The organism is Pseudoalteromonas sp. ND6B (genome assembly GCF_000764215.1).
Taxonomy (GTDB): domain Bacteria; phylum Pseudomonadota; class Gammaproteobacteria; order Enterobacterales; family Alteromonadaceae; genus Pseudoalteromonas; species Pseudoalteromonas tetraodonis.
This window is the reverse complement of sequence record NZ_JQFL01000081.1, coordinates 1-57,671: the sequence shown is the minus strand read 5'-3', so window position 1 is coordinate 57,671 and position 57,671 is coordinate 1. Positions and strand designations below refer to the sequence as shown.

Sequence of the window (57,671 nt, the reverse complement as noted above, 5' to 3'; positions counted from 1 at the left end):
TTCAAGACGAATGGACAATGGATGCATTAGTAGTGAGTGCTGGTCTTCGTTATGAAGACATAACTATTACCCGTGAAGAGTGGGCTAAGTCAGATCCAACCCGTAGCCTAGGCTTAACAAAAGATATCTCTAACGATACTGAAATTTTAGTACCGTCTTTAGGTGCTACTTACACACTTAACGACAATGTTACGTTACTTGCTGGTATTCAAAAAGGTTACGCCCCTGCAGCACCGGGTAATGCAGACCAAGACGAAGAAGAGAGCGTCAACATCGAGTTTGGCTCTCGTTTTAATGCGGGCGGTTTTAACGGTGAAGTAATTGCGTTTTACTCTGATTACGACAATATGCATGGTAACTGTACTGCATCAGTAGGTTGTAATGACGATAACATTGGTGACCAATACAACTACGGTGAAGTAGAAGTATCGGGCTTTGAATTTAGTGCCGGTCGTACGTTTAATACTGCATCGGTTGCGTTCCCAGTAAAATTAACTTACACCTACACAGATTCAGAATTTAAAAACACGTTTGATTCAGAAATTTGGGGCTCAGTAGAAAAAGGCGATGCAATGCCTTACGTACCTGAGAACCAGGTTGCTTTATCGTTTGGCGCAGAAGTGAATAACTTTGTGGTAAATAGCCAAATACGTTACGTGTCTGATGCACATGCTGATTTAACTAACTCAGGCTTAAATGCGATTGATAGCCGTGTTGTATGGGATTTAGCTGCTAAGTACTTAATCGACGAAAACCAAAAAGTATACCTAAGCGTAGATAACTTGTTTGATAAAACCTACATTGCTAACCGTGCAAATGGCGGTATTCAACCTGGTAAGCCACGTTCAGTACAAATGGGCTACTCTTACAGTTTTTAATAAAGTGCTAACTTAAAAGTACAAAAAAGCCGAGGTTGATTAAATCAATCTCGGCTTTTTAATGCCTATGTAATTAATAGGCTTAATTTGTTTCTGCGCGCTGGCGTAATACTTCAAATAAACAAATACCGGTTGCAACCGATACATTTAAACTTGAAACCGTGCCCGCCATTGGAATTTTAACGAGTACATCACAGTGCTCACGGGTTAAACGGCGCATACCCTCGCCTTCAGCTCCCATCACAATCGCCATTGGGCCTGTTAAGCTGGCATCAAATACATGTGTGTCGGTTTCACCGGCTGTGCCTACAACCCATACACCTGCGTCTTTTATTTCACGTAATGTACGTGCAAGGTTAGTAACCTGAATAAGCGGTACTGTTTCAGCTGCGCCACAGGCCACTTTACGTGCCGTGCCATTAAGCTTTGCTGACTTGTCTTTAGGAACTATCACCGCATGAACACCGGCAGCATCGGCGCTACGCAAGCAGGCACCTAAATTATGCGGATCGGTAATGCCATCAAGTACCAGTAAAAACGGGGTGTCTTCGCGTTCAATGATCTCATCAAGATCTTTCTCGTTAAACACACGTGCCGCTTTCACGTTGGCGATAATGCCTTGATGTTGTTCATCTTTCGCTTTGTTATCAAGCGCTTTTCGTTGCATAAACTGTACTGAAATACCAAACTGACGCGCTTGCTCAATCACCGGCGATAAACGCTTATCATCACGTCCTTTAAGGGCGTATATTTCTATAAAACGCTCTGGCTCTTTTGCCAAAATTGCTTCAACAGAGTGAAAGCCAAAAATTAATTCATTACTCACGAATTGTTTGCTCCTGGGCTACTACGTTTACGGGCATTTTTACCTGGTCTTTTAGGCTTTTTGACCGCTTTCTTTTTGGTTTTTTTCTTAGCGGTGGTGTCATCCGCTTTTACTTTTGATTTGCTCGCTGATTTGCCTTTTGCAGCAGGTTTTTTACTCGCCTTTGGCTTTTTGTCATCACTTGCTGACTTTTTACCCGGGATTTTACCGGCTTTAAGTTGTGAGCGAACGCTCGCTGGAGCATTTTTTTTAGGTGCACGACGACGCGCATAACGATCTTGGGCAACATCGCCTTTAAGCGTTAAGTTTATACGACGATCATCTAAGCTTACCGAGGCAACTTGTACAGTGACTTTGTCGCCTAAACGATAAACCGTATGTGTGTGCTCACCCACCAAGCAATGTTTAGCTGCATCATGCTGGAAATATTCATCACCTAAATTGGTAACATGAATTAATCCATCAATTTGTAAGTCATCTAAACGAATAAATAAACCAAAGTTAGTAACCGATGAAATAACCCCGTTAAACTCCATGCCTACATGATCTTGCATGTATTCACATTTTAACCAATCGGCTACTTCACGGGTGGCATCGTCTGCGCGGCGCTCAGTGGTAGAACACTGCTCACCAAGTTGATCGACTTCATCATCGCTATACGCGTATTCACCAGAGGTTTGCTGCCCTTGTGCTTTTAATACTGCTTTAATTGCACGATGCACCACTAAATCTGGGTAACGGCGAATTGGCGAGGTAAAGTGCGCATAAGCCGATAATGCTAAACCAAAGTGGCCTATGTTATCTGGCTGATAAACCGCTTGCTTCATTGAGCGTAGCAACATGGTTTGAATAAGTTCAGCCTCTGGGCGGTCACCTAAACGAGCCAACACATGAGTAATTTCTTTTGGGGTTGGTTCATCACTTAGCGTGCTTTCAATCCCCAGCTCAGTTAAAAACTGAGTAAAGTTACCCAGCTTTTCGCTATCGGGCTCATCATGTACTCGATACAGTGCGCTGGCTTCGTGTTTTTCAAGTAACTTAGCCGCCGAAACATTAGCCAAAATCATACATTCTTCAATGAGCTTATGCGCATCGTTACGAATAACCGGCACAATTGATTCTATTTTACGCTGTGCGTTAAATACAAAACGAGTTTCGAGTGTTTCAAACTCAATCGCACCACGCTCTTGGCGCGCTGCTTTTAATGCCATGTACATTTGCTGTAAGTCAGTTAAATGTGGCACTACAGCTGCGTATTCTTTACGTAGCTTTTCATCGTTTTGTAAAATGGCATTTACTTTGGTGTAAGTTAAACGTGCATGTGAGTTCATCACCGCTTCGTAAAACTTATAACCTGAGAGCTTACCCTCTTGCGATACGGTCATTTCTGCAACCATACACAAGCGATCAACCTCAGGGTTAAGCGAGCACAAACCGTTAGATAATACTTTTGGTAGCATTGGAATAACTTGCTCAGGGAAATACACTGAGTTACCGCGCTCTATCGCTTCTTTGTTAAGCGGCGTGTTCATACCTACATAATGTGATACATCGGCAATGGCTACCCATAAGCGCCAGCCACCCGACTTTTTAGGCTCACAGTATACGGCATCATCAAAATCACGAGCGTCTTCGCCATCTATGGTCACAAGCGGTAAGCCGCGTAAATCAACTCGACCTTGTTTATCGGCTTCTTCAACAAATTCACCTAAGTGGGCAACTTGTTGTTCAACCTCTTCAGGCCATACGTGTGGAATATCGTGATTACGCAGCGCAACTTCAATTTCCATACCCGGCGCTAAATGCTCGCCCAGTACGTCGATAACTTTACCTACCGCATTCATATTACGGCTTGGATTTTGGGTTATTTGCACTTGCACCATTTGGTTATGACGCGCGCCTTTTTCGTTACCCGGTAGAATAATAATGTCTTGGGTAATGCGCGGATCTTCAGCCACAACAACGGCAATACCATGCTCAACAAAATAACGCCCTACAATGGGTGCGCGCTCGTTAGTGAGTACTTTGATGATGCGTGCGTCGCATTTTGAGCCTGAGCCGCGTTTAGTGCCTTTGGCAAGAACTATGTCACCGTGTAGCACCATATTCATTTGATGCTTGGCAATAAACCAATCTTTGCTCTCGCCTTCAACTTCTAAAAAGCCAAAACCGTCTCTGTGACCGACTACTTTGCCTTTGGTTAAACCGGCTTCGTCAATCAGGGCATAACATTTAAATTTATTAAAATACAGCTGCCCATCACGCTCCATGGCGCGAAGTCGGCGCTTAAATGCTATTTGTCGTTCTTCATCGTTGACTGCGAGTTCTTCACATAGTTGTGCGTAGTTAGCAGGTTTGGAACGCTCTTGCAGGTGAGTAAGTATAAACTCACGACTAGGGACTGGGTTTTCGTACTTTTCTTGTTCTCGACTGAGATTTGGATCTTGGTTTGACATTCACTATCTTGTTAGTTGGTTATGTAAGTATTTTAACTCATATACTCGCAATGAGACAGGTAAAAGCCATTAAACTTTTAATAAAGCGTTATTACCTTTTGCATTTTGTGAAAATATAACTAAATAACGCTTAACATGTACTTAATTTAAGAGCTTAAAAGTGAGTAAACTAGCAGTAGCGTTTTTACTCACTTTTTTAAAAACCACTTATTTTTGCTGTAAGTTTTTCCACAGCAAATTACTTATATTATCGATAAAACTCGGGTCTTGTTTTGCCATAGTATCGAGAATAATTTTGTTCATTTGGGTTTTGTTTTGAGCGTATATCCAGCGATTTTTATTAAAGCTTTGCGCAAACTCTAACACACCCGCTTGCAAGGCTTGCTCATCAGCAAAAATTGCTTCTACCACATTTTGCTGTAACAATTTTTGCGCATCAACACGCTCACCGGTCATGGCTAAACGATTAAAAAATTGCTGATCTATGGCTTTATTAATAATAGGAAACATAGACGGTACAAACGGCACTAATACATCGACTTCGGGGAAACAAAAGAAGCCTTTGTCTGATTTCATAAATCTAAAATCACAGGCACATGCCAACACCGAACCATTACCATAAGTGTGGCCGTTTAGCGCGGCAATAATAGGCATAGGAAAAGTTACAATACGTTTAAACAAGGCACCTATCGAGTTCATAAAATCGGCAATTATTTGTGGTGTGTTGTCAGGGTTTGCCATCCACTGTAAATCAATGCCTAACGACCAACTTTTATCGCTACTTGAGGTTAGCACCACCGCTTTAATATGCTCGTTAGCCTCAATCGTATCTAGGTGTTGATTAAACTCGTTTATAAAGGTTGGATTATGGCGGTTTTCTGCTGTATTCATAGTAAGGATAGCCGTGCTTCCTTGCGTGGTAACTTCTATTAATGCTGTCATTAGACCCTCATTTAGTGCTTTTAGCTGCGCTTTTAGCACTTTTCATTACTTTTATAATTATAAATAGAATAGTAATACGTTGTATGAAATTTATAAAGCGTCTATTTTTGTAACCATTAAAGGAGCGAGAGCTTAAGCCATAGCGTTTAAATATTCGCGCAATTACAACCACCCTTTTTGTCGGGCTATACGTGCTGCATCAATTCGGTTTGTGGCATTGAGTTTAGCAATTGCATCGGATAAATAATTACGCGTTGTGCCTTCACTTATATAAAGCTGTTTTGCTATTTCGCTGGTTTTTAAGCCATCACTTGCAAGTTTTAACGCTTTGCGTTCTTTATCTGTGAGTGGGTCGGTATCGTCTAATGCGTTAATTGCCAGCTCTGGGTCAATCACCTTTTGCCCTTGCATTACTTTTTTAAGCGCATTAATTAGCTCTTCGCTTGGCGCTTCTTTTAAAATAAAACCTTTAACACCCGCACTTAAAGAACGCCTAATATAACCGGCTCGCGAAAAGGTGGTCATAATAACCATGTTAATTGCAGGGTGCTTAGCGGCTATTTGTTCACTAAGCTCAATACCATTCATGCTTGGCATCTCTATGTCTGTTAAAACAATATCTGGGTGTAAGTCTTTACTAAGCGCGTTGATTTCATTTAACGCATCTTGGCCATTACTTGCTTGACCAATCACCTCAACATTGAAATCAAGGCTTAATAAGGCTGCAACTGCGTCGCGAACCAGCGCTTGGTCTTCAACTAAATATACTTTGATCATTTTAAATCCTCAGCTCTCAGTGGCAGCACAACAGTTAAAGTAAATGTGTCGCCACAGGTAAATGTTGCATTGCCATTTAATTGCTCAGCCCGCTCTTTAATGCCATTTAAACCATTGCCTGCTTTTAATGTAGTGCATGGCGCATTATCAATAACGTTGATAACTAATTGCTGCTTTGTTTGCTCTATATTGATAGAGCCGTTTTTTGTACTGCTATGGCGTAATAAATTAGTAACCGACTCTTTAATAATAAGGCTCGCAATGCCCTCTACTTTAACGGGTAAGATCGCTAAATTAACGTTAAATTTTATGTTAAAACCTTGCTCTTTGAGTGTTTGTTTTAGCTGTGTTATTTGGCTATTTAAGTTGAGCTGCTTTAAATCACTTACCGCGCTTCTTACATCACTAAGCAATTGCCTTGCAAGGTTTGCTACTTGGGCAATTTCATTATTAGCCTGATCGTATCGCTCGCCTTGATTTAGTTTATTCGCAAGCTCAGCTTTTAAAGCTATTGATGACAATGAATGACCTAAAATATCGTGTAAATCTCGGGCTATGCGTTCACGCTCAGCAATGGCTGCTAGTTGCTCCAATTGCTTTGCGCTTTCTTGTTCGCGCTTTTTATGTTCGCGCTCTCTTTTTGCTGCAATCCCATAGCTAAATAAAGCGGCACATAAAAGTAAAGCCACCGCTAAAAAGTACTCAACCTTTGCTATATCACCTACATATGAACTTAGTAAAACAGTTAAAATTATCGCTAATGCGGCATAAACTCTTTGATAATTGCTATATGCATAACCCGCTACATAAGCTATGAAGCCAAATAAGGTTGGTGTACCAGCGCTATAAAAAGTGGCACTAAAACACACCAGTAACATAGCGATAACTAACTTAGTTACTCCCCTATTTTTGCAATTTATTGCTTTTACATATAAAAGTATAAACGCAATATAAAAGGCTAAAGACAGAGTGATTTGGTTAGCCGTAAAGTTGGCAAAATCAATGATCATCGGGAGTAAATAAAAACCGGTAAAAACTAAATGACCATATTTCCAAAAATCTTTATCGCTTTGCTGAGAAAACCTGTTAACCGAGCTCATACCAATACCTCTGGCCTATTATTTTTATTTATAGCACTCTTTTTATTAATAAATACAAATAACATAAAAATGCATACGAACATAAAACAATCTACATAAGTGATAGTAAAACTTAGTGTTTCTAAAAAATCGCTAATGCTTAAGCTTGTTAAAATTAAAGAATTCATAACACCCTCCAATATAAGTAAGGTAACTATGCCAGTGGGTAAAATAGATAAGAGTGTGAAGTGTCATTAACTTGGCTGACATTTGTCATGAAATAGAAAAATTCATCTTCTGAGTGTAAAAGCAATGCTAATATAGCCAAAAAAAGTGACCTGGAAAATTTAATGCAGTCCCAACAACAAAGCTTAATTTACTTACACATTGCCGTCCTTTTATTTGGCGGTACCGCCTTATTCGCAAAGCTAATTGGTTTAAATGCATTAGATATTACCGCTTATCGCGCGGCTATCGCTGGGCTGGCAATTTGTGTGCTACTAACTTTGCAAAAAAAACCAATTAAGCTGCATCGCGCTAAAGATTATGTGATTGCCATTTTATTAGGCGTTGCCGTAGGTATTCACTGGGTAACCTATTTTGCAGGCATGCAATTGGCGGGAATTACCGTGGGCATGTTAGCCTTTTTTACCTATCCCGTGATCACGGTATTTTTAGAACCCCTATTTAATAAAAGTAAGCCCAAAACAAAAGATATAATAAGTGCTGTGGTGGTGATTTTTGGCATTTATTTATTGATCCCTAACGTTAATTTAGGCGATGACATCACTTTAGGTGTTGTGACGGGCGTGGTATCAGCATTATTTTTTGCTCTTCGTAATATTACTCATAAACGCTACTTTAGCGAGTATGGTGGACCGCAAACCATGTTTTACCAAACCTTAGTGGCAAGCCTGATGCTGTGTGCTTTTATTGAAGTGCCCATAACAGAAATTAATGATACTGATTTAATATTTCTGCTTATTGCCGGTGTGGTGTTTACTGCGATGCCGCATTCGTTATTTGCAGCGAGTTTAAAACATTTATCAGCAGCAACCGCTGGATTGATTTCTTGCTTACAGCCCCTTTATGGCACAATACTGGCTATAATTATTCTGCACGAACGCCCCTCAGTGATGACCCTGATTGGTGGCGCACTGATTGTTAGTGCTGCGTGCTTTGAAACTTGGTCAATTTCACGGAAAAAGCAGCCATGAAAATATTTGCACATAGAGGCGCAAGCACACACTTTCCTGAAAATACGCAAAGCGCCATTATAGCGGCGTTAAAAGCGAATGTAGATGGCATTGAGGTTGATGTACAAAGCGCGCTTGATGATTACGTTATTATTCACGATACCTACCTCGATAGAACCACTAATGGCAAAGGCAAAGTGTGCGACTTTAGTGCCCAGCAAATTAAACAGTTTGATGCAGGAAATGGCGAACAAGTCCCTACTTTGCAGCAATTAATAGACTGGAATAATAACCAAACCTTACTCAATTTAGAGCTAAAGCATACCTTTGAACTTGAAAAGTTTGCAACCGTGCTTGAAAGTAACATTGCGAACAAAAAAATAACCGCAGACAATATTTTAGTTTCATCATTTAATCATCATCAACTACACTGGCTAAAGAGCCGTTTACCGTGGCTTAAAATTGGCGCACTTACTGCGTCAATTCCATTGCAGTATGCAAAGTTTGCACAAGACTTACAGGCCTACAGCATTCATATTGACAAAAACTTTATGAACAAACCGTTTGTAGACGATGCCAAAATGCGCGGTTTACAAGTATTTGCTTACACCGTAGATGAAGTCGAAGATATTAAACTAATGCTTGCCTGTGGTGTTGATGGTATTTTTACTAACGACCCTGAACGAACTAAGCATTATTTAGCGCAATTAAATGAACTATAACTAATTATTTAATTGCCATTTATGCTATAAAAACAATAATTTAGTAGGTCACTATTTAATGAGTAGCTACATGCGTATTTATAATTTTTTAGAACAAACACTGTTTTATACTTTAACCCGAAAAATAGTTGGGAATTTAAGTTTTGTTTTTTTATTTCAAGCCATTACTTTGTTTTGGTTACACAGTAGTTTAACCGAAAACCAACAAAGCACTGGCTTATTTTGGGCACTTGCGCTACTTATTATTGCAGGCTTTATATTTACTATTTTTTATATGCGCTTTTTAATTGTGCGCCCGGTAAAAGCCATGCGCGATACGCTCATTAATATTAATCAACAAGATGCGAATTTAGCAGCCAAATTACCCCATTTCACGTTTGATGAATTTAGAGACTTAAGTGAGCAATACAATCAATTTACTACCCATTTAAATAGTTTATTAAGCACTACCTATACCAGCGCCCAAGAGAGTGTACAGAGTAACAGCCAAGTAACGCAATCAATGCAACACACTGAACAATTGAGTGAGCAGCAAATTAATTTAAGCCACACTATTATTAATGCCAGTAATCAAATTACCCAAAGCCTGCAGGCTATAGTAAGCAACACTGATAGCGTACATCAGGTCAATAATGAACACCTTAATTTTGTAAAGCTCTCTGCTGGTGAGCTATCAAAACTAGTTGAGCAGGTAAGGCTTATTAATGAAATGCTGGGTAGTTTTTCTAAAACGATTGCGGGCTTGAAAGAGAACAGCGAAAACATTCGCAGTATTTTAAAAATGGTTGAAGAGTTTTCGGATCAAACTAACTTATTAGCACTAAATGCAGCCATAGAAGCGGCACGCGCTGGTGAAGCGGGGCGAGGTTTTGCCGTGGTTGCCGATGAAGTTCGTACCCTATCGGTTAAAGTAAGCGACGCAACACGCCAAATTAGTGATTTTATTACCCAAATGAATGAGCTCGTTAATGAAACGAATAAAGAGTCAGAGCAATTAATAAACCACTCAAATAATGCGCAAACATCAATTAACACCACCTCTGATGGGTTTGGTAAAATGCTCAATGAGTTTGAACTTAATCAACAACAATTGCAGCAAATAGCCAATGCCGTACACTTGCTCGAAGATACCCAAAACCAAACGCATGAATCGGTTGAGCAAATTGTGGCGCTAGGCGAACAAGCCAAGCAACAAATAGATACAGCACTGCATGATTCTGAACAATCACAAAAGCTAAGCCAACAAACCCAACAACAGTTAAAACGCTTTGTAGATTAGGCAATAACAATTTCACCCAAGCCGCGATTATGCTAAATTAAGCGGCTTGTCATTTAACTGTGTGAAGTATGTGAGCGACGTAAAACCAAACTATGAACAGCTAGCCCAGCAAATAAAGTTATGGGGCCAACAACTTGGCTTTAGTGAAGTGGGCATTACTGACATTGATTTAACTAAGCATGAAGCACAGCTTCAGCGTTGGCTTGATGCAGGGTATCATGGTTCAATGGATTACATGGCTGCACATGGAATGAAACGCGCCCGCCCTAGCGAGCTAGTCCCTGGCACGCAACGAGTTATTTCAGTAAAAATGAATTACCTGCCGCCAGATTCAGGCTTTGCCAAAAACCTTAAAAATAACGAGAAAGCCTATATCAGCCGCTATGCACTTGGCCGTGACTATCACAAATTAATGCGTAATCGGCTCAAGCAATTAGGTAAAAAAATTGAACAGCAGGTAGGTGACTATGGCTTTAGGCCTTTTGTTGATTCAGCGCCAGTGCTTGAGCGTCAATTAGCTGAAAAAGCAGGGCTTGGCTGGCGAGGTAAACATTCTTTATTAATCAATAAAGAGGCTGGCTCTTGGTTTTTTTTAGGCGAGTTATTTGTAGATTTACCACTGCCTATTGATGATGAAAACACGTTCGAAGGTTGTGGTAAATGTGTTGCCTGTATAACCCTTTGCCCTACCGGCGCTATTGTAGAACCTTATGTGGTAGATGCACGTAAATGCATATCGTATTTAACCATAGAGCATCAAGGGGCTATTCCAGAGCAATACCGAACCTTAATGGGTAACCGCATTTATGGTTGCGATGATTGCCAGTTAGTGTGCCCATGGAATCGCTATGGACAAATTACCGACGAGCAAGACTTCCACCCCCGTACACAATTAAAAAATAAAGACTTACTCGCGTTATTTGCCTGGGATGAAACTACCTTTTTAACAAATACCGAGGGCAGCCCTATTCGGCGTATTGGCCATGAGCGTTGGTTACGAAATATAGCGGTTGGCTTAGGCAACGCAGATTTTAGCCCAGCGATTATTCATGCACTTGAAGATAAACGCAAAACGGTCAGTGACATGGTGAATGAGCACATAGAATGGGCACTTACCCAGCAACATGATAAACAAAGACAAAAGCTGCGCAAAACAGCACGGCTAATACGGATTGTTGAAAAAGGCCTACCCAGAGACGCGTAAGCCTATTGCCTAAAAAAACGCGACATAATGTCGCTGATACAAGCTATCTGCCTAATCGTAGCGACGAGTTTAGCCCGCGACTCGCAGCCCGTAGCCCGTATTTTTAGCCTTTGTCTGTAATCACTTTCTCTGTGAACTCTGTGCCCTCTTTGTGTAATTTACTAATAGCTTATTGAACAGAGAGAAGAAAATGAGGAGTAAATGAGAAACCACAATTAAAATACCGATCTTAGTTAACCTGTTACTCCTACCTTTCGTCTTTAACCTTTAAAAGACGCGACATAAAGTCGCTGCTACAAGTTAATATATCTAATCGTAGTAAGGAATTTACCCCGCGCCTCGCAGCCCGTAGCCCGTATTTTTAGCCTTTGTCTGTAATCACTTTCTCTGTGAACTCTGTGCCCTCTTTGTGTAATTTACTAATATCTTATTGAACACAGAGAATAAAATGAGAAGCCACAATTGAAGTACCGATCTTAATTAACCTGTTACTCCTACCTTTCGTCTTTAACCTTTAAAAGACGCGACATAAAGTCGCTGCTACAAGTTAATATATCTAATCGTAGTAAGGAACTTACCCCGCGCCTCGTAGCCCGCATCTTTAGCCTTTAGCCTTTAACCTTTAACCTTTAACCTTTCAACAATAAAGCAAGATCTTGCTCTATTTCTGCAAAGGCTTTTTTAACTTGATCCACTGACTCCTGACGTGCAACCGAGTTTTGTATGGTTTCGTCTACTTTTTTATAAATAAAAATTTCTTGGTCTTCATCCAATCCCATAGTTGGGATCCGCTCTTCGAGTTCTTCTTGTAAATGCTTAAATACTTTTTCGTTATTAATACGACTGTCGTTCAACATCCCAATTAAACGATGAAACTTACTATGCACAGTAGCGGCAACTTTATTTAACCGCTCCTGCTGCGATACCAGCATCTGCTTAGTGGTAATGGCTCGTAATTGTTGCTCGGTTACACTTACAATAAAGCAAATATGATCACGTATGCGTCCGTGCTTTTGCTCGTCATGCTCTGGCATATTTAAAATCAGTAAACTCACAAGCTCGTAGTTAACCAAAATGCGATGAGAAAACTCATGCAGTCGTCCTTTGCTTTTAAGCATTTCAAATAACTCAATTACAATTGGCGAACACACCCCATTGAGCGCAAAGTGCGACTTAGTATCGTTACATCTAAATTCAATATTACTTTGTAGGCCAAATGCCTGTAAGCATTCTACTAATGCTTTGCCAAGCTCTTGTATATCGTTAATAAAACCAATATTTTCAATGTAATTTACTATCTGACCCATTTCGCTGCTATTTGCCATGGCATTAAAGGCGGTAGAGGTCGCTTCTTTTACTTGCTTTTCAAGCTGTTGTTTTTCTATTAAGACTTGATTTAGTTTATTCAGTTTTTGCTTTAATTCGTCGTGCCCAAACGGTTTTACAATATAGTCTTCCGCGCCTACTGAATAACCTTCCATGCGCTCCTCAACCGTACCTCTTGCAGATACAAACATCACGATGATGTCATGGGTAATGGGGTTAGCTTTAAGCTCTTTACATACTTCATAACCATTCATTTCTGGCATACTTACATCAAGTAATATAACTTGAGGCATATACTCTTCAACCATACTTAAGCATTCAGGGCCGCTGGAAGCTAGCTTAAGTTCAAAATCAAGATCCTCTAATATTTCTTCAATTATTTCGAGGTTAAATGGTTCATCGTCGACTGCAAGAATTTTAGTTAAAGCCATAATTTTTCATCCATATAAATTAAAAAAATTCGATTGTTAGCCGCTATTTTTCACTAATTGCTCATCAGCTAGGTATTCATCTAAGTTTATTTCTAAAGGAACTTGTATCGAAATTGTTGTTCCACCAAGGCTGTTATTGCATGCTTTAATACTGCCTTGATGCAATGAAACAAACTCACGACACAAGGTAAGACCCAACCCAGTTCCACCTGCACCACTATTCGTTTTACTGCTTTGCTCAAATTTATTAAAAACCGTTTCAAGTTCCTCTTCAGGTATTCCTATACCGCTATCTATCACTGCAATGTTTGCATTGTCATCGTCTCTTTGCATGACAACTTCAACAGTACTGTGCTCTTCACTAAATTTGAGTGCATTACTCAATACATTTCTCAAAACCTGATTTATTTGCTCTTCATCGCACTGTGCAACAATCGGCGCGTTATCAGAGCTAAAAACAATATTTATATCTTTTTCAATAGCAATACCGGCAACATCATCAATACTGGTTTTAACAATAGTCGCTAAATCATAAGCCCGTGGGTTGAATGGAAATTTACCAACATCTAATTTAGAAAGGTCGAGTAAATTATTAAGTAACGATAGTAGTCTTTGCCCACTTGATTCAATACGAGTTAAATACTTCAAAAGTTTATCTTTGCTAAAATCACCCTCTTGTAACTTGCTAATACCAAAACGTGAAAAGCTCAATATAGAGTGCATAGGGGTTCTTAGCTCATGCGACATATTTGCCAAAAACTCTGATTTACTTAGATTAGCCGCTTCGGCAATATTTTTCGCATGCTCAAGCTGTGAAGTACGTGCCCTTACTTGCTCTTCTAAAAGATCTTTGGCTTCCAACAGTAGATCTTCTTTTTGTTTTAAATGGCTAACATTTTTAAAAATAACCGCTAACGCTATTTCGCCATGGTGGTCTATTTCATTAAATGATCCAACTAGCGGAATTTTACTTCCGTCTTTATTTACAATGTGTAAGTCACAACTAAACTGACGATTACTGTTTAATGTAGAGATTTTATCTTTTATTGCCTGCACCGAGTCATCATCTAAAAAATGAAATAACGAGTGAGCAATGAGCTTTTTAAACTTTAAATTAAATAATTTTAAGCAGGCATCATTGGCCTCGACTATCTTGCCTTTGCGTTCAAATAATAAAATAGGATCGGGGGTATTTTTAAAAATGACCTGCAGTAGGCTGTCTTTTTCAATCAGCACATCAACTGTTTCTTGTAATCTTTCTACTAGCTCAGCATTGTGACGTTTTAGCAGCTCGGTTTGCCATAATTTATGTACAGCCTGTAGTAACACATTGTCATTTAAAGGCTTAATTAAAACATCTTCAACACCTTGGCGAATGGCTTCTAACATAGATTGTTCAGGGCGTGAGGTTACTAACAAGCAACGACTATGCGGTTGTATTTTTTTTAAACTCGAAAATATCTCTAAACCAGAACCCGGTTGTAAGCTAAAGTCACTGATTAAAATATCAATACTCCTTAGCTTGGCAATATTAATTGCTTCATCATGGTTTGTTGCGGTGTATACCTCAATATGAGCGCCATAAAGGCTACTTTTAAGTGACTCTAATCGCTCATTAACATGATCAACGAGTAAAATTGTCGGCAGTTTAAAAATGTGATCTGGACCTATCTCTAATAAGGCCTCAATTAAAGACGTTATTTCTTTATTGGAAAAGAAGGGGTAGATAATGGTGGCATTGGGTATCAAGTCATTTAATTTGGAAAATGCGCTAAGCAACTCCCCTGATTCTGCTTTTGGCGCTAATAACAAAAATGATTGAGAAGTCGCTTTCTCAACAACTATCGATACAACATCGGTTGGCACGCCTTGAGAAAATACCAACAAGTCATAAATGTCTATGTCTGTATTTTCATCAAACATAGCAAAGTGGACTAATTCAACTTGGCAGCCAATTAGTTCTAATAACACTTTTAAGCGCATAGCAATCATGCTACTGCTATCAATAATAAGTATTTTTCTCGCCATTTAGACACACTTTAAAGAGTTAATTAAACACCTTTTCAGCATAGTCTAGAATTTTTGGTTTAGCATAATCACCTACGTAAAAGTGAATTTTGCTGCCTTTTGTTATGGTACTAGGTTAAATGCTTACCAAAAATAGTCAGGCTGTACAGCTGATTGTCCATTCTTGCTACGTTAGGCAGCTCTCCCCATACTGCAAAATCAAAATGCTTAAATAATTTAATGCTCGGTTCGTTGTGACTAAAAATAAACCCAAGTAATACTTCGATATTAAGCTGCTTGGCTTGTTGTTGTGCAAATTGCATCAGCTTTTTACCCAACCCTTTTCCTTGGGCTGCTGCCGTAATGTAAATGCTTAACTCAACGGTGCCATCGTAAGCTGGGCGGCCATAAAACGATTTATAACTAAGCCACGCTAATACTTGGTTATTCTCACAGTAAACAAAAATAGGGCGTTGAGCAGTATGGCTATCAAACCAAGGTTGTTTATCAGCGACGGTCACCTCTTCGGTATCGGCGGTGACCATTCGACTAGGGATAGTTTCATTGTAAATAGCAACAATGGCAGTTAAATCATCAGGTTTTGCTAAACGTATAGTCATAGAAAATAAAGTAAAATTGATCAATTTAGCCTATAGTAGCGTATGATAAGTTACATAAATACTCTAAAAACGCACTTAAGGTAATAGCATGATAAAAAAAATAATACTTGGTTTAACCCTAGCGTTAAGTTGTGTTTCGCTAAATACATATGCCGCAGACTCGCCCCTCCCTTCATTAGATGCAAACACCTGCAATGACTTCACGAATGTTTCACTTAGAAAGTTGCGCTCAACTGAAACCATTAACTTATGTGATTTTAAAAACCAGCCTCTTTTGATTGTTAACACTGCGAGTAACTGCGGTTTTACGCCGCAATTTGAAGGTTTAGAAGCGCTTTATAATAAATACAAAGACGAAGGTTTGGTGGTATTAGGCTTTCCATCAGATGATTTTTTTCAAGAAGAAAACGATGAAAAAGATACCGCTAAAGTGTGTTACGTAAATTATGGTGTAACTTTCCCTATGCTGGCCACGAGCGCAGTACGTGGTAGTGACGCAAACCCTATTTTCAAGCATTTAAACGCCCAAACCAGTTCACCAAACTGGAACTTCTATAAATACGTGGTATCGGCCAATCGCAAAACGATTACGCGTTTTAACAGCCGCGTAGCACCGGATTCAGCAAAACTAGAAAGCGTAATCAAAAGTGCATTTTAACTTTGTGTTTTCAGTTTAACCTTACTAAGATGTTGCTATCAAATTTAAAAAACTAAACTTACAGGTAGGAGAACTTATGGCAGTTGCAAGTGCAAGGCACATACTCGTAGACAGTGAAGCACAATGTTTAGACCTTAAAGATAAAATTGAGCAAGGTGAAGACTTTGCAGAACTCGCTAAACTACACTCTAATTGTCCATCAGGTCAAGATGGTGGTGCATTAGGTGAGTTTGGCCCTGGTATGATGGTGCCTGAATTTGACAAGGTGGTATTTTCAGCGCCGCTAAATCAAGTACAAGGCCCTGTACAAACACAGTTTGGTTACCATTTATTAGAAGTAACCAGCCGCTCAGAGTAAGTAAATCGATTTATTAATAAAGCCGCATCAGCGGCTTTTTATTTATGTGGAGTTGGCAAAAGCCCCATTATGCAACTATTTGGCTCTATTCCTTCCCCTTATGTTCGCCGCGTTAGAATCTGGGCAGAACAAAATAACTGTGCGCTTGAGTTTATAAATCTCGATATTTTTTCTAAAGACGATCAGCCGTTGGTGGTCACAAAAAATCCAGCAGCCAAAATCCCTATATTGGTCGATGACACGCTTACCCTAAGTGATTCAAATACCATACTGCGTTATTTACTTGAAAAAACTAAGCAACCCCCACTTACATGGCCTCAAGAGCATTTTTTAATTAGGGCCTGTTGATCTTTCAAGGTTAAATTTACAGCAGTCTGTTTGGTATTTAGGCAAGGCAGAGCCTATGTGGTGTGGTTATTCCCCATAAATAGGCGATAACGTAGTATTAATGCCAAACAGGCGCTGCCCGAAGGGTTCTGCCTAGGGGCGATTAACTCTTTGTTGCCTACATGGATGTAGGTAAGGGGCGTGAGCAGGACGCGGAAGCTTTGCTCGGTTTTTACTTAGCCCACTAGGTTACAAACCTCGCGCCGCGATTAAATCGCCCCTAGTTTGAAGAAATTTTAATCCGTAAAGGTCAACAGGCCCTAGCATCAATGCCTGCAATGATTCATTCGTTGAATTACTGTTATGCCAACGTTCTGGATTTGACACGCAAGCTGATAAACTATTTTTTAATCTGCAAAATGAGCGAGTTGCGCAAACATTACACTATTTAAATGATCATTTATGCGATGATGAATTTAAAAGCTGTGAATGCCTCAACATCAGTTTATACTGCTTACTTGATTGGATATGCTTTCGTGAACTCACTGATTTTAGCGCGCAGCCGCAATTAGTTAAGTTTCATGAGGCGTTTAGTCAGCGTCAAGCGGCTAAAAATACCAACCCTCGACTTAAATTTTAAAAGGTGGATACATGAGCGATATCGAAATTGAATCACAACTAGTTAGCTTTGTAGAAAAAGTACGTGTTAGTGAGCAGATCTGGGCACTGGGTGCCGATGATGGTGGCTTTGTTGTATGTGAGTCAAATCAGTTTGACGACACCGATGTACTTTTACTGTGGGAATCACAAGACGCAGCACAAGCACAATGTAAAGAAGAGTGGCAAGACTACAGTCCAGTAGAAATCAACCTAGATGAATTCTTAGATGATTGGGTTGAAGACCTAAAATCTGATGATGCATTAGTGGGTTTAAATTGGAATGACGATCAGGTGTGTGTAGAAATTGAACCGGTTGGTTTAGCTCGCGCGCTAAGCGAATAAGTTTTAGGCGTTAGTTCGCTGACATTATCCCAACTAACAGCAACGGTTAGTTGGGGTATAAAAATAATAAAAACTGTCAAGGTAATACGTTGAAAACCCATCTTGGTCGTCGTCCATTTTCAGCTATGGAGCTGCATACGCTCTATAACGGATATATTTATAGTGATACACGGCTTGCCCGCGAACAAGCTAAACACTGGCATTTCTGGCTGCCCTTAATTGCTTATTACAGTGGCGCTTACAGTGATGAAATTGGCTGCTTAACCCTTGATGACCTAATACTTAAAAATAATATTCTCTGTTTTAGTTTTCATACCCACGGTAAAATTAAACCCCGTTTGGTACCTGTTCATCATGCCCTTATTAGTGCTGGGTTTAATGACTATTTAGCTTATGTAGAAGCACAAAACCACTCCCGTTTAATGTTTGATCTTCCCGCTAAAACAGGGCGCTATAGCGAAAAAGTGCGCATATGGTTTTCAGGAGAGGGTGAACGCGCAGGATATTTGCAAAAATGTGCAATTCCTTCGGTGGATCAACTCGGTATGAAAACCGCAATTAGTAGTTTACGGCTTAACTTTGAACAGCAAATTCGTATTTATGCCCTGCAAGCAGGCAACAAAGACTGCTTTAATTACTTAATGGGCTTTAATGATTACCCTCATGATAACTTTAACGATATAGCCTTGTTAAATAAGGTGCTACAACAGATCCGGGTTATCAATTCCCATATTCATTGGCAGCGGTTTTTAGCCCGAGATAGCCACTGACAAACTTTGTTACTCTTTTCCTTAGCGATCTGCGCTTACTCTAGTAAAAAAAGCTGTTAGGATGAAGTGCCGTCTATATGACTGTTTCTAACAACAAAAAATCTAGGGATAACTATGTTTTTAAAAAGCCTCTTAACCGTGAGCGTTGCGCTTGCGATGAATGCTGCTCACGCTAACGAATTCGTCATTGAAAAACTCGCAAAGCCAAGTTCACAAAAAGTCGCTTTAACGCTCGACCCAAGTCAGGATACCTTTACAGGAATGACCGAGATCAGCTTAGAAGTGCTCAAACCAACACACTACATTGAGCTCAATGGTGTTGATTATGCAACTAAAATGGTGCAACTCCTAGGTGAGCAAAACTGTGATTTAAACAGCGAAATGCTTAAAACAGGTAAAGTTAAATTTAGCTGTGAAGAGCAAATTCAGCCAGGTAAATACACCTTAAAAATAGATTTTTCAGCGCCTTATAACCGCCAGAGTGTGGGGTTATATAAAACCCTAGATCAAGGCGTTCCGTACTTGTTCACGCAATTTGAAATGAGTGATGCGCGCCGTGCATTTCCGGTGTTTGACGAACCAAGCTATAAAATTCCGTTTCAGTTAACCATTACCGCCCCCACCTCACAAAAAGTGTATTCAAATACACCTGAGCTAAAAACGACGGTGAATGGCGATATGACCACCCATTACTTTGATAAAACGCCACCAATTCCATCTTACTTAGTGGCTATGGCTGTAGGTCCATTTGAAGAGCTAGAAATTAAAGGCATGCCTATTCCTGGGCGTGTGATCACCCCACAAGGTAAAATTCATTTAGCGCAATATGCAAAAGAGAACATGCCTAAAGTACTGGGCGCACTTGAAGAGTACTTTGGTATTCCTTATGTATATAAAAAGCTAGATTCAGTGGCTGTTCCTGAATTTCCGTTTGGCGCTATGGAAAATTCAGGTTTAGTGACTTACCGCGAAGATATTCTTCTGGTTGATTTAGAAGCTGCAACGCGTAGTAAAAAACAACGTAATGTCTCTATTATTGCCCATGAATTAGCTCATCAATGGTACGGTAACTTAGTGACTATGAAGTGGTGGAACGACTTATGGTTAAATGAGGCGTTTGCAAGCTGGATGGCGGCAAAAATTACTAAGCAGCTTAATCCTGAGTTTGAATCACACCTAGATTTACCACAAAACAACGTAATGGCGTTAGATGCACGTTTAAGCACTAAGCCAATTCGCAAACCAATTAAAACCGAAGCCGATATTATGGATGGTTTAGGCCTTGCCTACAGCAAAGGCAGCTCAGTACTGGCGATGGTTGAAAACTGGATTGGCGAAGAGGCATTTCAAGCTGGTATTCAGAACTACTTAAAAGAATTCTCCTATAAAAATGCAGAAGCTGCCGATTTATGGGAAGCACTTGGTAAGGCTTCAAATAAAGATGTAGCGAGCGTTTTAAAATCGTTTATTGAACAGTCGTCATTCCCGCTAATTAACGTTAAGCAGCAAGGTAAGAGCATTACGATTTCGCAAAGTCGTTTTGCCAATGCCGGTGTTGAAGCTCCTGCTCAACTGTGGAATGTACCGGTTGCGATTAAATATGGTGCTGGCGATAAAGTACAAACAGCCAATGTATTATTAAATAAACAAAGCCAAACGCTAGCATTAGACTTTGAACCAGAGTGGATTTATCCAGATCAAGGCGCGCTAGGTTATTACCGTTGGGTAATGGATGATGCGCAATTTAATGCGTTAATAGATAATGCAGCTACGGTATTAAACGACCGTGAACGCTTAGCCCTATTATCGGCAACAGATGCCCTACTTGATGCCGGTGTCATTTCAGCGGCTAAATTAATGCAAACGCTTGAAGTATTTGCCAGCGATAGTCATCCGCGTGTTGCTAATACTGCTTTAGGTTATTTAGCGTCACAGCAGCGTACTTTTAAAGACGATAGCAATAAAGATTTATGGCCTACGTTTATTCAAAATGCGGTGATGCCTGCCGCTAAAAAATATGGCCTAGAAGCAAAAATGGGCGAAGATGGCGCAGTAGCTCAACTTCGTGCCGCGGTAGTATCACGCTTAGGGTTTGATGGTGAAGATAAAAATGTGATCAATAAAGCCAAACAGCAAACACAAGCTTACTTAAACGATCCACAAAAGGTAGACCCTTATTTAGCAGGTACTTATTTACGCCTTGCGGCTTTTCATGGGGATAAGGCGTTGCTAGATCAGTTTATGACAACCTTTAAAACCACCAAAGATCCACAAGTGCGTACCAATATGCTGGCAGCAATGGGTTACTTTGGTAAACCTGAACTACAAAAAGCGGTACTGGCGTATAGCTTAACAGACGAAGTAACGGCTTCTGATATGCGTACTATTTTATCGGGTCAAAGTTACACCGATGAACGCCAAGCACTGTTTATTGATTGGATTTATAGCAACTACGATAAAGTAACAGCAAGCTTGCCACCATTTTTTGTGCCTAACTTACCTTACTTTACTACCGCCAGCTGTGACGCTGACAGTTTAGCTACAACGCAAAGTTTCTTTGACGCTAAACTGGATGCTGTACCCGGTTATGCGCGTACGTTAAGTAAACTTGCAGAGAGCACCAATGACTGTATTGCACTTAAAAACCGTGAACTGAAATCAGTCAATAGCTTTTTAAATAGCAAATAAGTTAAAGTTTAAAGGATGGCGGGCTGCGGGCGACGAGTAACGGGCCGAAAACCTCAAACTCGGGCTAATGGCTGATGTTTTCTCATTTACTTCTCATTGTCTTCTCTTTGTGTAATAAGATCTTAAAAAATTTATTCACAAAGAGGTTAAGAGGCGCTGCGCTTTTAGAGGTAGTAATTAAAGACAAAGGTTAAAGGTTAAAGGTTAAAGGTTAAAGGTTAAAGGTTAAAGGTTAAAGGTTAAAGGTTAAAGGTTAAAGATTTTATCTTGCACCTTTTGCCTTTAGCCCTGCACCACTCTATTAACCGCCAATAATCATCGTTAGCTTTGCTATAAACTCTTTTGCCGCTTGTTCAGAGTTAATTTTAAAAGCGACACCATAATGAATAGGCTGCGTACTTTTATAAATACGGGTAGGAAAACGGGTCATTTCACTGCTATGAAAATAGCCTTGAGTACGCACAACCCCATCAATATCAGTAAAGTCATCGCTAAACACTTCAAATGCAGGTCGGATCACAATTTTACCTTTACCTGCTTCCGCATGGGTATAAAACGCTTCTTTAGAGTTTACTAGCATATACTCAGCTATGTTTTTTATTTTAAAGTTACTTCTACACTCTAGTTTGATCAGCTGCTCGGTTAACTCGTCTGCACTAAATGCCACGTGACTTTCCTTTTTATTTAATAGGGGGTTAGGATCTGTTGACCTTTCAGAGTTAAATTTGCAGCAGTCTGTTTGGTATTTAGCCAAGGTAAAGCATATGTAATGTGGTTATTCCCCATAAATAGGCGATAACGCAGCATCAATGCCAAACAGGCACTGCCCTTCGGGTTCTGCCTAGGGGCGATTTACTCTTTGTTGCTCAGTTTTGACTTAGCCCACTAGGTTACAAACCTCGCGCCGCGATTAAACCGCCCCTAGTTTGAACAAATTGTAATCCGCAAAGGTCAACAGACCCTAGACTAACTCATGCATGAGTGAAAGTCCGAAATTTATTTATTCACTACACACAAAAGCTAATTGCTGATTTTTATAACTCAACCGGCTTATTTCAGTATCGCAATATTGGCTTAAATCAAGCCACTGCGATATAGCAGAGCCGCGTGTTAATTTACGCTGGTAAACACGGTTTTTAATTGCGTAAGCAATGGTATTTTCATCTTTTAAGATGAAATCTTGTACTTGGTTTGGCAGTCTAAGTATATCGGTAACTTGCTTAGTTTGTGGATCAAAACGCGCTAGGTGATGCTGCCCGTGTTTACTATGGCTAAATAAAAACTCAGCCTGCGCTTTATTATAAATAAGCGTGCGACCAATATCGCTTGCTACCACCTCACCTTTTGCCGCAGCAACCGAGGTATATTGCAAAGTGTGTGGTTCGCCTAAAATAAACATCACTAAATCGTTGTTACTTCCCCAAGCGTGGTAGCCTACAGGTTCAATCCAATCAAAAATACGACTTGCAGCCAACTCGGGTGCCAACGGATATTGCCATAGCTTTTGTTTACCATCGTCTTCAACGACAATCGCCGATAAGTGCTGCCCATCCGGTGTTAAAGTGGGCGAGTATTCACTTTGTGGCGTATTAGTGACCATAGACGTTTGTTTTGATGATAAGCTGTAAAGCGCAATATCTGTTTGACTCTGGTCATTACTGATTATTTCTCGGGTATAGTATAGGCCGGTGTCGGTTAAATGGGGTTGATTGTTATAGCTCGTTTTATCACTAACAATGCTTACACGTATACCATGCGGAGTATTTAAATCGGCGAGCAAAATTTGGCTTTTAGGCATACTTGCCTGAGCAATATCTAGCGTTAAAGCATTAATTGTTATTAGCCCTAACAACGGTTTGATCAGTTTCATGCTTTCTCTCGTTTTAATTTTAAGCACCTCATGATAACGTTATTTACTGATGACGTCACTTGACCTAGCTTAGTAAGGTCTTTATAACTAACGGGTCATAAAAAAGAGAACAAACATGTCAGCTAAACACCCTATTATTGCAATCACCGGCTCATCTGGAGCAGGCACAACAACCACCACTAACGCCGTGAAGCATATTTTCCGTAGCCTTGATATCAATGCGGCATTTATCGAAGGTGATAGCTTTCATCGTTATACACGTCCTGAAATGGACAAAAAAATTCGTGAAGCACAGCAAGAAAGTAAACACATTAGCTATTTTGGCCGAGAAGCTAACGACTTTGGCGCCTTAGAAGACTTATTTACTAAATACGGTGAAACCGGCGAAGGAAAACTTCGTCGTTATTTACACACCTTTGATGAAGCCGTGCCTTATAACCAGTTACCTGGGACATTTACCCCATGGCAAGAACTTGAGCAAAATACAGATCTGATGTTTTACGAAGGTCTACATGGCGGTGTAGTTGATGAAGATCATGATGTTGCTAAACATGTTGATTTACTCATAGGCATGGTGCCTATTATTAACCTTGAATGGATCCAAAAGCTCATTCGCGACACCTCAGAACGCGGCCACTCTCGTGAAAAAGTCATGGACTCTATTGTGCGCAGTATGGATGACTACATTAATCATATAACGCCGCAATTTTCTCGTACCCATATTAACTTTCAGCGAGTCCCCACCGTTGATACTTCCAACCCATTTAGCGCTAAAGATATCCCCTCCCTTGATGAAAGCTTTGTTGTGATTCGCTTTAGGGGGATTGATGATGTTGATTTTCCGTATTATTTGCGGATGATTGAAGGCAGTTTTATGTCGCGTATAAACACCTTAGTGGTGCCTGGTGGTAAAATGGGTCTCGCGATGGAACTGGTGCTCACGCCTCTAATAAAAGATATTATTTTGAAAAAACGCGCCTTAGCAAAGTTAGCCCCGCCTGAAATTCCTATTTAGACTCTTTTTTGTGAACCCTAACTCACGTACACTGCTGATTTTAAGTATGACGAGTTTAATATGTCGCAATCAATTAAAATTATTGTTGGGTCTAAAAACCCAGTAAAAATCAATGCCGCTAAACATATTTTTGCGATGTATTTTCCTGAGCGTGTAATCGAATGTAGTGGTGTTCACGCGCCCTCAGAGGTACCCGATCAACCCTTAGGTGAAGAGCAAACCTGCTTAGGGGCACAAAATCGCGTTAATTACTGTAAAAACCACTATCAGGCAGACTACTATATGGCGATGGAAGGTGGTGCAGCGCAATTTAGCTATGGTGCGGCAACCTTTGCCTATGTAGTTATTGATAATGGCGCACAGCAAGTTACAGGCCGAAGCAGTAACTTACCCCTGCCCACTGTGTTTTATAAAGCATTGCTTCAAGGTGAAGAGCTTGGTGACGTGATGGATAAAGCTTTTAATACCACCAATATTAAACAGCAAGGGGGTGCTATTGGCTTATTAACTGATCATCATGCAACACGAGAAAGTACCTATACTCAAGCGCTGACACTCGCCATGGCGCCTTTTCTTAATCCCACTCTATATAATCAATAACGGATGTTTTAATGAAGTATAACTACGTATTATTTGATGCCGACGAAACCTTATTTAGCTTTAATGCCTTTGCTGGCCTTAAAAACATGCTAGCAACCTATGACATGGATTTTACCGAGGCAGATTATGCCCATTATCAAAACACCAATAAGTCATTATGGATTGCTTATCAAAACAACGAGATCACCTCAAGTCACTTACAAGTAACTCGTTTTAGCGAACTGGCAAATAAACTAGATGTGCCAGCTCAACAGCTCAATGATGATTTTTTATCAGCAATGGCCGAAATTTGTATGCCTTTACCCGGCGCCGTTGAATTATTAAATGCCCTTAAACCCCATGCCAAGCTGGGCATTATTACCAATGGTTTTTCTCAGTTACAAGCACGTCGCCTAGCGCATACAGGGCTGCAAGATATGTTTGACTGGTTGGTTATTTCTGAGCAAGTCGGCATTGCTAAACCTGCAAAAGAGATATTTGAGCACACCTTTAACTTAATGGGTAATCCACCGAAAGAGCAAATTTTAATGGTCGGTGATACCGCCAGTAGTGATATTCTTGGCGGTCAAAATGTGGGAATTGACACTTGTTGGCTGCAACATCCTGGCGTGAACTTGCCTGAGGGAATTAAACCAACATATCAGGTAACCCAGCTTAAACAGTTGCAAACTATATTAGGACTTTGATAATAAAAGCCTGAGTGTAATTTAGCTGTTTAGCTAATTAACAAACAAAAAAATGACGCTAATAAGCGTCATTTTTTATAACTGTATATAAGTGATTAACTAATTAGGCGTTAGCTAGCTCAAGGCCGGGTGCAGGCATCGTCACAGGCGTTTCAAAGGTTGCCCACTCCCATGCTGACTCTGTTGCCATAATTTTGCGTAGTAACTTATTATTTAAATCATGGCCTGATTTAAATGCGGTTACTTTGCCTAAAAGGTTGTGACCTGTCATAAACATGTCACCTACACAGTCTAGTATCTTATGCTTGACGAACTCGTCTGCGTAACGCAAACCGTTCGGATTTAAAACTTTAAATTCATCAAGTACCACTGCACTATCCATGCTGCCACCTAGTGCTAGGTTGTTAGCATGCATGTATTCAATGTCTTTCATAAAGCCAAAAGTACGTGCACGGCTTATCTCTTCAGTAAAGCTTTGTGCCGTAATATCTAAACCAACACGTTGGCGGCTTTCATTAATTGCAGGGTGATCGAAGGCAATTTCGAAATCGATGTGGAATCCGTCGTAAGGTTCTACTTCGGCCCATTTATCACCTTCTTCAATACGTACTTTTTCTTTAATACGAATAAAGCGTTTTGCAACATTTTGCTCTTCAATGCCGCCTTTTTGTAATAAATAAATGAATGGCAATGCACTACCATCCATTATTGGTACTTCTGAGCTATCAAGTTCAACAATTAAATTGTCGATACCCATTGCCGCAACCGCAGCAATTAAGTGCTCAGTAGTCGATAAGCGAACGCCATCTTTGTTAATTAAACAGGTACACAATTGCGTATCACCAACGGCTTCAGGTGTTGTTTCAAAATCAACAACCGGATCAAGGTCGACACGACGAAATACAATCCCAGTATTTGCGCTCGCAGGTCGGAGAGTTATTGTGACCTTCTCACCTTTATGAAGTCCAATTCCTATGGCTTTGACTACTTGTGCAATCGTACGCTGTTTAATCATAGGTTCGCTCACTTTAGTATATATTACAGTTAGACGGCGGAGTGTAGCATAAATACGGTATAACTACAATATTTGTTCACATTTCGCACAAAAGTACTGTTTTTTATTAATCTGCTTGTTTACGTAAAAAAGCAGGGATGTCGAAATAATCGCCACCTTCAGATTTATCTGTTTTCTTAGCACTGCTTGACGACGTATTCGCTGAAGAACTTGAAGAGCTCGTCGATGTGCTTTGCTCTTTTGATTCTGTTTGCGATGTCGTGGCAGGCTCTTCAGTCGTGCTTGTGCCTTGGCTTGCAAAGCTAGGTACATACATGCTGCTGCTCGTTTGCGTGCTTGAACTGGCTACATCAGAACCTGATGCTTTTTTAAAGCCATTATCTACAATACCAAACTGTGGACGACGATCGCCGCCTAAGCCAGTTGCAACAACCGTTACACGTAGCTCGTCTGTCATTTCAGGGTCGATTACCGCACCCACAACCACCGTTGCGTTTTCAGACGCTAGCGCCTTAACGTGATTACCTACGATTTCAAATTCTTCAATCGCGATATCCATGCCGGCAGTAATATTAACCAAGATACCTTTAGCACCGGTTAAATCAACGTCTTCTAGTAATGGGCTTGAAATAGCCGCTTCTGCTGCTTCTTGTGCACGATCAGGACCCGAGGCAGATGCAGTCCCCATCATGGCTGTACCCATTGCAGACATAACAGTACGTACGTCGGCGAAATCCACGTTAATTAGACCCGAGCGTGTGATTAGCTCAGCAATACCCTGTACCGCACCAAATAATACGTCATTTGCTTTAGCAAACGCATCCAGTAAAGTTGTCCCTTTACCTAATACTTTTAGTAATTTGTTATTTGGAATAGTAATTAACGAGTCCACGATTTCAGACAATTCGCTAATCCCCTGCTCTGCAGCAGCAGCACGTTTTTTACCTTCAAAATCAAATGGACGCGTTACAACTGCCACGGTTAGAATGCCCAGCTCTTTAGCAATTTTAGCCACGACTGGCGCTGCTCCGGTCCCTGTACCGCCGCCCATACCTGCCGCTATAAATACCATATCGGCGCCTTCAAGGCTGGCACGAATCGTTTCTGCGTCTTCTTCAGCCGACTGACGGCCTACTTCAGGGTTTGCACCCGCACCTAACCCAGAGGTTATTTGCGTACCTAATTGTACCGTTACATCAGCGGCTGAATTACGTAATGCTTGTGCATCCGTATTCGCTGCAATAAAACGAACACCTTCTATTTGTTGTTTTACCATGTGCTCAACTGCGTTACCGCCGCCGCCACCAACACCGATTACTTTTATTACAGCTTCTTCGCTGTGTTGTTCCATTATATCAAACATATTTACTCTCCGACTTGAGTACTAAAACTCGCCTTGAAACCATTTTGTGATGCGGTTCCACCAATTATTATTATCATCCGCTTTCGACTTTTGTGCATTCATCGACTGCATAGTACGCCCGTATTGTAACAAACCTACAGCGGTTGCGTACGATGGATCATCAACATAATCAGTTAAACCTACTACACCAATTGGTTTACCTATTCTTACTGGCATCTGAAAAATATCTTCAGCCACTTCCATTGCGCCAGTCATTTTAGCAGTTCCGCCAGTAATGACGAGACCTGCTGCAATTTGGTCTTCTAATCCTGAACGACGAATTTCTTCCATCGCCAGTTCAAATAATTCTCTAAAACGTGGCTCAACCACTTCTGATAACGTGTGCCTAGACATCAGTCTTGCTGGTCGCCCACCTACGCTTGGCACTTCAATCGTGTCTTCGCTGCTCGCCATTTGGCTACTTGCACAGGCATATTGTACTTTGAGTGACTCAGCATGTGATATAGGTGTACGAAATATTTTTGCAATATCACCGGTTACTTGGTTACCTGCCACCGGAATAACCGCCGAATGACGCAGCGCACCATTAATATAAATAGTGATATCCATGGTACCACCACCAATATCAAGCACCGCAACACCTAACTCTTTTTCGTCATCCGTCAGAACGGAATAACACGAAGCAAGCGCTGTGAATATAAGTTGGTCAACTTCAAGCCCGCAACGTTCAACACATTTTTCTATATTTTTAGCCATGTCGTTGGAGCAGGTAATAATGTGCGCGCGTGCTTCCATGCGCACACCGCTCATGCCGAGTGGGTTTTTAATCCCCTCTTGCATATCAATGCTGTACTCTTGCGGCAAAGCATGCAACATTTTGCGTTCAGCTGAAATTGGCACTGAACGAGCAATGTGTATTACATTTTCAATGTCTTCATCGGTTACTTCGGTGTTATTAATAGCCACAACACCGCTTTCGTTCTGACACTGAATATGCTTGCCAGAAATACCCAAATAAACCGAGCTAATACGACAATCAGCCATCAATTCGGCTTCATCTATAGCGCGGCGAATAGACTCAGACACTAAATTTAAATCGTTAACACCGCCTTTATCCATTCCATGAGATACTTGGCTCCCCACGCCAACAATGCTGAGCTTGTTATCTGTGGTGATTTCACCTACCGTGGCCACTACTTTAGAAGTGCCAACGTCTAATCCAATCACTAGGTTTCTTTCTGCTGACTTAGTCATGCCTTACTCTTTATTATAATTGCTGTTCTTGCAGTGGCTTATAGCTCACTGCAAGGCCGGTATCGTAGCGTAAATCAATTGCATCTATCTGTGCATCAGCACGTTTTTCTATACGTGAATAAACGTCTATAAAACGTTGTACACGTTTGGCTTTATCTTTGCGTCCTAAATTTAAACGCACACCGTTATCTAACCAAAGTTGCCACGAAAACCGCTCAGATAGCGCAAGGCTAGTGAGCGTTAATGCATTGACTTTGAGCATTTCATCAAACTGTTTAAACGCTACCCATGCTTCTTTTTCACTGCCCTCTGGCCCATATAGTTGGGGTAAAGTGGCACTTAACTTATCACTTTTTGCTTCAAACGCGTCACCGCTTTGATTAATCAGCAAGTCACTATTCCAGTGAGCAACCGCTTGATGTTCTACCACGTAAACTTGAATGGTATCAGGCCATTGCTTTCTTACCGATACCGTTGCAACCCAAGGCAGCTCTTGTACTAAATGCTGAACTTGCTTTACGTTTAGCTCAAAAAAACTGCTTAAATCTGCTTTTTTTATTGCCGCTGTTATTGCTTTTTCATCGGTGTACTTAGGGTTCCCCAGCACCGTTAAATGCTTAATTTGTGCATCTTTATTTTCAACTAACCAGTGCGAAACCCCACTGGTTATTTCAATTAACCCTATCACCACGGCTAGAAAAAAACTCACTCCAAAAATCAGCGACCAGTTAAGTTGCTGTTTTAGTTGCTGCGCTTTCTCTAAAAAGGGATGCATATTAAAGGGTTTGCTCCAAAATGCGAACAACTAATTGCTCAAAACTTGCCCCGTTGGCTTTTGCTGCCATTGGCACCAATGATTTTTCTGTCATGCCTGGTACGGTATTCACTTCTAGTAAGTAAAAATGTCCTTGTTCATCTTGCATCGCATCGACTCGTCCCCAGCCACTTGCACCTACTAAATCAAACGCATCAAGCGCCATCGCTTGTAATTTTTGAGTATCCGATGGTGATAAATCAGCAGGGCAATGATATTGCGTACTACTTGACTGATATTTAGCTTGGTAGTCATAAAATCCGTTTGGGGTGCTCATTTCAATCACAGGTTGTACTTCATCACCCAAGACCGTAATGGTAAATTCACGACCCGTGATCCACTGCTCTACCAATACTTGGCTGTCGAACTTAAATGCATTAGTGAGCGCATCTTCAAGTTCTTCTGCAGAGCTTGCTTGCGCCATACCGATACTGGAGCCCTCGTGCGATGGCTTAACCATTACCTTTTTAAATTGCGCCATAATGGCATTGGCATCAAAGCCTTTTTTAGCATCAACCACGGCATAAGGTGCGGTGCTTAAGCCTGCCGATTTAAACAAATGCTTACAACGAATTTTATCCATTGCCAGTGCCGAACCCAGAACATTACTGCCGGTATACGGCAGGTTCATAAATTCTAGAGCACCTTGTACCGTGCCGTCTTCACCACCACGCCCATGTAAAGCAATAAAAACGCGATCAACGTTTAACGAGTTTAATTCCCATAACGAACGATTTTGTGGATCAAACGCTATCGCATCAATGCCAACTTCTAACAGCGCATTTAATACCGCTTGACCAGATTTTAATGACACGTCACGCTCTGCTGAGTTTCCACCTAGCAGCACCGCTACTTTACCAAACTGGGAATTTACCTGTGTCATACTTCACCTTGCTTTAATTTTTCTATCGACATATTCGTGGCTGCTAAATTTTTAACAAGCTGACCTATGTTACCCGCACCTTGTGTGAGCACTAGGTCGTTATTTTGTAGGCAGTTGGCAAGTACGCCCGCAAGCTCTGAGCTTGAGGCTACATGTAATGGCTCTTTGCCACGCTGACGCAAACTACGGCATAAACTCTTACTATCAGCGCCAACAATCGGCTCTTCGCCAGCACTGTAAACATCGAGTAATAAAAGCTGATCAACCTCAGCCAATACCTTAACAAAATCTTCGTATAAATCGCGAGTACGCGTATAACGGTGCGGCTGATACACCATCACTAAACGCTTATCAGGCCAGCCTTCTCGTGCTGCAGTGATAGTAGCAGCCACTTCTGATGGGTGATGGCCATAGTCATCAACAAGCATCACGCTGCCGCGTTCATTTTCAAATTCACCGTAGTGCTGAAAACGACGGCCAATACCTTCAAAAGTATCTAAAGCCGCTAAAATTGCATGATTCGCAATATTTTGATCTTTAGCGACGGCAATCGCTGCGGTTGCATTAAGGGCATTATGTTTACCCGGCATATTCAGCTTGGCGGTTAAACTCTCACCTTGTTTATTAGTCACCGTAAATTGGCATGTGTTCGCTGTTTGGCTAAAGTCACTCATTCGATAATCAGCCTCGTGTGACTCACCGTAAGTGATCACTGGACGACCAAAACGGGGGATCAATTCAGCAGCAACGTCTGAATCAATGCACACCACCGCTAACCCGTAAAAAGGCAGGTTATGAATGAATTCAACATAAGTATCTTTCATTTTTTCTAAACTACCGCCGTAGGTTTCCATGTGATCTTCTTCAATATTAGTGATCACCGACACCATAGGCTGTAAATGCAAAAATGAGGCATCGCTTTCATCTGCTTCGGCGATTAAAAAGTCACTTTTACCTACCTTAGCATTGCTGCCAGCACTGTTAAGCAAACCACCAATAATAAAGGTTGGATCGAGCCCGGCTTGTGCATAAATGCTCGCAATTAAGCTGGTTGTGGTCGTTTTACCATGGGTGCCCGCAATGGCGATACCGTGGCGAAAGCGCATCAGTTCAGCTAACATTTCTGCTCGACGAACCACCGGAATACGTGCAGCTTGCGCGGCTTGAATTTCAGGGTTTGTTTTATCTATTGCACTTGAAACCACCACCACATTAGCGTCTTTTACATTATTTTCATGATGGCCAATAAATACTTCAGCACCGGCTTTAATTAAACGCTCAGTCATTGCGCTGTGAGCTATATCTGAACCGGTAATACGGTAACCTTCAAAAGCAAGTACTTCTGCAATGCCACCCATGCCTGCACCGCCTATCCCTACAAAGTGAATAGTTTCAATGCGGCGCATCGCTGGGCGTGTATATTTTTCTTTTGCTAATGTCTGTTTCACTTATGTTCTCTTATTTGTTACTTGCTCACAGTGCATCGCTACGCTTGCTGTGGCATCTAAAATAGCCTGCTGTTTTGCTTTGGCAGCCATTTTAGTTATTAATAAAGGTTCGGCTAAATAGGGGCTTAAAAGTTCAACAATACTGCGCTTATTAAATTGCCCCTGTGACATTAATAACGCCCCTTCTGCCATTACTAAATACTGTGCATTGGCTGTTTGATGATCATCAACCGCGTGTGGAAACGGCACAAATACCGCCATTTTACCCGCTGCGGCAATTTCACTTACCGTAAGCGCACCCGCACGACAAATCACAATATCTGCCCAGCTATAAGCAGTATCCATATCATCAATAAATTCAGCAACGGTCACTTGCTCATTGCCCATTTGTTGCTGCTGGTAACTTTCACTTACACTAGCAAGGTGCCCTTTACCGGTTTGATGCCAAATATTAATGGCACAAGTATCATTCAAGCGCTTAAATGCTTCTGGCAGTGTTTGGTTGAGTACTTGCGCACCTAACGAGCCACCCACAACAAGCATATTGATTGGGCTTGATACTTCCCGCTTAGGTATATCAACCACACTCTGACGCACAGGGTTACCCACCAGCTCAGCCTTTCCACTGGCAAAAGCACTAGGGAAAGCCGCTAACACGCGATTCGCAAATTTCGCTAGCCATTTATTGCTCATGCCTGCTACGGCATTTTGTTCGTGAATCACCAAAGGAATACCTAGGCTTTTTGCCGCAATACCTGTTGGGCCAGTTACATACCCCCCCATTGCTAAAACGACGTCAGGGCGTTGTTGTTTTAATACCTTACGCGCTTGCAATATTGCATTAATAACCATGAATGGCGCTTTAATAAGGCGTTTTAAACCATTCCCTCGCACGCCTTTTACATCAATAAAATCAATTTCTATGTTGTGCTTGGGCACGACACTGGCTTCCATTCTATCTGGGGTGCCTATCCAGCTAACTTGCCAACCTTGCTGTTTGAGATAATCAGCAACGGCAATCCCTGGAAAAATATGTCCACCTGTGCCCCCTGCTACAACGACTATTTTTTTACTCATCGCTTAGCTCCACCTGACGTGGCTTGTTTCGTTGCCATCTTGGTCTCAAAATCTACACGTAATAAAATACCGGTTGCTATGGTCATCATTAATAAACTTGAGCCACCATAAGAAATAAACGGCAAGGTTAATCCTTTGGTTGGCAAAATACCGGCACTGGCGCCCACATTAACCATGGTTTGAAACGCAAACCAAATACCAATTGCTAAGGCTAAGTAGCCTTCATATTCTTTGCCGTTTTTAAGCGCGTTTTGGCCAATGAGTAAAGCTCTAAATACTAAAGTACCCAGTACCATTAAAATGCTCAGCACCCCCATAAAACCTAACTCTTCAGCAATAACAGCAAAAATAAAGTCGGTGTGCGCTTCTGGTAAATATTGTAATTTTTGTACGCTGTTTCCTAGGCCTTGGCCAAACCAATCGCCTTGACTATAAGCCATTAGTGATTGCACTAATTGGTAGCCTTTGCCAAAAGGGTCATCCCAAGGTTCTAAAAAGCCAACCACACGCGCCATACGATATGGCTCTAGCACAATAAGCCCAACCACTAGCGCAATACCGGTTAAAATAAGTGCAAAAAACTGCCAAAGCTTGGCACCGGCTAAAAACAACAAACCAACCGTAGTAACAAACATCACCACCACAGTCCCTAAATCGGGCTGCATTAAAATAAGTGCTGCATAAACTGCAAATACCGCTATGGGTTTAGCAAAGCCTTTTATGTTTTCTTGAACTTCATTGCGCTTACGTACTAAGTAGCCTGCGATATAACTAAAGAAGAACAACTTAGCGAGCTCCGAGGCTTGAATATTAAACGGTCCTACGGGTATCCAGCGGGTCGAACCATTGACTTCACGTCCTACAATAAGTACCACTAATAACAGTACTAAACCGATTAGTAATAAATAGGGGTTAGCTTTTTTCCACCACGACATAGGTACTTGAGTACTAATGCAAAATAAACAAAACGATAGCCCTAAAAAAATGCCATGGCGGATAGTAAAATGATAAATATTACCAAACAGTCTATCGGCCGTCGGCATTGAAGCACTGGTTACCATAACAAAGCCCACGCCAATCAGCATTAGCATGCAATAAAGCAGTGGCACATCATAAAGCTGCGCTGAAGGTTTAGGGGTGAGAGCCTCTTTAATATCCGCAAAAGCAATCATGACTGCCCCTGCAATACACATTGCACAAAATCATCGCCGCGTTGCATATAATTGTTATACATATCAATGCTGGCACAGGCAGGTGCGAGTAAAACGGTATCGCCCGATTTACTTAATTGCTTTGCAAGCGTCACAGCCTCAGACATATTATTGGTTAAATGACCTTTAGCACTCAGTGCCACTAAATCTTTGGCATCTTTACCAAAACAAATCAGCGCTTTTACATGCTTTTCAATATAAGGCTTTAACACCTCTAAATCCGCGCCTTTTGCATCACCACCAGCAATAACGACTAGGTTTTCGTGCTTACCCGCTAAACTATCTATTGCCGCCACTGTTGCGCCTACGTTGGTGGCTTTAGAGTCGTTAAAGTATTTAACGCCATTAAACTCACCCACAAACTGACAACGGTGCGCTAAGCCATTAAATTGAGATAATGCGGTTTTGTAATGCGCCTTAGTAATTGTAAATGGGCTGAGTAACGCCATCACTGCCAAGGTATTTAAATAGTTATGCTTACCCACAACGGCTAAAGTACTTACTGGTAAATAAGCTTCGTCCTTTACCATAAAGTGCGCTTCGTTATTGTGCTGTGCTAAGTGGTAATTGCCTTGTGTTTCACCAAAACTCAGTTGTGGTGCTAACGTGCGACTCACAGGGTGTGTTTGTATGTCATCAGCATTAATCACTATGTGTTCAGCACCATTATAAATACTTAGTTTTGAATCTATATAGGATTGGTAACTATCATAACGATCGAGATGATCTTCTGAAATATTAAGCACGGTTGCACTAGTCGTTTTTAGGCTGCGTGTGGTATCAAGCTGAAAACTTGATAGCTCCAATACAAATACATCAAAGTCACCGTCAAGTAAATCCAGTACCGCTGTGCCAATGTTGCCACCGAGTGCCACCTTGTAACCTGCGGTTTTTAATACTTCGTAGGCAAGTGTTACTACGGTTGATTTACCATTAGAGCCGGTTACAGCAACGACTGGTTTGCTATTAATGCGCGCAAATAACTCAACATCACCAATCACTTCAACGCCTGCGTTAATTGCCTTAACAATTGCTGGTGTTTTTAAGCTCAGCCCAGGACTAATAATAATCATATCGCAAGCACTGAGCGCCGCATTTTCTAGGTCACCAAAGTGAGTTTTTAATTGAGGTGCGTGCTGATTGAGCCAATCAACACCTGGCGGATTCTCTCTGCTATCGACCACATAAGGCTGTATTGATTGAGATAATAAAAAACGCACAATGCCCAGACCGGTTACACCGAGTCCGAGCACTGTTATGTGTTTATTTTTTATCTCGTTTAAATACTGCATTTATCGGATCTTTAATGTCGCAAGGCCAGCGAGTACCAGCACAATAGAAATTATCCAAAAGCGCACAATAACGCGTGGCTCCGGCCAACCTTTAAGTTCGTAATGGTGATGAATAGGCGCCATTCTAAAAATGCGTTGCCCACGTAATTTGTAAGAGCCAACTTGTAAAATTACCGATAGCGCTTCCATTACAAACACGCCCCCCATAATAATCAGTAACAGCTCTTGGCGAACAAGTACGGCAATAATCCCCAATGCACCACCCAGTGCTAATGAGCCTACATCGCCCATAAATACTTGCGCCGGATACGTGTTAAACCATAAAAAACCTAACCCAGCCCCTACAATAGCGGTACATACCACAACCAACTCACTCGCCAGTGGTAGATGCGGAATATGCAAATAAGCCGAAAAATTAATATTACCCGTTAAGTAAGCAATAATGGCCAGTGCTGCAGCCACTAAAATAGTAGGTACAATGGCTAAACCGTCTAGACCGTCGGTTAAATTAACCGCGTTTGACGTGCCCACCAACGCAAAGTAGGTGATCACGATATAAAACAGCCCCAGCTGTGGCAGTACATCTTTAAAAAATGGCACTACCAGTGACGTTTCAGTTGCTTGTGTGCTGCTCATGTAAAGCGCAGTGGCTACAACCAGTGCAATTACCGATTGCCAAAAGTATTTCCACTTTGCAATAAGTCCTTTTGGATCTTTACGGATCACCTTACGGTAATCATCAATAAAGCCCACAATACCTAATGAGCCAATTACAAATAAAGTGGCCCATACGTATTTATTAGACAAGTCTGCCCATAATAATGTGCTGGTAAAAATAGCCCCTAAAATAAGTAAGCCACCCATGGTCGGCGTACCCGATTTAGATAGGTGCGATTGCGGACCATCATCACGTACTGTTTGCCCTATTTGCATGCGTTGCAGCGCACGAATTAACTTAGGACCAAAATACAACGACATCATCAATGCGGTTAAAATACCTAAAATGGCACGCAGGGTTAAATACGAAAAAACATTAAAGCCACTATAATATTGAGTTAAATACTCAGCCAGCCAAACTAACATGATGATACTCCATTGATGGCTTGTTGCTGGCCATTAACTAAATCGGTTACTAAAAGCTCCATGCGAGAACTGCGTGATCCTTTCACGACAAGGGTAATTTTTTTATCTACTTTGCTAATGCTGTTTTGAATTTGCTGCAGCATTTGCTCACGATTAGAGAAATGGCGATTTGGCAGCCCAAATACATCACTGGCACATTTACTTAATACTCCGAGTGTAAATAACTCATCAATGCCTTGCGCTAATGCGTATTCACCGACTTCTTGATGATATTTACGGGCATCTTCGCCAAGTTCACCCATATCACCGAGTGCCAAAATACGATGACCTTGAATATCACTAAGTAAATCAATCGCGGCTTTCACCGACTTTACGTTGGCATTGTATGTATCATCGATAATGGTGAGTGAATCACTGGCTTCAATTAGGTTAACCCGTCCTTTAACTTCACCCATGGTCGCTAACGCGCTGGCAATGTCCTTAAGTGACACGTCAAACTCACTGGTTAACGCCGCAGCAATAAGCGCGTTACTAATATTGTGTTTACCTGGCAGTGCTAACTTAACCGGCACACTGTGTTGCTTGGTGCACAAAGTAAAGCTTGCGCGAGCTTGTGCATCTAGGCTGATGTCTTCAGCCCAAATATCGAGCTTTTCACTACTCGAAAAACATTTAATATTGCGCGTTGCTAACTTATCAAGCCAATATTGACTAAAGTCACTATCGCAATTGACGATGGCGATGCCATCCTCTTTTAATCCGTCGTAAATTTCACCTTTTGCTTGTGCCACACCTTGCAGGCTACCAAAGCCTTCCAAGTGGGCAGCAGCAACATTACATACCACAGCTACATCCGGTTTGGTCATCGCGGTGGTGTACGCAATTTCACCTATGTGGTTAGCGCCTAATTCAATAACCGCAAAGCGATGTTGTGGCTCTAATCTGAGTAAAGTTAACGGTACGCCAATGTCGTTGTTAAAATTACCTTTAGTGGCTAATACATCCCCTTTACTTGATAAAATAGCGGCACACATTTCTTTAACTGTTGTTTTACCTACACTGCCAGTAATAGCGATAGTTTTAGGTGCAACTTGCGCCATCACTGCTGTACCAATTGTGCCTAATGCAATACGGGTATCGGCAACTACAAATTGAGCAATATCGGTATCAACAGCGTGATCGACAATCACGCCTATAGCGCCTTTTTGTTTTGCTTGTTCAATAAATTTATGGCCATCAAAATTTGGGCCCTTAAGCGCCAAAAACACTTCACCATCACACAAAGTACGGGTGTCGGTGTTTATATTTATCACCTTGCGATTATCACCTTGATAATCGGTTGCTAGCACATTAGCTAGCCAATCAAAATCCATTGGGATCATGCTTGAGACCCTCTTACTGCTTTTTTTAATTGTTGTTGTACAAATTGGCGGTCGCAAAAATCGATGCGTGTATCGCCTATAATTTGATAGTCTTCATGCCCTTTACCGGCAATTAAAATAACCTCACCGGCTTTTGCGTTATCTATAGCAAATTGTATCGCGGCACCGCGTTCGGCCTCTAAATGAGCGTTTTCTGGATGCTCTAATCCCGCAGCTACATCATTAATAATGTCATTAGGGTCTTCAGAGCGTGGGTTATCACTGGTAATGATCACTTTGTCTGCAAACTGCTCAGCAGCTTGTGCCATTAGTACACGCTTTCCTTTATCTCTGTCGCCGCCACAACCAAACACACAACTCACTCCACCTGGTACATGTTGCTGCAGCGCTTGTAACGCTAAAGCCAACGCATCTGGCGTATGCGCGTAATCAACAACGCAAGTAGGCATACTTGGCGCTGTAAATGCTTGCATCCTGCCGGCTACCGGCTGTAAATACTCACATCCTGCTACTAACTGTGTTAATGGATAGCCTAGCGCTAATAGCGTTGCTAACGCAGCCGTTAGATTATAAAGGTTAAATTCACCAAACAGCGGTGATTTTATGGCAACATCACCCCAGCTAGTAGTTAATTGCGCCGAAATACCGGTTGCTAAATACTGAACATCTGAAAAATATACAAACTGTGAATTTTTAGGGGCTAAGTTTTTACGGCCATAACAAATAAGACTATTAAAGCTGTATTTTTCAATCCATTGTTCTGCTTGTCCGTCATCCTGATTAAGAATGACATGGTCAGCATCAAAATCACGAAACAGCATCAATTTAGCATCACCATAGCTTTGCATATCGCCATGGTAATCTAAGTGATCGCGCGACAAGTTAGTAAAAACCGCCGCTTTAAAATGACACTGATCAACACGGTGCTGTACCAAACCATGCGATGACACTTCCATAGCAACCAATTGGTGTTGCTCATTTTTTAAGTCGCTTAAAATACGCTGTAAATCGACTGCTGAAGGCGTAGTATTTTGCAGTGGTGTTAAGTTATCTGGATGGCCATAACCTAAGGTACCAATAATAGCGGCTTGGGTATGACAAAATTGCGCTAAATGAGCAATCATTGCTGTGGTAGTCGATTTACCATTGGTGCCCGTTACGCCAACTAAATCTAAGTGCTTGCTCGGTTGTTGATAAAATTGACTCGCCAATACAGGCAGTTTCTTATTCAATTCTGAGACTAAATAAAGCGGCTCAAAATCACTTTCAAATTCACACAGTCTGTCGGCAATAATTGCACTGGCACCATTTTCAATTGCTTTACTAATAAAGTGCCCACCATCTAACTGGTGCCCTTTTATCGCCACAAACACATCACCTGGTTTTACATCGCGGCTATCTAAACGCAGCTCGTTTACCATTAAATGTGCTGCATCTATTTCTAAATGTTTTAAAATTGTGTGTAAATCACGCACCATCATCTTTGCCCTTCACGTATGCCACCGAGTCTTTGTCTGGGGCAACGTTTAAAATTCTTAATGAATTAGAGATTATTTCGGCAAACGCTGGACCTGCTGTTGCGCCGCCATAATAAACATCTCCACCGGGCTCGTTGATTAATACCACAACGGCTAATCGCGGGTTACTGGCAGGGGCAATGCCCGCAAAATAACCTACATATTCGTCACCATAGCCCCCTGCGGCGGCTTTTTTAGAGGTGCCTGTTTTACCAGCAGCGCGGTAACCATCCACTTTAACACGGCGTGCGGTACCGCCTTCTTCAAATACGCTTTCCATCATATGGACAACGGCTTCAACATCTTCTTGTTGAAAGACACGCTCACCTTCAGGTATAGAATCTTGCTTTAGTACAGTAAGCGGACGATTAACTCCGCCTGCCCCTAACATGGCGTAAAAACGTGCCATTTGCGCGGTACTCACGGCAATATTGTAACCAAACGAGAGCGCTGCAATTTCATGATCTGACCAACGGCGATTAGGGTAAAATAAGCCACTACTTTCGCCTACCATGCCAGTACCACTATCACTGCCAAACCCCACTTTTTGATACAGGCCCACAAAGTACTCTTTGGGTACTGTTTGGCTTATTTTGGTTACTCCCATATTACTGGAGTATTTTAAAATTTCGCGCAGCGTCATTTCGCCATGATTACGGGTATCTTGTACTAAGCTGCCCCCTAAGCGCATCCAGCCTGGGTAGGTATCAACTTTGTCATCCGGTTGGATTGTGCCGTAGTCTAATCCAGCTAAAATGGCTAGAGGCTTAACAGTTGAGCCGGGTTCAAACAAATCGGTAATAGCGCGGTTACGACGTTTATGAGGAGCCGCCCCGCTTAAGTTGTTAGGATTAAATGATGGGCTATTGACCATGGCCAAGACTTCACCGGTTTTAACATCTACTACCATGGCAGAACCTGAGGTCGCTTTATAAGTTAATACCGCTGATTTAACTGCTTTATAAGCAATGGCTTGAATTCGCTGATCAATACTTAGCTGAATGCTTTCAGGCTCTACTCGCTCGCGTTCATCAAGCACTTCAACTTCACGCCCTTGCGCATCTTTGCGAATGGTACGGCGACCTTCTTCACCGGTTAACGCGTTTTCATAAAGCTTTTCTATGCCCTCAATGCCTTTACCATCAATATTGGTAAACCCAATAACATGCGCACTTACTTCACCAGCAGGGTAATAACGTTTTGATTCATCTAATAAATGAATACCAGGTAGGCGTAAATCACCGATGTAATTAGCCACAGCGGGAGTCACTTGGCGTTTTAAATACACAAAGCGACGAGTAGGATCATCAAGTAATCGCGTGTTAATTTTACTAGGCTCAATGCGCAACACATCAGCCAATTCACGCCAGCGTAAATCATTTTTATAATACAGGGCGGTACGCTTATTTAACTCAGCAACATTTTCACGAAGCGTTTGCTGATCTTCACCGTTTTTGCGTGCTTGCCTAAGTACTTTACTAACCAGTGATTTATGCAGGGCTTTAGGATCTGCATACACGCTTACCACAGGCACACTAACGGCAAGCTCTTTACCGTTACGATCGAAAATCATCCCGCGTTGCACATGCAGTTTTTCAATCCGTACCGTACGTTTATCGCTTTCAGAGCGCGCTTTATCCGGTTCAATTACTTGCAAGTACGCAGCACGCGATACCAAGGTCACAAACACTAAAAAAATCACCGCGCACACTAAAATAAAGCGCCATGCGATTAGGTTATTGACTGGTTTTTTGCCTCGCATTCTCATTGTAATATAATTACCTGCTCATCTTGGCTGGTTGGCCGCTTCATTTCGAGTTGTGACGTTGCCACTTCTTCAATGCGCGCATGTTGTGAATAAAACTCTTCTTCAACTAAAAAATAACGCCATTCTAAATCCAATTCGTCACGCTCTTGGAGCAACGAATCTTGCTCAATTAATTGCGCTCGAGAGAGATGAGTTACTTGCACCACACTCAAGCTTGATGCGAATATCACAACCAACAAGGCCAAGGTGATCTTGTTCGCACCTAGGCCTTTAATTATTTCAAGAAATAAATTGGGTTGGCGATAGCTCGCTTTTTTACTCATCCCAACCTCTGTGCAATCCTTAGTACTGAGCTACGAGAGCGTGGATTGCGAGCCACTTCATCAGCACTTGGTTTAATAGCTTTACCCACTGCTTTTAACGTCAGGTTTTTATTTATTTGTGCGTCGGTTAAAGGCAGACCTCTGGGTATCGCTTCTCCCTTACTCTGTTTTTTAATAAATTGTTTTACAATGCGATCTTCTAAAGAGTGAAAAGAAATAACAACTAAGCGACCACCCGGCTTAAGAACTTTAATCGCCGCTTGTAATGCCGTTTGAATTTCCTCTAATTCGCTATTGATATAAATACGAATAGCCTGGAAAGTCCGCGTTGCAGGGTGTTTAAACTTATCTTTCACCGGTACGGCTTCATCAACTAAATCTGCGAGCTGCTTAGTGGTAGTGATTGGCGTGTGTTCACGCACTTCTAAAATTTTGTGCGCAATGCGCTTACCAAATTTTTCTTCACCTAGCTTTTTGATCACATGAGTAATGTCATCTAATTCAGCCTCAGCTAACCACTGCGCTGCGCTGCGACCTGTACTTGGATCCATTCTCATATCGAGCGGACCATCTTTCATAAAGCTAAAGCCACGCGCTGCGTCATCTAGCTGCGGCGACGACACACCAATATCAAGTAAAATGCCATCAACCTGACCAATAAGATCGTTTTGCTCAGCTACCTCGTATAACTTTGAAAAACGAGAATGAGCAATTGAAAAACGTGGATCATCAGCAAACTTTTCAGCAGACTTTATCGCTTGTGGATCTTGGTCAATGGCCTGCAAACGACCGCTTTCACCTAAGCGCGCTAATATTTGCCCTGAATGTCCGCCACGTCCAAAGGTACCATCCATGTATATGCCGTCGGGCTTAATTGCAAGTGCATCTATGGTTTCGTCCATTAATACGGATACGTGTTCAAATTGCGCTGTCATTAGCTGTTATTTGCCTTTTATTTTGCTGCTAGAGGGTGAAGTTATCTAAATCGTCATTCGGTTCAAAATCACCGAGCCTTTCAAGCTCAGTGTCTTGGCGCATTTGCTCGTGCCAACGTGCTTCATCCCAAATTTCAAATTTATTCATTAAACCCACCAGCATAATTTTTTTGCCAAGTTCTGCATGTGAGCGCAATGAAGGCGCCAACAAAATTCGACCGTTTTTATCAAGCTGATACTCTGTCGCATTACCTAACAACATACGTTGCATCCGTCGTGCTCTAGGATTCATATTAGATATTTTTGCTAAACGGCTTTCTATTTCTAACCATTCAGCAAGAGGGTATAACCAAAGGCAAGGCTCATTGAGTGCAACGGTGCAAATTACCGTTCCCTGATCTTCAGACAATAGCGTATCTCGGTACTTAGTCGGTACCGCAAAACGTCCTTTATCATCCAAACTCAGTGAACTTGCGCCACGAAACATAAAAAGCCTATTGTAAATTTATTTTAATCAACTTTTTGATTAACCCGATCCAGTTTGATCCACTAAACACCACTTTTTACCACAGTGCTCCAGTTTAGGGCTTGACAAGCCTTTTTGTCAAGTAAGTCACCCAGCTTTAGCACCCCGCGAAGCCTGAAAAAATAAGGCTCCGATTAAAGCGGTTGAATTGTTTAATAAAAAATCTGATCAGCCAGTAAAAAATTTTTTATCGTTCTTTTTATTAGCTTGATGGCATTATTTGCTTAATGAATAAACAGTGAATAATTACAATTTATTTGAGCCCTGCTGACCTTTGTGAATTAGAGTTTGGTCAAACTAGATGCGGTTTAATCGTGTCGCGAGGTTTGTAATCGAGTGGACAAAGAAAAAATCAATCTCGAATGCTCAACACGTCCTAGTTTGTAAAAATTACAAACTATTGTCGCAATAGTTACAGCTATAAACCCACTCAAAATTCGTAAATAAAATACAATTTATATAAAACAACAGGTTAAAGACTGGTTTAATCATTGCATCTAAATAATTACTTTTAAAAAACTATTAAGGATTGATTATGGCTACGGCAACGAAGAGCAAAACTCCTATTGATGCAAAACAAGAGATTGAAGCACCGCTAACAGATAAAGCGACATCAGCAGCGCATGACGCAGTTGATGCATTATCAAGCAAAGCGGCGGCGGCAGAAAGTGGCGTTCGTAAAGGCGCAAGCAGCTCAGCTGAAACGCTTAATGAAAAGCAGTTAGCCGCTCGTGAGAAACTAGCAGAGTGTTCGTCTAAAACGCGTCAACTCGCATCAGAAAACCCATTAGCAACGGCGGGTCTGGCGTTTGCTGCTGGTATGTTAGTTACAGCACTGTTTCGTCGTAAGTAATACTAATGCAAAACCAACACTCAACACCAAGTGAATCACAAGGGACAGATTCGCCGTCATCGGCAAAACACGCCGATGACTGGCAAGATCACGTTGCTAAGCTTGCTGACTATGCAGCGCAGCTCAAGGATGATTATCATCAACAAGGAAAGTTGACACATCAGCTGGCAATAGCAGATTGGAAGCTATCGCTAAGATCCTTAGCACTGATCACCATTCTACTAGGATGTTTTGCCAGTGGCTTGGTGTTACTGTGGGTGGGGTTTTTAGGTATTGTAGGCTTTGCCACCTTTGATCTGTTTAGCTCTATCTGGCTGAGCATTGCAATGGTGATCAGCCTACAAATTTTATGTTTAGTTTGGCTGTGGCGAAACGCCGTTTATCTAAGCAAAAAAATTGGCTTTACTAAAACGCTAAATAGCCTAAGGCAGCTGCTTAAATTATAAGGCACACACTATTATGTTAATCAATTATTTGATCAACTCACCGAACGCTCGCGTGCAACAGCTAGATAAAGAAGTTGTTATGCGATCAGAACTAAAACGTCAGCATCTTGCAGCTATAAAATACAGAGCCAAACGCTTTGCAGCAACAAAAGTGGGGCTCGCCAGTGCGTTTGCAGCTGGCGCTGTAGTTGAGTCTGCTAAAGGTGATGCAAACACGATAAAAAAATACACTTGGTTATTAAAGCTACTTGCTTAAAAGTCATTCGCGCATCGATTTATCACGACAATGAGCCAAAAAAACCATTTTGATAATCGCTAACCGCTTGGCGAATTTCAGCTTCAGTGGTCATTACAAACGGTCCCATATGTGCAATTGGCTGATTAAGCGGATCACCTGCTAAAATAAGAACCCCCGCCGCTTTCTGTGCCTGTAATGCAATGTCACTCAATGGTTCTAATATAAGTAACTTACCCGCATTAAACACGTCACCTGTCTGAGATATTAATGAGCCTGTATAAATATAAATCATTACTTTTTGCTGTTTTAAAGCCGGTAAATTAAGCCCTTCACCCGCAGGCAAAACTACATCGGCTATAGCGCCATTAGCAGCTAAATTTTGTAAGCTTGCAGCCAATTGGTGTGATTCAAATTGCCATGTCCCTGCTAGCGCTTTAAGACTAATACCTTGTTGATTAGTAAAACTCGGTACTGGTTGCTCTGTGGTATCCTGGTATTGCGGCTCACGCATTTTTTGAGCACTTGGCATATTGAGCCAAATTTGAAAGCCATGTAAGCCTTGTTCAGCATCGGCAAGGGGCATTTCACTGTGCATAACACCGCTACCGGTACTCATCCATTGTACGTCACCCGCACGAATCGCCTTTTTGTTACCCATTTGGTCTTGATGTTCAAATCCGCCTTTTAAAATATAGGTAAAGGTTTCGATCCCCCTATGAGGATGAGGAGGAAAGCCACCAATATAATCACTTTCATCGTCAGATTTAAGCTCATCTATCATTAAAAATGGATCTAAATATTTACCATCAAATCCCGGAATACGACGAATATTAACACCATCCCCATCTTGGGTAGCATAAGCAGTTAGTACTTTGGTTATTTTCATTTTTTTTGCCTAAAATAGGTTAAGTAAAAGTATAAAATATTAATTTATTATTATGACTTTACCCGAAAATTAATTAATAAATTTCAGTTATATACAATAAAAGTAAATTTAATATTTGCGATATAACCTTAGTACATTAAAGGTTATTTATGGTATAATTATTGGTTAGAGTTTTACCCTATATTTATTTGGATACGATTATTTTTACTGCATCATTAAAACATCAGCTTTATCGACTACTTATGCTAATTTGCATGCCTGTAGCTGCTGTCATTTTAGTAACCTTGTGGTTTAGTCGTGACGCGGCTATTAAAGAGCACGAGAAAAAAGTGCGCTCTATCACTGAGTACCTAATTATCAAGCAGCAAAGCATGATTAATGATGTAGAGCATATTACTGAGTTTTTAGCAAAAAAGCAGAAAGACATTAAGTCTTTATCTTCTCGCTGCCCTTCGTATTTTTTAGATGTTAAGGCACTCAATGGCAATATCGCGAATATTGGTTTAGTAAACAAAGACGGCGATTTAATTTGTTCCTCAAATAATGATGCCCCTAATATCAACGTTAGTGATCGTCCCTACTTTAAAAACGCACTCGCCAGTAAAGAGTTTAGTATTGGCCATTTCCAGCACGATCGCAGCCTTGAAGCCCAGAGCATTAACTTTGCTTCCCCTATTCTTAATGAAAACAATGATATTGAAGGCGTGATAGTAACTGTAATTGCTTTAGACTGGTGGAGCTCGGCACTTAATAGCTTGAATTTACCGACAGAAGTTCGAGTCGCCATCACTGACTCTAATAATCTTATTTTAGCCAACTCCCCTTTTTCAGCCGATAGATTAGGTTATAAATTGGAAGAGTTTGATTTAGAACATAATTTACAAGCAGGTGTCATTTTTAAAGGAAAAGATGGTATCCGTAGAGTTTTTCATCAAACGACTCTCTATCGAGATGGCAATGACAATAAGCTCTCTATTTATATTACTCAACCAATAGATAAAACACTTGAGCGGATAGATATTAACTTTGTAAGAATGGTTTTAGGTTTTTTAATTGCCACTCTTCTTTTAGCCGTATTGGCTAGACGATTAGTCAATAAAAGCATTTTAACCCCGATTAAAAGTTTAACGCAGGCTGTTAACCGCTTAGCGGCCGGTAATATGCCTCATGACGATGAGCAGCCCAATAGTCCTGAGCTAAATAGACTTTACCATCGTTTTAAATACATGGCCGAAACTCGCTTAACGGCTGAAGCATCCCTTAAACATAAGCATGACGAGCTCAATAGCCTGCTTAATGCATTACCCGATGCTTTTTTACGCGTAGATGTCAATGGCAATATTCTTGATACCGGTGGACGTACTAAATCGTTAAATTATAGCCATTCAACACCCCCTAAAAAATTATCGTGTTTATTCTCTGATGCTAATTTAAAACAAGTGCAAGGGTACTTAATACCCCTGAACGCCCCTGTCACTGTTGAGCTTGAACAAGAACAAGACAATCAGTTTTATGAAGCTAAAATTAGCCCAATGAAAAAAGCCGATGAGTTTATTATCGTTATTAGTAACATCACACAACGAAAGCAAAATCAAAAATCGTTGCATTTAGCGTCATTAGTTTACAACAACAGCAGTGAAGGCATGGCAATCACGGATGAAAATGGGGTTATTTATGATGTGAACCCTGCGTTTTGTGAAACAACTTTGTATTCTCGGAATGAAGTACTCAATAAAACGGTGGGTATTTTATCATCGGGTAAACACGATAAGCAGTTTTATAATTACATGTGGCAGTCAATAAATAAAACAGGCCGCTGGCAAGGTGAAATAACCAATCGTCGTAAAAATGGCGAGCTGTATGTTGAATGGTTAACCATCGATACTATTTACGATAAAAATAAAGTCCCGACTAGTCGTATTGCTATTTTTACCGACCTAACCGAGAAAAAACAAGCAGATGAATTAATTTGGCGACAAGCGCACTTTGATCATTTAACCGATTTGCCTAATCGATTAGAACTAAAAGAGCGCTTAAACCAACGATTCGCAAACCTTACCAATGCAGATCAAAAACTGGTCATTATGCTATTAGATATTGATCATTTTAAAGATATTAACGACACATTGGGCCACCATTACGGCGATAGATTACTTAAGTTAGTGTCTGAGCGAATTGTGCAAACGGCCAAAGAGGCTGACTTTGTAGCACGAATTGGCGGAGACGAGTTTGTTGTTGTATTTAGTGATTTACATGGCAGCGATAACATCAAAAAAATAGCAAAATCACTGCTACTTAGCCTTGCCTCCACTATTTTTATTGAAGATGAAAAAGTGTATATCAGTGCCAGTATTGGTATTACCTGCGCGCCAGATGATGGCCAAAATCCAGAGCAATTACTTAAAGCCGCTGACCAAGCTATGTATAAAGCAAAAAATAGCGGCCGCAATGGCTTTGAGTTCTTCTCACATGATATGCGTGAAGATGCAAACGCAAGAATGCAACTACTCAAAGATCTTCGCTCAGCTATAGAACTAGAACAGTTTGAATTGTATTACCAGCCTATCGTATCGCTTGATGATTTACACGTTCATAAAGCTGAGGGGCTTATTCGATGGCAACACCCAGAAAAAGGCCTGATCAGCCCCGCTGACTTTATTCCCTTAGCTGAAGAAACTAGACAAATAAATGCGCTCGGTCAATTTGTATTTACTGAAGCACTGCAAACACTTAATGATATTAAAAAACACATTCAAGATGAATTTCAAATAAGCATTAACGTATCGCCGGTGCAGCTCGCAACCACAGACAGTGGTATAGACGATTGGTATGGCATGCTTGAGACAGCAAATTTACCTGCATCGAGTATTGTGGCAGAAATTACCGAAGGCTTGATGGTTAATCCTGAAGAACTGACCCAAAGCCGCCTAAAAGCCTTGGTTAAGTCAGGGATGCAATTGGCCCTTGATGACTTTGGCACCGGTTACTCATCGCTTGCTTACTTACAAGAAATGGATACCGACTACCTAAAAATCGATAAACGCTTTGTTGATAATATTCAAAAAAACAGCCAAGAGCTGGCCTTATGTGAAGCAATTATTATGATGGCTCACCAGCTTGGTTTAAAAGTAATTGCCGAAGGCATAGAAACAAAATTACAAATGGATTTATTACTTGAGGCCGGTTGTGATTATGGCCAAGGCTATTTGTTTTCAAAGCCGCTGCACAAAGCCTCGTTTATGCAGCTGATAACAACAAATCAAGTAATTAGTTTGAAATAAAAGTCATTTAGCCCTAATACTGGTTATTTTGTGTCGAGGTGGTCTGCTACATACGCACCTCGCTGCCCTCTTTTTTTATCTGGTCCAATGGTGCTGTCTTGAGCGGTTTGCTGCTCTAACGCAGCATTGATTGTGGCTCCCAAAATAATGATATAAGCGCTAATAAATAGCCACATAAGCATAATAACCACTCCACCTAAAGAGCCATATGTTTCGTTGTAACTAGCAAAATGAGATACATAAAATGAAAAGCCAAAAGATGCCACAATCCATAATACGGTGGCGGTGAATGAGCCCACGGTAACCCAGCGCCATTTAGCTGCTTTTCTGTGAGGCGCATAACGGTATAAAATTAATAATGCAAAGTTAAAGGTCAATGCCAGCAACGGCCATGATATAAGCATGATTAAAAAATCAATACTCTCTTTAATTCCGAGTAAATTAAGCGCTAGCGGTAATATACCTATAATTACCAGTGCTATTACAGCCACCACAATTGCACCCACTGAAAATAACAAACGCACAAGTTGCGCCTTTAAAAATGAGCGTTTTTCGTATTCGTGATAACTAATATTACATGCTGTGATCAACGCTTGGCTGCCCTTAGAGCTACTCCAGATAGTTAACAGTAAAGTACCCAGCGCACTAAGGCTTAAACTAGTTTGTGACTTTTGCGCAAGACTTGAAACTTGAGATAAAATAATTTCTTGAGTGCTTTGTGGTAATAACGCCATAAACTGACTTAAATACACACTAATATCATTCGGTGATGCAAAATAAGCATACACAGACACCAATGCCGCAATGGCGGGAAAAATAGCCAGTAACGCATAAAATGCCACGCCAGCCGCCACTAAAGATAAATTATCACGGCTCATTTGTTTTACTATTCGCCTTGTAATATCCCACCAGCCACGCAGAGGGATATGGTTAGGCTGCTTGGCTCTTTGGCCACGCTTAAAGTCACTCATAGTTAACTCCCTTTTTCTAATTAAGTAGCAAAATGTTTGCCAAACAAATACTGCTTGGTATTAGGGTCTGTTGACCTTTCAAGGTTTAATTTGCAGCAGTCTGTTTGGTATTTAGGCAAGGCAGCGCCTATGTGGTGTGGTATTCCCCATAAATAGGCGATAACGTAGCATTAATGCAAAACAGGCGCTGCCCGAAGAGTTCTGCCTAGGGGCAATTAACTCTTTGTTGCCTACATGGATGTAGGTAAGGGGCGTGAGCAGGACGCGGAAGCTTTACTCGGTTTTTACTTAGCCCACTAGGTTACAAACCTCGCGCCGCGATTAAATTGCCCTAGTTTGAACAAATATTAATCCGCAAAGGTTCAACAGACCCTAGACTTGCTGCTATTGTTTAACACAGACCCTAATTACTTCGACCTAACACGGATGACCTCTATGCTCAGCGCTTTAATTGCAACACTCGCTAATAACACATCTATTCCCGCAATCGACACCGTTCAGCCAAACTCGGTTTCATGGGGCTTTTTAAAAGAGCAAAGCGTGCAATTACTACACTCATTCGTGCAATTACTGCCCACTTTGTTTTTAGGGATTATTATTTTGGTGATTAGTTATTTAATCGCCACCCCATTATCACGCTTGTTAATAAAGCCCGTTACTTACATGACCAACAGTAAATTAGTACACCTAGTTGCTAGGCGTGGCATTAGTACCTTAATTATTTTACTCGGGTTTTACCTATTTTTACGCTTGGCAGGACTCACCGAATTCGCGGTCGCTATTATGAGTGGCACTGGGTTAATAGGGCTTATTTTAGGGTTTGCCTTTCGGGATATTGCTGAGAACTTTATTGCCAGTTTACTTTTGAGTGTACAACGTCCATTTAAAATTGATGATGTAATAGAAGTTGATGGCAGAATTGGCATTGTTAAAAAAGTAACTGCAAGAGCAACCACTTTAGTTGACTACGATGGCAATCATATTCAAATACCCAATGCGACTGTGTATAAAAATACCATTAAAAACTTAACCGCTAATCCAAAGATGCGCGGTCATTTCACAATCGGTATTGGCTACGATAATGACATTCGCGGCGCACAAAGTCTTGCTATTAGCGTTATAAAAAATCAAAACTCCGTGCTTAGCGATCCACCTCCCCAAGTATTGGTTGATAACTTAGGCTCCGCCACTATCAATTTTACTGTTTACTTTTGGGTCAACGGCGAACAATACAGCATGGTAAAAGTAGCCTCACAGCTTATGCGAGAGTTAATCAATAGTTTTACGCAACATAATATAAGCATGCCTGACAATGCCAGAGAGCGTATATTGCTCAATAGCCAAGGTGAAGATATTTATCCCATAGCAAGCGAAGCTAAAACAGAGACAACAGAGACAACAGAGACAACAGAAGAAATTAACGAGCAATCACATATTCAAAAACATAAAACCACAGAGCATGAACACAGTATTGATGATGTAAGTAGTGATACGGATGATATTCGCGAGCAAGCCGATGAATCACGCGATCCGGAGCAGGGAAAAAATATTATATAGAGAGGTTCGAGGTTCGAGGTTCGAGGTTCGAGAAATTTAAAAGCCTTGCGGTTAACATTACAAGGTTTTTTATGCCTGAAGGCGATAGTTAGTCTCGCGTCGAGTTTAGGTTTTAAGCCCGCAACCCGAAGCTCGCCGCCCGCAACCTGACAGCTTATTCCAAACACAAAAAAGCCCGCAGCGTTAACTGCGGGCTTTTTTATTGAATGAGTGAGTCAGCCGGTAAGCCGGGTTCTGTCCTTTCCGAAGAAAGTGATAATCATTCGTCTAGGCCATAAATCGCTCTATGGCTCAAGCAACCTACCCGGTTCCAACGTGGGCCACGCCATAAGGAACCCTATTTGGTCTTGCTCCGAGTGGAGTTTACCTTGCAACCGACTATTACTAGCGGTCCGGTGCGCTCTTACCGCACCCTTTCACCCTTACCAATCCGAAGATTGGCGGTCTTCTCTCTGCTGCACTTGTCGTGGGCTCACGCCCCCCAGCCGTTAACTGGCACTCTGCCCTGTGGAGCCCGGACTTTCCTCCCCCTGCGCATTTTCGTTGCAGGCAGCGATTATCTTGGCTAACTCGGCGCGCAGTATACATGAGAGCACCACACTACGCAGTAAACATTTACTGTTTTTCTTCAATAATTGTTTTATACAGCGCGTTTTTCTTCATACCAAAGTAATCGGCCACCACGCCACAGGCTTTTTTCATTGGCATTTCGTTTTCAAGTAGCGCTAACATTTTGCGTGCCTCTGGCGGAATATCGTCAACTACCTTAGGTTTACCCGGCAGCATGAGTACTATTTCACCGCGCTGTTTAGTAGGATCGTCAGTTAAAAACTGCTTTAACTCAGTCACTGTGCCATTAAAAAAGGTTTCAAATGTTTTAGTGAGCTCTTTGGCAAATACCACTTGCTGCTCACCACCTAGCGCTGCTTCTAAATCGTCTAAGCTTGCCATAATACGGTGGGTACTTTCATACATAATACTGGTAATACTTGAGTTAACCGCATCAATAAAAAAATCTTGGCGTGCTTTACTTTTAGCGGGCGTAAAGCCAACAAACTGAAAACGGTCGGTTGGCAGCCCTGAACAACATACCGCCGTAATAGCAGCGCATGCACCAGGCACGGGTGTTACACTTGCGCCCTGCTCACGACATAAATTAACAACGGCATAACCAGGGTCGCTTATAAGCGGCGTGCCGGCATCGGATACTAATGCAATATTTAACCCTTGATTAAGTTGGTCGATAATTTGCTGCGCTTTTTGCTTTTCATTATGGTCATGTAACGCAAAGGTTTTAGCCTTAATACCAAAGTGGCTGAGTAGCTTGCCAGTATGGCGAGTGTCTTCAGCCGCGATTAAGTCAACCTGCGATAATGTCGCGATTGCACGCTGACTTAAGTCGTCATAATTGCCGATTGGGGTGGCAACAACGTAAAGAGTGCCAATTTTCTGTGAATTCTCCTCATTTAACATTGAGGTCTCCTGCGTCAGTCAGTAATATAAGCAAATCGCGTTAACGTATGGGAAATCATTGTGCGACTTAAACTAGTTAGTCTATTAATTATATTGTCAGGGTTATCGGCGTGTAGCACAACCGAAAAACCAACTAAAACCAGCGATAACTTAAATAGCAGTGCCAATACGCTGAAAAATGAAGCACTGAATGCGCAATCGATTTATCAATTAGCGCAAAACCGTTTTGGTGCAGATAAAATTCAACTGCTTTATAGTGCCCGTGATAGCGCCATTACGGAAGAAAACTGGCCGCTACTCGAAACAATATGTAGCGAACTTGCACTTACTGCCAGTGTTGATCAAATTCAAAACCGTTTATATATTGCCTTTGCACAAAAAGAGCAGAATAAAAACCAGCAAGCACTTGAGGTACTAAACACGCTTGAGGGGCAACTTAAGCAACCTGAGCATTTTGCTTGGCATCAATTTTTAACTGCCAGCATTTTTGCGTCGCAAGACTTACCAAAACGTGCAGCTCCTCACTTTTTTGCTGCCTCTGAATCGGTAGCAAAAAATAATATTTCTATCCCTAAACTTAATGACGCACTTTGGCATAATTTAAAGCAGCTTTCTTCGTATGCATTAGAGCGATTTAACCGTGGCTCGGTTATTCAACAAGGTTGGGTTAACTTAGCTTTGTATCATCAAGTTTACGCCAACAGCTCGGTTGATTTAGACCAAGCCATTAATAATTGGCGCCGCCGTTACCTTGGGCACCCTGGTACCAATGTTCTACCAAAACAAGATACTTACGCCAATGAATTAGCACCACTAAATATTGAACGCTTAGTTGTGCTATTACCTCAATCGGGGGCTAACAAGCGCTTAGGGGATGCATTAAAAGCCGGCATACTGGCTGCACTTGATAAAAAAGAGATTAGCGAAACGCTGTTTATTGATGAAAATACCGAAACCGAAGCGTTGAGCTCACAGATTTCGCAATTACAGCCTGACTTTGTTATTGGCCCACTATTAAAAGCCAATATAGATAAGCTCGCTAAGACCAATACATTACTCGATATACCCACCTTACATTTAAATACCTTTGATGGCGAAAGAACCTCGCTGCAACATTACTTTTTTGCGCTTAATCCTGAACATGAAGTACAGCAAACGCTAGAGCACTTTTTAGCACAGGGTTATCAAAAGCCGATGTTGCTAGCGCCAAATAATACCAATGGCCAGCGCTTAGTTGACTACTTTAATCTGCAGTGGCAACGCTATAGTGAAACAACCACGCAAGTTGGTTTTTATAACGATAACAAAGATATGCCCAATACGATTACTAGCTTGTTAGAAGTTGATAAGTCAAAAGAGCGTATTAAATCTGTTAAAGCACTTTTTAATAAAGAAGTTGAAAGTGAAACACGCTCACGTGGCGATATTGATGCCATTTACATACTCGGCGACGCCATTGAAACCCGATTAATTAAGCCTTACCTTGATGTTAATGTGAGTACCTTTGCCGATAGAATTCCTATTTACGCCAGCTCTAAAAGCCACAGTAAGCAAATAGATACCACTGACAAAGGTGATTTAGACGGACTCTACTTTACTGAACTGCCTTGGATGTTAGACTCACAAATTACGCAGCATAATCTACGTAAGCAATACAATGATTTATGGCCTGAACAAGCCGATATAAGCCAACGTTTATTTGCGATGGCTTATGATTCCGTCACCATGCTTAACGATATTAGACAATTGAGTGTTACACCCGATAAATACTTTTCAGGGTTGAGCGGTAAATTGTCGATTAATAGTGCCGGTGATATTGAACGTTCACTGCAATGGGCTCAGTACAGCAACCGCCGAATAAAACCGGTGGAGTTAAAAACACAACGCCCTGTACCGCTATTTATGCAATCAGCTAACGATGGCATAGCCATAATTAACTAAGGGGTCGACATGTCGTGGTTTAAACAGCTGTGGCAAAATAGTCGTGAAAAAGGCCAGTATTATGAGCGCCAAGCGCAAAAGTATTTAGAAGCACAAGGCTTAAAAGCGATTGAGCGTAATTACTACTGCCCCTATGGCGAACTTGATGTCATTATGAAAGACGGTGACACCTTAGTGTTTGTTGAGGTTAAGTTTCGTAAAAATAATATAAAAGGCGGCGCTAATTATGCTTTAAGCCCGCAAAAGCAAGCAAAATTAAGACGAACTATTTATCATTACCTCGCGGCTAAAAATTTAAAAAATCAGCCATTACGTATTGATTATGTTGCTATAACAGGCGAGCCATCACTACACATAAACTGGCTAAAAAACGTATTTTAATACCGAGCACATACAAATGAGTGAGCAATTATTACAACAGCTAAATGCATTAATGCGTAGTTAAAAATTAACAAGCTGCTTCTAAAAATCATCATCCTTAATAAAGCGGGTGTGAGCTCACACAGAATTAGATATTAATTGTTGGTAATCCATGCAAGACACAATAAAAGAAATTTTTAAAGAAAGTATTCAAGTTCAAATTGCAGCAGGTGAAGTACTTCCTAGCGCATTGGAGTCAGCGGCATTCACCATTGCACAAAGCCTGATCAATGGTAATAAATTGATCTGTTGCGGTACTGCAAACTGCCATATGCTGGCACAACACATGGCAGGCGTACTGGTTAATTTTTACGAAACAGAACGTCCCTGCTTACCTGCAATCGCTCTCTCACAAGAAAATATTAACCTAGGTCAAGGCAATCAAATAGATGACCACGATACCTTTGCACGCCAAGTTCGTGCCTTTGCTCAGCAAGGTGACTTATTATTGGTACTTGCCATTAATGGTAATGAAAAACATATAATTTCTGCAGTAGAAGCGGCACTAACCAAAGATATGAAGGTCATAGTAATGGTAGGTGATGATGGCGGCGAACTCGTTGGCTTACTTGGGCACAACGATGTAGAAATACGTACACCGTCTAAACGCCCTAGTCGCATTATTGAATCGCATTTAGTGAACCTTCACTGTTTAAGTGAGTTGGTGGATTTAACCCTTTTCCCGCAGGATGAAAATTATGTTTAAACGCTCCCTGATTATTTTAGGCACTGTTGTGTTATTGCAAGGTTGTGCCGCAGCTGTGGTCGCCGGTACAGCCAGTGCTGTTACTGCCGCTAACGATAGACGAACCATTGGCTCGCAAATAGACGACAACAATATTGAAATAAAAGCCAGTATTGCTATTAGCGAAGATGAACGTCTTAATAAGTTTGCTCATATCAGCGTTATAAGCGTTAATGGCGTGGTTTTAATGGTAGGCCAAGTGCCTAACCAAGAAATGAAAAACCAAGCGTTTAAAACCATTGAGAACCTATCTGGTATTCGCAAAATTCATAACCAACTTCGCATTGGCTCTAATATTGGAATCACCACGCAAACTCACGACTCATGGTTAACCTCAAAAGTAAAAGCGCAGCTTTTAGCGGCTGAAAACATCAGCAGTAATAATATAAAAGTAGTGACTGAAAATGCCGAAGTATACTTAATGGGGCTAGTGTCTGACGCTGAAGCAAACCAAGCCGTTAATATTGCCCGTAATATCTCTGGCGTAGAGCGCGTTATTAAAGTGTTTGAGTATTTGTAAAGAATAAGGTTCGAGGTTCGAGGTTCGAGGTTCGAGGTTCGAGGTTCGAGGTTCGAGGTTCGAGGTTCGAGGTTCGAGGTTCGAGAAGTTTAAAAACCTTGCGGTTAACATCGCAAGGTTTTTTTATACCTGTAGCAGCGGGTTCACCCCGCATGTGTATTAGGTTCAAGGTTTTAGGTATGAGGCCCGTAACTCGTCGCTCGTGAACTTAAATCAAACTTGCACGGCGTAAGCCCCACTTAAAAAACATTTTTACCACAGAGTACACAGAGACGCTTCGCGCTCCCCCTGTGTCAGGATAGTTGTCGCCTCTAACATTTAGCAGAGGCAAATAAAATGAGACGTCAATTTACACAAGAATTTAAAGTTCAAGCTGTTGAAAAAGCATTATCTCAATGTGATGATGTTCGCTTAGAAGATATTGCAGATGATTTAGGTGTCGGTTATTCAACGTTACAACGTTGGATAGCACTGGCAAAAAAGCATCAACTTGAAATACACCAGACGGGTAGCCAAATGACAGCAGAAAAACGACCACAAGACTGGAGTTTAGAAGAAAGGCTCAACGCGGTCATTGAGTGTGGAAGTTTAGATGAAGCCGCCATAAATGAATACTGCCGTAATATAGGGCTTTATCCGCATCATATTCAGCAATGGAAGAAAGACTTAGTAACACCACCTTCAAATAAAACAGTAAAGTCAGACAGTAAACAGCTTAAGCAAGAAATAAAG

General features: G+C 41.2%; 53 protein-coding genes and 1 other RNA gene (1 of these 54 running past the window's edge). 24 read left to right on the top strand and 30 right to left on the bottom strand.

Going from position 1 to position 57,671, the window contains the following annotated elements:
• Positions 1 to 878, top strand: the 3' portion of a protein-coding gene (locus ND6B_RS00840; protein ID WP_033104351.1) for a TonB-dependent receptor family protein. It extends 1,279 nt beyond the left edge of the window; the window shows 878 of its 2,157 coding nt (coding positions 1,280-2,157); its start codon lies off the left edge, out of view; its stop codon occupies positions 876 to 878.
• An 82-nt stretch (positions 879 to 960) separates the two neighbouring features.
• Here the strand turns inward: ND6B_RS00840 and rlmB are convergent, their stop codons facing one another.
• The 5 genes from rlmB to ND6B_RS00865 form a co-directional block, all read right to left on the bottom strand.
• Complete coding sequence (rlmB, locus tag ND6B_RS00845; RefSeq protein WP_008112440.1) at positions 961 to 1,704, bottom strand: 23S rRNA (guanosine(2251)-2'-O)-methyltransferase RlmB; 744 nt, start codon at positions 1,702 to 1,704, stop codon at positions 961 to 963.
• Positions 1,701 to 4,160: a ribonuclease R gene (gene rnr / locus ND6B_RS00850; protein WP_033104350.1), complete on the bottom strand. Its 2,460-nt coding sequence runs from the start codon at positions 4,158 to 4,160 to the stop codon at positions 1,701 to 1,703. The genes rlmB and rnr overlap by 4 nt, the downstream gene beginning before the upstream one ends.
• A gap of 207 nt (positions 4,161 to 4,367) precedes the next feature.
• Positions 4,368 to 5,102, bottom strand: coding sequence for an enoyl-CoA hydratase/isomerase family protein (locus ND6B_RS00855; RefSeq protein WP_051686701.1), 735 nt, complete (start codon positions 5,100 to 5,102; stop codon positions 4,368 to 4,370).
• A gap of 162 nt (positions 5,103 to 5,264) precedes the next feature.
• Positions 5,265 to 5,879, bottom strand: coding sequence for a response regulator transcription factor (locus ND6B_RS00860; protein WP_033104348.1), 615 nt, complete (start codon positions 5,877 to 5,879; stop codon positions 5,265 to 5,267).
• A complete protein-coding gene (locus ND6B_RS00865; RefSeq protein WP_033104347.1) occupies positions 5,876 to 6,979 on the bottom strand; it encodes a sensor histidine kinase in 1,104 nt (367 codons plus the stop codon). Before ND6B_RS00865 ends, ND6B_RS00860 begins: the two co-directional genes overlap by 4 nt.
• A 329-nt stretch (positions 6,980 to 7,308) precedes the next feature.
• Here ND6B_RS00865 and ND6B_RS00870 point away from each other — a divergent pair, with 329 nt between their 5' ends.
• The 4 genes from ND6B_RS00870 to queG all read left to right on the top strand — a co-directional run bounded on the left by ND6B_RS00870 (position 7,309) and on the right by queG (position 11,359).
• Positions 7,309 to 8,175: a DMT family transporter gene (locus ND6B_RS00870; RefSeq protein ID WP_033104346.1), complete on the top strand. Its 867-nt coding sequence runs from the start codon at positions 7,309 to 7,311 to the stop codon at positions 8,173 to 8,175.
• Positions 8,172 to 8,876: a glycerophosphodiester phosphodiesterase gene (locus ND6B_RS00875; protein ID WP_024601219.1), complete on the top strand. Its 705-nt coding sequence runs from the start codon at positions 8,172 to 8,174 to the stop codon at positions 8,874 to 8,876. The genes ND6B_RS00870 and ND6B_RS00875 overlap by 4 nt, the downstream gene beginning before the upstream one ends.
• Before the next feature lie 58 nt (positions 8,877 to 8,934).
• Positions 8,935 to 10,155 (top strand): methyl-accepting chemotaxis protein, encoded by a 1,221-nt coding sequence (locus tag ND6B_RS00880; RefSeq protein ID WP_033104345.1) that lies wholly within the window; start codon positions 8,935 to 8,937, stop codon positions 10,153 to 10,155.
• A 70-nt stretch (positions 10,156 to 10,225) separates the two neighbouring features.
• Positions 10,226 to 11,359 carry a tRNA epoxyqueuosine(34) reductase QueG gene (queG, locus tag ND6B_RS00885; RefSeq protein WP_033104344.1) on the top strand — a complete coding sequence of 378 codons (1,134 nt, stop codon included), beginning with the start codon at positions 10,226 to 10,228 and terminating at the stop codon, positions 11,357 to 11,359.
• Between the two features lie 629 nt (positions 11,360 to 11,988).
• Here queG and ND6B_RS00890 read toward each other — a convergent pair.
• From ND6B_RS00890 to ND6B_RS00900, 3 genes are all read right to left on the bottom strand, one after another.
• Positions 11,989 to 13,116: a response regulator gene (locus ND6B_RS00890; RefSeq protein ID WP_033104343.1), complete on the bottom strand. Its 1,128-nt coding sequence runs from the start codon at positions 13,114 to 13,116 to the stop codon at positions 11,989 to 11,991.
• 36 nt (positions 13,117 to 13,152) lie between these two features.
• Positions 13,153 to 15,144 carry an ATP-binding protein gene (locus tag ND6B_RS00895; protein ID WP_033104342.1) on the bottom strand — a complete coding sequence of 664 codons (1,992 nt, stop codon included), beginning with the start codon at positions 15,142 to 15,144 and terminating at the stop codon, positions 13,153 to 13,155.
• Between the two features lie 110 nt (positions 15,145 to 15,254).
• On the bottom strand, positions 15,255 to 15,743 hold the full coding sequence (locus tag ND6B_RS00900) for a GNAT family N-acetyltransferase (protein ID WP_013464075.1): 489 nt from the start codon (positions 15,741 to 15,743) through the stop codon (positions 15,255 to 15,257).
• A gap of 88 nt (positions 15,744 to 15,831) precedes the next feature.
• Here ND6B_RS00900 and ND6B_RS00905 point away from each other — a divergent pair, with 88 nt between their 5' ends.
• The 6 genes from ND6B_RS00905 (at position 15,832) to ND6B_RS00930 (ending at position 21,546) form a co-directional block, all read left to right on the top strand.
• Positions 15,832 to 16,401 (top strand): glutathione peroxidase, encoded by a 570-nt coding sequence (locus tag ND6B_RS00905; RefSeq protein WP_033104341.1) that lies wholly within the window; start codon positions 15,832 to 15,834, stop codon positions 16,399 to 16,401.
• A 76-nt stretch (positions 16,402 to 16,477) separates the two neighbouring features.
• Entirely contained in the window at positions 16,478 to 16,759 is a 282-nt protein-coding gene (locus ND6B_RS00910; protein WP_008114778.1) for a peptidylprolyl isomerase, read from the top strand.
• A gap of 69 nt (positions 16,760 to 16,828) precedes the next feature.
• Positions 16,829 to 17,107, top strand: a complete 279-nt coding sequence (locus ND6B_RS00915; RefSeq protein WP_033104340.1) for a glutathione S-transferase family protein — start codon at positions 16,829 to 16,831, stop codon at positions 17,105 to 17,107.
• A 630-nt stretch (positions 17,108 to 17,737) separates the two neighbouring features.
• Positions 17,738 to 18,088 carry a DUF2750 domain-containing protein gene (locus tag ND6B_RS00920; RefSeq protein ID WP_013464070.1) on the top strand — a complete coding sequence of 117 codons (351 nt, stop codon included), beginning with the start codon at positions 17,738 to 17,740 and terminating at the stop codon, positions 18,086 to 18,088.
• 89 nt (positions 18,089 to 18,177) lie between these two features.
• Entirely contained in the window at positions 18,178 to 18,858 is a 681-nt protein-coding gene (locus ND6B_RS00925; protein WP_033104355.1) for a hypothetical protein, read from the top strand.
• A 114-nt stretch (positions 18,859 to 18,972) separates the two neighbouring features.
• Positions 18,973 to 21,546, top strand: a complete 2,574-nt coding sequence (locus ND6B_RS00930) for a M1 family metallopeptidase (RefSeq protein ID WP_033104339.1) — start codon at positions 18,973 to 18,975, stop codon at positions 21,544 to 21,546.
• A 301-nt stretch (positions 21,547 to 21,847) separates the two neighbouring features.
• On the opposite strand, the gene ND6B_RS00935 is transcribed toward ND6B_RS00930, so the two are convergent.
• A complete protein-coding gene (locus ND6B_RS00935) occupies positions 21,848 to 22,213 on the bottom strand; it encodes a hypothetical protein (protein ID WP_013464067.1) in 366 nt (121 codons plus the stop codon).
• A gap of 333 nt (positions 22,214 to 22,546) precedes the next feature.
• Positions 22,547 to 23,416: a hypothetical protein gene (locus ND6B_RS00940; RefSeq protein WP_033104338.1), complete on the bottom strand. Its 870-nt coding sequence runs from the start codon at positions 23,414 to 23,416 to the stop codon at positions 22,547 to 22,549.
• 115 nt (positions 23,417 to 23,531) lie between these two features.
• On the opposite strand from ND6B_RS00940, the gene ND6B_RS00945 reads away from it, so the two are divergent.
• From ND6B_RS00945 to yjjG, 3 genes are read left to right on the top strand one after another with little or no spacing between them, the layout of a single operon-like run.
• Positions 23,532 to 24,431, top strand: coding sequence for a phosphoribulokinase (locus ND6B_RS00945; RefSeq protein ID WP_008114793.1), 900 nt, complete (start codon positions 23,532 to 23,534; stop codon positions 24,429 to 24,431).
• Between the two features lie 60 nt (positions 24,432 to 24,491).
• Entirely contained in the window at positions 24,492 to 25,031 is a 540-nt protein-coding gene (gene yjjX / locus ND6B_RS00950; protein ID WP_033104337.1) for an inosine/xanthosine triphosphatase, read from the top strand.
• 11 nt (positions 25,032 to 25,042) lie between these two features.
• Entirely contained in the window at positions 25,043 to 25,717 is a 675-nt protein-coding gene (yjjG, locus tag ND6B_RS00955) for a pyrimidine 5'-nucleotidase (RefSeq protein WP_013464063.1), read from the top strand.
• Between the two features lie 103 nt (positions 25,718 to 25,820).
• Here the strand turns inward: yjjG and lpxC are convergent, their stop codons facing one another.
• The 16 genes from lpxC to mraZ all read right to left on the bottom strand — a co-directional run bounded on the left by lpxC (position 25,821) and on the right by mraZ (position 43,569).
• Complete coding sequence (gene lpxC, locus ND6B_RS00960) at positions 25,821 to 26,732, bottom strand: UDP-3-O-acyl-N-acetylglucosamine deacetylase (protein WP_013464062.1); 912 nt, start codon at positions 26,730 to 26,732, stop codon at positions 25,821 to 25,823.
• 106 nt (positions 26,733 to 26,838) lie between these two features.
• A complete protein-coding gene (ftsZ, locus tag ND6B_RS00965) occupies positions 26,839 to 28,095 on the bottom strand; it encodes a cell division protein FtsZ (protein ID WP_013464061.1) in 1,257 nt (418 codons plus the stop codon).
• A gap of 21 nt (positions 28,096 to 28,116) precedes the next feature.
• Positions 28,117 to 29,349, bottom strand: a complete 1,233-nt coding sequence (gene ftsA, locus ND6B_RS00970; RefSeq protein ID WP_013464060.1) for a cell division protein FtsA — start codon at positions 29,347 to 29,349, stop codon at positions 28,117 to 28,119.
• 13 nt (positions 29,350 to 29,362) lie between these two features.
• On the bottom strand, positions 29,363 to 30,124 hold the full coding sequence (locus ND6B_RS00975; protein ID WP_013464059.1) for a cell division protein FtsQ/DivIB: 762 nt from the start codon (positions 30,122 to 30,124) through the stop codon (positions 29,363 to 29,365).
• 1 nt (position 30,125) lies between these two features.
• Positions 30,126 to 31,046 carry a D-alanine--D-alanine ligase gene (locus ND6B_RS00980; RefSeq protein ID WP_033104336.1) on the bottom strand — a complete coding sequence of 307 codons (921 nt, stop codon included), beginning with the start codon at positions 31,044 to 31,046 and terminating at the stop codon, positions 30,126 to 30,128.
• Positions 31,043 to 32,452 carry a UDP-N-acetylmuramate--L-alanine ligase gene (murC, locus tag ND6B_RS00985; RefSeq protein ID WP_216712925.1) on the bottom strand — a complete coding sequence of 470 codons (1,410 nt, stop codon included), beginning with the start codon at positions 32,450 to 32,452 and terminating at the stop codon, positions 31,043 to 31,045. The genes ND6B_RS00980 and murC overlap by 4 nt, the downstream gene beginning before the upstream one ends.
• 42 nt (positions 32,453 to 32,494) lie before the next feature.
• The gene (gene murG, locus ND6B_RS00990) at positions 32,495 to 33,571 is read right to left on the bottom strand and encodes an undecaprenyldiphospho-muramoylpentapeptide beta-N-acetylglucosaminyltransferase (protein ID WP_033104335.1); all 1,077 of its coding nucleotides are present in this window, start codon (positions 33,569 to 33,571) and stop codon (positions 32,495 to 32,497) included.
• Complete coding sequence (ftsW, locus tag ND6B_RS00995) at positions 33,568 to 34,743, bottom strand: cell division protein FtsW (RefSeq protein WP_008465286.1); 1,176 nt, start codon at positions 34,741 to 34,743, stop codon at positions 33,568 to 33,570. The genes murG and ftsW overlap by 4 nt, the downstream gene beginning before the upstream one ends.
• A complete protein-coding gene (gene murD / locus ND6B_RS01000) occupies positions 34,740 to 36,074 on the bottom strand; it encodes a UDP-N-acetylmuramoyl-L-alanine--D-glutamate ligase (RefSeq protein ID WP_033104334.1) in 1,335 nt (444 codons plus the stop codon). Before murD ends, ftsW begins: the two co-directional genes overlap by 4 nt.
• The gene (gene mraY / locus ND6B_RS01005) at positions 36,075 to 37,157 is read right to left on the bottom strand and encodes a phospho-N-acetylmuramoyl-pentapeptide-transferase (RefSeq protein WP_008110692.1); all 1,083 of its coding nucleotides are present in this window, start codon (positions 37,155 to 37,157) and stop codon (positions 36,075 to 36,077) included. It abuts the gene before it with no gap.
• On the bottom strand, positions 37,151 to 38,539 hold the full coding sequence (locus ND6B_RS01010) for a UDP-N-acetylmuramoyl-tripeptide--D-alanyl-D-alanine ligase (RefSeq protein WP_008465281.1): 1,389 nt from the start codon (positions 38,537 to 38,539) through the stop codon (positions 37,151 to 37,153). The genes mraY and ND6B_RS01010 overlap by 7 nt, the downstream gene beginning before the upstream one ends.
• Positions 38,536 to 40,014 carry a UDP-N-acetylmuramoyl-L-alanyl-D-glutamate--2,6-diaminopimelate ligase gene (gene murE / locus ND6B_RS01015; RefSeq protein ID WP_033104354.1) on the bottom strand — a complete coding sequence of 493 codons (1,479 nt, stop codon included), beginning with the start codon at positions 40,012 to 40,014 and terminating at the stop codon, positions 38,536 to 38,538. Before murE ends, ND6B_RS01010 begins: the two co-directional genes overlap by 4 nt.
• Positions 40,007 to 41,824 (bottom strand): peptidoglycan glycosyltransferase FtsI, encoded by a 1,818-nt coding sequence (locus tag ND6B_RS01020; protein ID WP_013464053.1) that lies wholly within the window; start codon positions 41,822 to 41,824, stop codon positions 40,007 to 40,009. Before ND6B_RS01020 ends, murE begins: the two co-directional genes overlap by 8 nt.
• Positions 41,821 to 42,147, bottom strand: a complete 327-nt coding sequence (gene ftsL / locus ND6B_RS01025; RefSeq protein WP_008110697.1) for a cell division protein FtsL — start codon at positions 42,145 to 42,147, stop codon at positions 41,821 to 41,823. The genes ND6B_RS01020 and ftsL overlap by 4 nt, the downstream gene beginning before the upstream one ends.
• On the bottom strand, positions 42,144 to 43,082 hold the full coding sequence (gene rsmH, locus ND6B_RS01030; protein ID WP_008110698.1) for a 16S rRNA (cytosine(1402)-N(4))-methyltransferase RsmH: 939 nt from the start codon (positions 43,080 to 43,082) through the stop codon (positions 42,144 to 42,146). The genes ftsL and rsmH overlap by 4 nt, the downstream gene beginning before the upstream one ends.
• Positions 43,083 to 43,110: 28 nt before the next feature.
• The gene (gene mraZ, locus ND6B_RS01035; protein ID WP_008110699.1) at positions 43,111 to 43,569 is read right to left on the bottom strand and encodes a division/cell wall cluster transcriptional repressor MraZ; all 459 of its coding nucleotides are present in this window, start codon (positions 43,567 to 43,569) and stop codon (positions 43,111 to 43,113) included.
• A gap of 574 nt (positions 43,570 to 44,143) precedes the next feature.
• Between mraZ and ND6B_RS01040 the strand changes: the two genes are divergently transcribed.
• Genes ND6B_RS01040 through ND6B_RS01050 form a run of 3 tightly spaced genes read left to right on the top strand, consistent with a single transcriptional unit; the run spans position 44,144 to position 45,163 of the window.
• Positions 44,144 to 44,461 (top strand): hypothetical protein, encoded by a 318-nt coding sequence (locus ND6B_RS01040; protein WP_008110700.1) that lies wholly within the window; start codon positions 44,144 to 44,146, stop codon positions 44,459 to 44,461.
• A 5-nt stretch (positions 44,462 to 44,466) separates the two neighbouring features.
• The gene (locus ND6B_RS01045) at positions 44,467 to 44,907 is read left to right on the top strand and encodes a hypothetical protein (RefSeq protein WP_033104333.1); all 441 of its coding nucleotides are present in this window, start codon (positions 44,467 to 44,469) and stop codon (positions 44,905 to 44,907) included.
• Positions 44,908 to 44,920: 13 nt separating this feature from the next.
• Positions 44,921 to 45,163, top strand: a complete 243-nt coding sequence (locus ND6B_RS01050) for a hypothetical protein (RefSeq protein WP_008110702.1) — start codon at positions 44,921 to 44,923, stop codon at positions 45,161 to 45,163.
• A 22-nt stretch (positions 45,164 to 45,185) separates the two neighbouring features.
• On the opposite strand, the gene ND6B_RS01055 is transcribed toward ND6B_RS01050, so the two are convergent.
• On the bottom strand, positions 45,186 to 46,031 hold the full coding sequence (locus ND6B_RS01055) for a pirin family protein (RefSeq protein ID WP_008110704.1): 846 nt from the start codon (positions 46,029 to 46,031) through the stop codon (positions 45,186 to 45,188).
• A gap of 254 nt (positions 46,032 to 46,285) precedes the next feature.
• Between ND6B_RS01055 and ND6B_RS01060 the strand changes: the two genes are divergently transcribed.
• Positions 46,286 to 49,312: a bifunctional diguanylate cyclase/phosphodiesterase gene (locus ND6B_RS01060; protein WP_033104332.1), complete on the top strand. Its 3,027-nt coding sequence runs from the start codon at positions 46,286 to 46,288 to the stop codon at positions 49,310 to 49,312.
• Between the two features lie 23 nt (positions 49,313 to 49,335).
• On the opposite strand, the gene ND6B_RS01065 is transcribed toward ND6B_RS01060, so the two are convergent.
• Positions 49,336 to 50,283, bottom strand: a complete 948-nt coding sequence (locus tag ND6B_RS01065) for a YihY/virulence factor BrkB family protein (protein WP_008465271.1) — start codon at positions 50,281 to 50,283, stop codon at positions 49,336 to 49,338.
• A 435-nt stretch (positions 50,284 to 50,718) separates the two neighbouring features.
• On the opposite strand from ND6B_RS01065, the gene ND6B_RS01070 reads away from it, so the two are divergent.
• Entirely contained in the window at positions 50,719 to 51,840 is a 1,122-nt protein-coding gene (locus tag ND6B_RS01070) for a mechanosensitive ion channel family protein (RefSeq protein ID WP_033104331.1), read from the top strand.
• Positions 51,841 to 52,047: 207 nt separating this feature from the next.
• Here ND6B_RS01070 and rnpB read toward each other — a convergent pair.
• Together rnpB and rsmI are read right to left on the bottom strand one after the other, a co-directional pair.
• An RNA gene (gene rnpB, locus ND6B_RS19785) (RNase P RNA component class A) lies at positions 52,048 to 52,413 on the bottom strand.
• A 42-nt stretch (positions 52,414 to 52,455) separates the two neighbouring features.
• Complete coding sequence (gene rsmI / locus ND6B_RS01075; protein ID WP_033104330.1) at positions 52,456 to 53,313, bottom strand: 16S rRNA (cytidine(1402)-2'-O)-methyltransferase; 858 nt, start codon at positions 53,311 to 53,313, stop codon at positions 52,456 to 52,458.
• Between the two features lie 60 nt (positions 53,314 to 53,373).
• Between rsmI and ND6B_RS01080 the strand changes: the two genes are divergently transcribed.
• The 5 genes from ND6B_RS01080 to ND6B_RS01100 all read left to right on the top strand — a co-directional run.
• Positions 53,374 to 55,254 carry a penicillin-binding protein activator gene (locus ND6B_RS01080; protein ID WP_033104329.1) on the top strand — a complete coding sequence of 627 codons (1,881 nt, stop codon included), beginning with the start codon at positions 53,374 to 53,376 and terminating at the stop codon, positions 55,252 to 55,254.
• Between the two features lie 9 nt (positions 55,255 to 55,263).
• Positions 55,264 to 55,635, top strand: a complete 372-nt coding sequence (locus tag ND6B_RS01085) for a YraN family protein (RefSeq protein ID WP_016899512.1) — start codon at positions 55,264 to 55,266, stop codon at positions 55,633 to 55,635.
• 151 nt (positions 55,636 to 55,786) lie between these two features.
• Positions 55,787 to 56,380, top strand: coding sequence for an SIS domain-containing protein (locus ND6B_RS01090; RefSeq protein WP_008110721.1), 594 nt, complete (start codon positions 55,787 to 55,789; stop codon positions 56,378 to 56,380).
• Positions 56,373 to 56,939 carry a division/outer membrane stress-associated lipid-binding lipoprotein gene (gene dolP / locus ND6B_RS01095; RefSeq protein ID WP_013464043.1) on the top strand — a complete coding sequence of 189 codons (567 nt, stop codon included), beginning with the start codon at positions 56,373 to 56,375 and terminating at the stop codon, positions 56,937 to 56,939. The genes ND6B_RS01090 and dolP overlap by 8 nt, the downstream gene beginning before the upstream one ends.
• A 336-nt stretch (positions 56,940 to 57,275) precedes the next feature.
• The coding region (locus ND6B_RS01100) for a transposase (RefSeq protein WP_033102530.1) at positions 57,276 to 57,671 on the top strand (396 nt) is incomplete at its 3' end.

Coding starts and splice junctions, on each gene's coding strand:
- rnr (WP_033104350.1), bottom strand. CDS start 4,160: ATGTCAAACCAAGATCCAAATCTCAGTCGAGAACAAGAAAAGTACGAA.
- ND6B_RS00855 (WP_051686701.1), bottom strand. CDS start 5,102: ATGACAGCATTAATAGAAGTTACCACGCAAGGAAGCACGGCTATCCTT.
- ND6B_RS00860 (WP_033104348.1), bottom strand. CDS start 5,879: ATGATCAAAGTATATTTAGTTGAAGACCAAGCGCTGGTTCGCGACGCA.
- ND6B_RS00865 (WP_033104347.1), bottom strand. CDS start 6,979: ATGAGCTCGGTTAACAGGTTTTCTCAGCAAAGCGATAAAGATTTTTGG.
- ND6B_RS00870 (WP_033104346.1), top strand. CDS start 7,309: ATGCAGTCCCAACAACAAAGCTTAATTTACTTACACATTGCCGTCCTT.
- ND6B_RS00875 (WP_024601219.1), top strand. CDS start 8,172: ATGAAAATATTTGCACATAGAGGCGCAAGCACACACTTTCCTGAAAAT.
- ND6B_RS00880 (WP_033104345.1), top strand. CDS start 8,935: ATGAGTAGCTACATGCGTATTTATAATTTTTTAGAACAAACACTGTTT.
- ND6B_RS00890 (WP_033104343.1), bottom strand. CDS start 13,116: ATGGCTTTAACTAAAATTCTTGCAGTCGACGATGAACCATTTAACCTC.
- ND6B_RS00895 (WP_033104342.1), bottom strand. CDS start 15,144: ATGGCGAGAAAAATACTTATTATTGATAGCAGTAGCATGATTGCTATG.
- ND6B_RS00900 (WP_013464075.1), bottom strand. CDS start 15,743: ATGACTATACGTTTAGCAAAACCTGATGATTTAACTGCCATTGTTGCT.
- ND6B_RS00905 (WP_033104341.1), top strand. CDS start 15,832: ATGATAAAAAAAATAATACTTGGTTTAACCCTAGCGTTAAGTTGTGTT.
- ND6B_RS00910 (WP_008114778.1), top strand. CDS start 16,478: ATGGCAGTTGCAAGTGCAAGGCACATACTCGTAGACAGTGAAGCACAA.
- ND6B_RS00915 (WP_033104340.1), top strand. CDS start 16,829: ATGCAACTATTTGGCTCTATTCCTTCCCCTTATGTTCGCCGCGTTAGA.
- ND6B_RS00920 (WP_013464070.1), top strand. CDS start 17,738: ATGAGCGATATCGAAATTGAATCACAACTAGTTAGCTTTGTAGAAAAA.
- ND6B_RS00930 (WP_033104339.1), top strand. CDS start 18,973: ATGTTTTTAAAAAGCCTCTTAACCGTGAGCGTTGCGCTTGCGATGAAT.
- ND6B_RS00940 (WP_033104338.1), bottom strand. CDS start 23,416: ATGAAACTGATCAAACCGTTGTTAGGGCTAATAACAATTAATGCTTTA.
- ND6B_RS00945 (WP_008114793.1), top strand. CDS start 23,532: ATGTCAGCTAAACACCCTATTATTGCAATCACCGGCTCATCTGGAGCA.
- yjjX (WP_033104337.1), top strand. CDS start 24,492: ATGTCGCAATCAATTAAAATTATTGTTGGGTCTAAAAACCCAGTAAAA.
- yjjG (WP_013464063.1), top strand. CDS start 25,043: ATGAAGTATAACTACGTATTATTTGATGCCGACGAAACCTTATTTAGC.
- lpxC (WP_013464062.1), bottom strand. CDS start 26,732: ATGATTAAACAGCGTACGATTGCACAAGTAGTCAAAGCCATAGGAATT.
- ftsZ (WP_013464061.1), bottom strand. CDS start 28,095: ATGTTTGATATAATGGAACAACACAGCGAAGAAGCTGTAATAAAAGTA.
- ftsA (WP_013464060.1), bottom strand. CDS start 29,349: ATGACTAAGTCAGCAGAAAGAAACCTAGTGATTGGATTAGACGTTGGC.
- ND6B_RS00975 (WP_013464059.1), bottom strand. CDS start 30,124: ATGCATCCCTTTTTAGAGAAAGCGCAGCAACTAAAACAGCAACTTAAC.
- ND6B_RS00980 (WP_033104336.1), bottom strand. CDS start 31,046: ATGACACAGGTAAATTCCCAGTTTGGTAAAGTAGCGGTGCTGCTAGGT.
- murC (WP_216712925.1), bottom strand. CDS start 32,452: ATGCGCCGCATTGAAACTATTCACTTTGTAGGGATAGGCGGTGCAGGC.
- murG (WP_033104335.1), bottom strand. CDS start 33,571: ATGAGTAAAAAAATAGTCGTTGTAGCAGGGGGCACAGGTGGACATATT.
- ftsW (WP_008465286.1), bottom strand. CDS start 34,743: ATGATTGCTTTTGCGGATATTAAAGAGGCTCTCACCCCTAAACCTTCA.
- murD (WP_033104334.1), bottom strand. CDS start 36,074: ATGCAGTATTTAAACGAGATAAAAAATAAACACATAACAGTGCTCGGA.
- mraY (WP_008110692.1), bottom strand. CDS start 37,157: ATGTTAGTTTGGCTGGCTGAGTATTTAACTCAATATTATAGTGGCTTT.
- ND6B_RS01010 (WP_008465281.1), bottom strand. CDS start 38,539: ATGATCCCAATGGATTTTGATTGGCTAGCTAATGTGCTAGCAACCGAT.
- ND6B_RS01020 (WP_013464053.1), bottom strand. CDS start 41,824: ATGAGAATGCGAGGCAAAAAACCAGTCAATAACCTAATCGCATGGCGC.
- ftsL (WP_008110697.1), bottom strand. CDS start 42,147: ATGAGTAAAAAAGCGAGCTATCGCCAACCCAATTTATTTCTTGAAATA.
- rsmH (WP_008110698.1), bottom strand. CDS start 43,082: ATGACAGCGCAATTTGAACACGTATCCGTATTAATGGACGAAACCATA.
- mraZ (WP_008110699.1), bottom strand. CDS start 43,569: ATGTTTCGTGGCGCAAGTTCACTGAGTTTGGATGATAAAGGACGTTTT.
- ND6B_RS01040 (WP_008110700.1), top strand. CDS start 44,144: ATGGCTACGGCAACGAAGAGCAAAACTCCTATTGATGCAAAACAAGAG.
- ND6B_RS01045 (WP_033104333.1), top strand. CDS start 44,467: ATGCAAAACCAACACTCAACACCAAGTGAATCACAAGGGACAGATTCG.
- ND6B_RS01050 (WP_008110702.1), top strand. CDS start 44,921: ATGTTAATCAATTATTTGATCAACTCACCGAACGCTCGCGTGCAACAG.
- ND6B_RS01055 (WP_008110704.1), bottom strand. CDS start 46,031: ATGAAAATAACCAAAGTACTAACTGCTTATGCTACCCAAGATGGGGAT.
- ND6B_RS01060 (WP_033104332.1), top strand. CDS start 46,286: ATGCCTGTAGCTGCTGTCATTTTAGTAACCTTGTGGTTTAGTCGTGAC.
- ND6B_RS01065 (WP_008465271.1), bottom strand. CDS start 50,283: ATGAGTGACTTTAAGCGTGGCCAAAGAGCCAAGCAGCCTAACCATATC.
- ND6B_RS01070 (WP_033104331.1), top strand. CDS start 50,719: ATGCTCAGCGCTTTAATTGCAACACTCGCTAATAACACATCTATTCCC.
- rsmI (WP_033104330.1), bottom strand. CDS start 53,313: ATGTTAAATGAGGAGAATTCACAGAAAATTGGCACTCTTTACGTTGTT.
- ND6B_RS01085 (WP_016899512.1), top strand. CDS start 55,264: ATGTCGTGGTTTAAACAGCTGTGGCAAAATAGTCGTGAAAAAGGCCAG.
- ND6B_RS01090 (WP_008110721.1), top strand. CDS start 55,787: ATGCAAGACACAATAAAAGAAATTTTTAAAGAAAGTATTCAAGTTCAA.
- dolP (WP_013464043.1), top strand. CDS start 56,373: ATGTTTAAACGCTCCCTGATTATTTTAGGCACTGTTGTGTTATTGCAA.